The sequence below is a fragment of the Oryzomonas sagensis genome, from assembly GCF_008802355.1.
Taxonomy (GTDB): domain Bacteria; phylum Desulfobacterota; class Desulfuromonadia; order Geobacterales; family Pseudopelobacteraceae; genus Oryzomonas; species Oryzomonas sagensis.
Window position 1 is genome coordinate 1,632,581 of sequence record NZ_VZRA01000001.1, and the last position, 57,671, is coordinate 1,690,251.

Here is a 57,671-nt window from a genome sequence, read left to right on the forward strand (position 1 = left end):
TACCACCACTACCACCACTACCACCACTACCACCACTACCACCACTACCACCACTACCACCACTACCACCACTACCACCACTACCACCACTACCACCACTACCACCACTACCACCACTACCACCACTACCACCACCACCACCACTACCACCACCACTACTGCTACTGCCGCTGTCACCACTGCCGCTATCACTACTGCCAGTGCCGGTAGAATTGCTTACAGCGCTCCCACTGCTGTTGATCAGGTTGGAGGAGGCTATAGAAGGGGTGCTTGTTCCCCGATGGGTCCCAAAGGTGATGGTGGCGATCGTGCCGCTGCCTGAAAACGATGCGCTGCTGACGACGATGATTCTGATAGACCCGGCAACGTTGGTGTTGGCTGCCATCATTGCACCGGAAATGAGACTTCCCTGGGTGACCGCCGGCGATGCCAGGGCCGCTGTGTCGTATTTCAGGGTCATCTCGATACCCGACACGCCATCCATGCTGTTTCCCTGGATGGTATAGACGCCGTTACCCGAGGAAGCGACGGTCATGGACGCCCCCAGGGAAAGCGAAGCGCTTGCCAGGATCAAGGTTGCCGCCACAAGGATACGTCCGATATGTCGAGTCATGGCTTGTCTCTTTCTGCCGGATGAAATTTGTTAGGTATGAGCATAGCTTAGGGCGGAATTGATGGCAACGAAATTCAGCGTATCTTCACCTGCCGCCGTTTGTTTCAGAGCAAAGCTGGTAACGGATGTGCGCCCCGTTACCAGCTTTCTTGTAAAGCACTTTTGTCCCTGGGCGTATGGAGCGTCGGTTATTGATATGTTGTCGCAAAGTTGATTTTGCTGCCGGGTAAGAGGCTCAAGATGGGACCCGGGAGTTCCTGCCCGACTGTCGGCGCGGGGTCAACTAAAGGCATGGACGCAGGAACGGCGCCTGCCGTGGCGAGGGTAAAGTTGATGGTCGCAAACTCGACTCCAGTGCCGGTGTTGGCGGTCGTACTGCTTTTCAGCGGCACCCTGCCGTTATTCACCATAGAGATGGTCAGCACCCTGCTGCCGATATCGTAGGAGCTCAAATTGAAATCAGACGACGAAGCCAGGACCGGTCCGGATGGCACGATGACCCCTTTGCGAAGCGGGCAAAGGCCCGTCGTGGCGCCAGGAGTCGATGAGTAATTCACCAAGACTCCACTGGGCACATTCATCGTTGTCTGGATGGTTACCACTGTGCTGGTGGATGTCATATTGCCGAACAGGTAGGCTTTGGTGGTCGCTTTCGTTACAGAACCGCCACCGCCCCCTCCTCCTCCGCATCCGGCAAGTGTTAGAGCGAAAAAAACGCTGATCATTGTTGTCGTCACATATTTTTTCATAGAAGAACTCCCCTGGTTTGGTGTCGTGTAAGGCAGGCCTCCTTTTCGGAGGCCTGCCTGCGTATCACTAGAACGTTGCTATCAGGCCAAGGCTGCGGAGTAGGATGGCGTAGACGTCAAGCAGGTCGATTTTGCCGTCCGGTTTTGCCGCTCCGTCTTTGTAGGGAGCAACGTCGGCATGAACGAGGTCCATCGGGGTGGGCGACGCGAAACCGGTGGCGATGTGGAGCGCCTTCAGGGCGCTGGCCAGGTAGCCGCTGGTGCCCGGCAGCAGGCCATCCTTGTTGCCTAGGAGGATCGAGGCCGTGATAGGGGGATAGGTCGTGCCGCCCCCCAGATTGGTGTCGGTGAATCTCACGTACACGGTCTTCAACCCCTCGCCGCTGGTCAAGGTCCAGCTTGGCGTCATGGTTACGGTGACGCCCGCGGTCATGTCCGGCGAGGCGAACGGCCCGGACCAGGTTGAGCCGTCGTTGGAGAGTTCGTAACTGGCAATCCCCGTTGGATCGAAGGCCTTCAGCGTCAGCGTGACATTGGGGGTCGACGTCCAACTGGCCCCGTTGTTGATCTGGGCGCTGGCGACCAGGTCGATCGTCGCCATGTTCCAGGTGCCGCTCTTGACCGATTCCGTGTTGCCGGCGCTGTCAATGGCAAAGTATTTGATAGTGGTTGACGAACCGGCGGCGGTATTGATCTGAATCGGGGCTGCATAGACCAGGGAGCCCGTAGTCGGTGTGGTGCCGTCGGCGGTGTAGTAGATGGTGGCGGTCTCGTTTGCCGTCAGGGTGACCGCAAGCGAGCTGCCATTGGTGTAAGTGCCGGGAACCGGGCTCGGCGTGGTGACCGGCGGGGTCGTATCCAGGGTGACGGCGGCGGTGATCGGAGGATACTGGACACCGGTGGGCAACGACTTGTCGCGGAAACGGGCATAGACCGTGCGCGGTCCGTCGCTGCCCGTAAGAAGAGTCCAGGTCTTGGTGGTCGCGTAGGGCTCCTCGCCGCTCCAGTTGGTGCCGTCGTTGGAGAATTCCATGGTGGCGACGCCCACCGGGTCATAGGCGTTCAGATTGAGGGTAACGGCCAGGGTCTTGGTCAGGGTCGCGCCGTTGTTGATCTGCATGGTGGCCACCAGGTCCGGCACATGGATGTACCAGGTGTCGGTGTGGACCGCTTCGGCCGTGCCGTTGACGTCGACGGCAAAGTAGTTGATGGTGGTGGTCTGGGTCAGCGTGATCGGCCCGGTGTAGGGAGGCATCGCCGTCGTGGGCGTGCTGCCGTCCAGGGTGTAGTAGATGGTCGCCGGCGGCGCGTTGGTCGTTGCGGTCAGGGACACCACCACCGGAGCCGCCGAATAGACGGCGGGGACCGGGCTGGCAACCGTTACCGGCGGACTGGGCGGATTGTTGACCACATGGGTAATGGTCGCGGTGGCAACCGGGTTCTGCCCTGCGCTGGTGCGGGCTTCGACCGTGATGGTGTAACTGCCCACGGCTGCGGTATCAGGCAGGGTCCACATGTCGTTGGTGCCGAAAGGCTGTACCTCGACCCCGTTGAGCAGGAAACGGTACTGGTAGACCACGGCCAGGGCCGGATTGCCCGATGTCGCGCCCGTACCGGCGGCGGTGAACGAAACATTGGTGCCGACCACATGCCCCACCGGCTTGCCGTCGGTGATGGTCACACCGGTGGCGGCGGTCCAGGTGGCCGTGGTGACCGGTGAGCTCTGTGTGGCGCTCGATGGGTTGTTCGGCGTTGAGTAGTCGTTCAGGGAGATGACGGCATAGGTGTATGTCGTCCCCGGATTCACCGTGGTATCGGTATAGATCGGCGGATAACCCGGCAAATAGGATACCTCCGCCAATGCGGTGAAACCTGTGGGATACGTGTAAGGACCGGCGCCGGAAGCGCGAAACACCTGGAAACGGCTGGGCGTGGAAACAGGTGCGCTGTCGGTCCACTGGAGCACGATCTGGTTGATGTTCGGATTGGTGTAGGTGGTGACATAGTTCGGCAGACCCTGTACTTGAACCCCACCAATGCTGGCGACGAGGCCGCTCGGAGAAAGCGGGGGCGCCGAGGATACGCTGAATATGACCGGTCGCATGAAGTCGTTTTCCTCATGACCGAGGATATGGCAGTGCCAGACGTATTCGTAACCGTAGTCCGTGGGATCGTTGGGTACGTTTACGGCAAGACCGGCGACCGGTGTGCCCCCCTGGCCGAGATTGCCGATATCGGTCGTTGCGATAGGGGCGTGGAGGGCCATGGTCGGGTCGATGAGGCGATTGCTTCTGGGAAGAGGCAGGCCGGCGGCAGTGGGGTCCGTATTCAAGCCCACCCAAGCGTTGGGCAACGCCTGCGCCTTGGGCCGCAGGGCGACGATGATGTCCTCCAGCGGATTCATGCGGACGGTCTCGTTCCAGCCCAGTTCGTTTTCGTCCGGCGGACGGATGGCGCCGTCCCAGCCGACCCGGTTCAGGACCTGCACGTCGAACATGTGGAAGTGCACCGGGTGGGTATCGACACCGTTATGGGTTATCTTCCAGATCTGGGGATGCCCGTCCACGATCCGCTCCGTGGCCGGTTCGGCGTACCCCATGGGGATGGTCGTCTGGTTGAGCTGGGTGGTGAAGGGGAGTTCGATCCCCAGGGTGGCGTTCATGCGCCCGTAGGGGTCCCACAACTCCTGGATGGCCTTGGGCTGGAAGGGGATGGTCACCGGTATGGTGCTCGCGGTGTAGTCGCGATTCAGCGGATTCAGGGTAATGGCATAATCCTGGATCTTGGCGTATTGCTCCGTCGGCGCGGTAACGCCCCACGCCGCCACGGGATAGGTCGGCTCGGGGATCAGGGGCGCAGGCTGGCTGGCCTTGAAAGCTGCCGGCAGGGCCGCTTTGAGGTTGGCCAGCAGGTTGGGATTCGGCTGCGGTGCGCCCGCCACCCGGAACTGCATGACCGTGCGGGTATTGGGGCCGTACCCGCGCAGGGTCGAGGGGGCGCCGCCGCTGGTGGTCTGGTCCGGATTGCCGGTGTAGTAGTCGATACGCGTATCGAAGGCCGGGACCGGCGCCGGGGCGTCGTTGTAGAGAATAATGTTCTTGCCGATGTATTTCGGGTCGGAAAAGTCGATGATCACATCGGCACGCACCGCAGACCCCAGGAAGAGGTTCTTTTCCTGGACGTTCAGAACCACGATGTCGCGGCGGTTATAGTTGTAGTTGACCGGCTGGTTGGGGTGAACGACCGGGTTGGGCAGAATGCCGCTCTCGTTGCCGATCTGGATGATATTCGGTCCCATGGTGGTCGGGTCCGGCACGCCGCCGGCCCTGCCGTCGGTGGGCCAGACAGCCACATCCGGGAACGGCCCGGCCGGAAATGACGGCGTGGGGGCGGCCGCCACCATCTTTACTTCCGTGCCCAGGGGATCGTTGGGATCCGCGACGAAGAGGCTCAGGTTGAGCATGCGGTCGTTGGAGGCGTTCAGGATGCGGAACCGGTACGGTTTCGGCTCTACCGTCAAGTAGGGATAGGCGGTGCCGTTGACCAGCATGGTGTCCATGAACGCTTCCGGTGTCGTGGAAGGCTCGGGCAGGGTCGCCTTGTCCGCCGCGACCGCTACGGGCGGCCAGAACCAGGGGCCGTAGTCCCAGCGCCCGAAGGGGTTCGCCCCGCCCGGGCTGGTGGGGTCCTGGTTCCGTTCATAGACATGGGGGAACCAGAGGTCGCCGTAGACGCCCCAATTGTTGGCCACCCCCTTGGAGCTCTTTGTCCAGAGGGCGTCCTGGGTGTCTATATTCTTGGGAACAAAGGTCTTGTCCTGGATGATCAGGGGAATCCCGTAACGGTATTCGCAGACCGCCGTCCCCCCGCCGGGGCAGATGTTCGGCAGGGTCCCGTTGTTGATCAGCCCCTCTTCCACCGGGTCGGTTATCAGGTAGCCGGCCGCCTCGCCGGCATAGACGTTCAGGCGGGTTATCCCGAGGGAGTGGTCGTGGTAGAACATCATGCGGCCGCTCTGCTGGTTGGTCCAGTAGAAGGTAAGTTCTCCCGGGTTTGTGCTACCCATGTCGGGGACGTCCCGGGCAGAGGCCCCCTTCTGGTAGGGGGTCGATATCTCGTTGACCGGCACCGTCCACTGGTGGGGGGTGCCGTCGCTGATCCAGGGGGAGTTGCCGCCATGGAGGTGGAGCGTGGCGCGGTTTTGGGTGTAGTTGCCGCTGTAATTGGTGAATGCGGGGACCGTGGCGCCGATCGTGCTGGCGATTGCGGACGTGGTAACCGCCGGGCCCCGTCCGGCGCCCATCAGGCTCGTATCCACCGGGATGAACAGTTTGCCGGCATTGCCCGTGGGGAGCAGGTTCCTGAACCTGACGCGGACCGGCACATCCCGCTGGGCGATGATCATTGGGCCCAGATACTGGGTGGACATGTTGGCGAAGCTGGCGTTGAGGTCGCGGTAGCCGCGCAGCCTGGTCTTTTTCGGCAGGTCGGAGTGCATCTTCTGGGAGTACTCCACGAGCCCGATCTCATAATAGTCGGAAGCGGGTATGGCGGTCACCCCGTCCGTTGCCGTTGTTGGCGGAAATGTCGGGCTGGTGACCTTGTTGGCAATCGGGATGTAGCTTCCCAGGTTGTTTTCGTTGCAGGTTCCGACCCCCGGTGGACTGCTCATGGTGCAGTTGGGGAGCCCCAAGCCGGGAAGCTTGTCGACAAATTTCCGGAGGGCCGTGCCCGAAAGGCCACCGGAGGGGGTGTTGGCGTAGTAGGTGCCACCTCCCGGTCCTGCCTGGACCCGTGGGGGGCTCCAGAGGAAAACGGCAATTACCAACACCAGTCGTAGCAACATCCAGAATTGTTCTCTTTTCATGATGCCCCTCTCTTTACATGGTGAAAAGCCAGATACGCCGCGTCTTTTTCAAATACTCAAATACAGGTCGACCTTTCATGGTTTTTTCTCGCCGGCACCCCCCCGCCTCGCCAGCGACTGTTTTCGCCGTATGTCGCTCTGAACAGAGATCAGGATGCTTCGAAGCTCCTTTTCCGAAACAAGGAGTTTTTCGCCGGACAATGCGTCCCGCATGCCTTTCGTAACCAGATCCAGATTCAATTCCAGTCCCTGATTTTTGAAATTCCTGGCAACCTCAACCCCTATGGCGTACTGGATTTTGTCGCCGGGGGAGTTGAACCGTTGCCGTTCTTCACCACGGGATGGGGCCGCAATGAGGCATATTCCCGTCAGGGCCAGCAGAAATGGGGGCAAGAACGATGCGTGCGGCATGGAAAACTCACTTTCTGCTCGTAATGGTTTCGTCATGGCCTGCTGTTCATTATCTTCTGGAGGCGCGCCGCCTTGGCGTTCTCCATGGTGTCTGTCGCCATGCGCCGCTGCTGACGACCACCGGTCGTTTGTGGCAAGGGGCTGTCCGGGGCCGGTTCCGCAAATCCACTATGGGCAGAGGGCACTGAAGACACGACGGCGGCCGGCTCTTTCGGAACCGCTTCGACCGTCGGAGCGGCAACGGGAGCCGCAGACGCCTCCGGTGGTGCCGGAGCGGGAGCAGGATTTCCCATGCAGCTCGCCTCGATACGGTCCGGGTACTCTGTGACCCTGCAAGTATCCGAGGCGTGGGCTGTCGTAAATCCCGACAGGACCAGGGCTATGGTCAATGTCACCTGTGTTCGCGTCATAGTTGTGCCTATCCCTTATTTTCTCACCTCAAGCAATTCGACCTCGAATACCAGGGTGGCACCCGGCAGGATCAGGTCACCCGCACCGGCATCTCCGTAAGCGATACTGGACGGGCATACAAGCTTTGCCCTGCCGCCGGCCTTCATCTTTTGCACCCCCTCGGTCCAGCATCTGATGACACCATCCAGACGGAGTTCGGTGGGCTTGCCGCGCTTGTACGAACTGTCGAATTCTCTGCCGTCGGGCAAGGTGCCGCGATAATGCACCTTAACCGTATCGGTGGGGCCCGGGCCTGCTCCGGTCCCCTCTTTCAGCGAAAGGTACACCAGCCCCGAATCGCTCCTGACGGCGCCTTGTTCCCTGGCCGCCTTATCGAGAAAATCCTTGTTGACGGCCGCCAGCTTTTCGCCTTGAAGCTTGCGGCGCGCCCTGGCCAGTTCCTGGACCTTGCCGCTGTAAACGCCCGGATCGACCTGCGGGCTCAGGCCGTTTGCGCCATCGGTAAGTCCCTGTTTGACGATCTCCACCTCTGCCGGGGTGAGGCTGAAGGCGGCCAGCGAGCGGGACACGAGCAGGCCGAGGGCATACAGTGTCTTTTGTTCCTCTGTTTTGGGGGCTTCCCCGGCAAATGCCGAGCAGGCGATAAGGAGTGTTGAGAGCGTGACGGCAAGTTTTTTCATCGGTGGTCCCCCGTTCATTTCATGAGATGCAGGTTGCATGATCTACAATACTGATGATGCTTGAAAATAGGAGGTAGCACATTCATAACAATTTGATATATATAATAAAAATTAAATAGTACGTCGCAATATACCTGGAGGTACTCCCTGCCGGTCGTGGGGGGGGGGGGGGGGGGGGGGGGGGGGGGGNTCATTTCATGAGATGCAGGTTGCATGATCTACAATACTGATGATGCTTGAAAATAGGAGGTAGCACATTCATAACAATTTGATATATATAATAAAAATTAAATAGTACGTCGCAATATACCTGGAGGTACTCCCTGCCGGTCGTGGTTCATCGCACCGTGTTGCGATGAACCACGGGGATTGCACAGCAGCATTTGTGGCTCTATGCGAATTTTTGCGAGAAGTAATGCACTATGTATACCGAACGGAAATTTATATGTATATGTCTGAATTTATTATATTTTATCAGGGTGAGTCAGAAGGTGTCTGCGGCCCTTGTGCAACGATAGTTGCAAGCTGGTCAGAGAAATACGACAGAAGCGTGTGCCAGAAAGGAGATACTCCCCTATGAAAACAATGTGGCAGGTGCAATAAATATTGCTCTTTGGTCGACTGATAGTAAACGTAGCGTGGAGCTGTGGTTGACAATGGCGATGAGTCGTGATATTGCACGCAGAGGAGGAATCATGAAAGATACTATGCAAAAGCTGGCCGACTCTGTGATCTCGGGTTATCGTCTTGATCGCGACGACGCCGTGCGCCTTGGAGATGTCGAGGGGGCTGAGTTCTACCGGTTGCTGGCCGAGGCGGGCCGCATTCGGGAACATTTTGTCGGCAGGGCGGTAACGCTCTGTTCGATCATCAACGCCAAATCGGGAACCTGCCCCGAGGACTGCGCATTTTGCGCCCAGTCCGCCCACCATTCGACCCAGGCCGCGGCGTATCCGCTTGTGGACGAGGAGCAGATGATCAGTTGCGCCAAAAGCGCCGAGCAGCACGGCGCTTCCTGCTACGGCATCATCACCAGCGGCACGGGGATCGGGAACAGGGATGAACTGGAGCGGATCTGCCGCACCCTGGAGCGCATTCGCCGGGAAGCGGGCATTGCGCCGTCGTGCTCTCTGGGGATCATCGATTATGAGACCGCCTGCCTTCTCAGGGATTCGGGCATGGTGACCTATCACCACAACCTGGAAACCGCGCGCAGTTTTTTCCCGAACATCTGCAGCACCCATGATTACGAGCAGGATGTGGACACGGTCCGGGCCGCCAAGCGCGCCGGCCTCAAGGTCTGCTGCGGCGGCATCTTCGGGCTGGGGGAGACCTTTGCCCAGCGCGTCGAGATGGCCCTGACGCTGCGCGAACTGGGGGTGGATTCCATCCCGGTCAATTTCCTCGACCCGGTGGAAGGCACCCGCCTTGAGCATGCGGACTTCCTGACGCCGCTGGAGTGCCTCAGGACCATCGCCGTGTACCGCTTTCTCTTGCCCGACCGGCAGATAACGGTTTGCGGCGGCCGCGAGAAAAACCTGCGCGAGTTGCAGTCGTGGATCTTCATGGCCGGCGCCAGCGGGATGATGACCGGCAATTATCTGACCAAGGCCGGCCGGAATCCTGCCCTTGACCGCCAGATGGTGGCTGACCTCGGGCTGACCGTTGCGCCCTGCGGGTGTTCTTGAGCCAGGGGCTCGCCGGAAGAGTCGCCGCCGTTCCGCCGCGCCCATGTGCGTGCTCCGTGCGGCCGTTTTTTCAGGATTCGGGTGATCTCGGCATGGATTTATATTCCATTGAATCAGGGAGTCGTCATGGGTAAAGGCATATTTGTAACCGGCACCGATACCGGCGTGGGCAAGACCATCGTGACCGCCGTCTTGGCGCGGCTCCTGCGGATGCGGGGCATCCGCGTCGGCGTCATGAAACCGGTGACCAGCGGCTGCCGGGAGGTGGAGGGAGAGCTGGTCTCCGATGACGCACTTCTCACGTGCCAGGCCGCGGGCATCTCCTGCAGCGGGGACGTTACCCCCTACCTGCTCCGGGAGCCGCTGGCCCCTGCCGAGGCGGCAAAGATCGACGGCATCGCGATCGAATTCGCCCGGATTCGGGAATCCTTTGATCGTCTGACAGCGGCGTACGACTTCGTGATCGTGGAGGGGGCCGGAGGACTGATGGTGCCGCTGGTCGGCGGATTCCTCATGGCGGATCTGGCACGGGAGCTGGACCTGCCGCTGCTGGTGGTGGCGCGCCCCAATCTGGGGACCGTCAACCATACCGTGCTGACCTGCTTTGCCGCCCAACAGATGGGTATTCCGGTCTCCGGGGTCATCATCGACAATTTTCCCAAAGAGCCGGACCTGGCCGAACGGAGCGCGCCCCATTATATCGGTTCCCTGTGCGGAGCGCCGGTGCTTGGCGTCTGGCCCCATGAGGCCGCCTCCGACCAGGCGGCGGCAGTGGAAGGTCTGGCCGCCTGGTTGGACCGACAGCCGGAAACGGCCATTGTACTGAGGGAGTTGGGGGTCTGAAGCGGGGAAGGGCAGGGGGCAGGGCGGGCAGTCGTCAGCCGGCCGGTTACCGTCGGCTGATTGCCGCCAAGGGGATGGCCCGATGGCCTTGTCCCCCGGAAATATGGCAATGGAACGGAAAAACCCCGCCAATGGTGCTTGGCGGGGGTTTTTTGTGGCGCGGATCGAATCGTGAAGCGAATTACCTGGGCATGGGACAGTACATGTTGCCGTAGGGGCGCTTGCTGCGGGGCAGCACCTTGACGAACCGCTCCTTGAGCACCTCGTGTACATCGAGTTTGAAATCCCGGCAAAACTCGGCGACGTATCCTTCCAACTCCGCTCGATCATGGTCGTCCAACTCGAAAACGCCGACCTCCTTGGCCAGGCGGGACTCATCCACGCCGCCGCGCACGTAGATCACGCCGCCGTGCATGCCGGTGCCGAACAGATAGCCATGCTTGTCCTTTGCCGGGTCGTCGGTGAACATGCCCAGGAGGATCAGCACGCCGCCGGCCATGTATTCGCCGAAGAAGTCGCCCGCCTTGCCGCCGGCAATCAGCACCGGCTTGTTTTCCTGGTAGGACTTCATGTGGATGCCGACCCGGTACCCCACATCCTTCCTGATGTGGATCCTGCCGCCGCGCATGCCGTAGCCCAGGACGTCGCCGGCGTGACCGTGGACGATGACCTTGCCGGCGTTCATGGTGTTGCCGATATTGTCCTGGCCGTTCTCGTTCACGATGATGGTTGCGCCGTTCATGAATGCGGCCAGATCGTTACCCGGGACGCCGTTGATGGTGATGGTCACCGGCTTGTTGATGCCGTCGCCGATGAAGTACTGGCCGTTGACGTTGTTCAACTCGATCTGGTCCGTACCGGCCAGCACCGCCTCGCGTATGGTGGTGTTGAGATCCCGGTAGTAGATTCCCTGCGCGTTTATCTTCATATAAGCTCCTTAACAGGCCGTTGAAAAACCCAGGTTGTTCAAAAATAGTCAGATCGTCGCACCCGGAGAAGGCCCTGAGGAGGCGTAGCAGCGCTACGCCGCACGAAAGGGCCTTCGAGGATGGCGGCGAGATGGCTGTTTTTCAACAACCGCTAAACGTTTCCTTCCACCATGGCGATGACCGGCTCTCCCCCCCGCGGCGTCCAGATGCGGGCAGGAGCGGGGCATATCTCGCGGATGGCCGACTCTTCGGAGGCCATGTAGACGAAGTCGTCCTTTTCGGCGCAGACGAGCGGCCGCAGCTTGACCCGGTCATTGAGCCCGATCAGCCCCTTGTTGCTGGCGAACAGGATGGCGAACGGTCCGTTTAAGAGGGCGCTGCCGTAAATCTGGCGGATGGCGGTATAGAGATCCCGCTCGTTCTGGGGGAGCTGATCGATCAGCGACCAGAAGGGGGGCGCCAGGGCGGTGCAGGCCAGTGCGGGCGACAGCCCGTGCTTGCGGATCAGCAGGTCGAGCGTGTAGGCCACCACCTCGGTGTCGGTCAGCATGGTGCACAGGTAGCCGTACATCTCCAGGTAGCGCTTGTTGATGCCGTAGGACGAAATTTCGCCATTGTGGACGATGGACCAGTCCAAAAGGGTGAAGGGGTGTGCGCCGCCCCACCAGCCGGGGGTATTGGTGGGAAAACGGTTGTGGGCGGTCCAGATATGGCCGCTGTACTCCTCGAGGCGGAAAAACTCGGCGATCTCTTCGGGAAAACCGACCCCCTTGAAAGCGCCCATGTTTTTGCCGGAGGAAACCACAAAGGCCCCTTCGATCTCGTGGTTAATGGCCATGACGTGGCGGACGATGATGTCCGAGTCGGTCATGCCCTGGTATTCCACCGCTTCCCGGTACTCGTCGGTCTCCAGAGGGGTGACGAAATAGCGCTTGAACACCGGAGGATTGGCGATCGCCCTGGTGCGGCGGGTCGGAATATCTTCCTGCAGTTCGATGTGGAAGTTCGCATCCAGATATTCCTCGGCCAGTTGCAGGGCCATGGCGTTCTCGTACATGAGGTGAAAGGCGTAGAACTCCTTGAACTCCGGATAGATGCCGTAGGCGCCGAAACCGCCTCCCAACCCGTTGCCCCGGTCGTGCATGAGCGAGATGGATTTGATGATCACCGAGCCTTCGACCCGGGTCCCCTTTTTGGAGATGAAGCCGGTCAGGCCGCAGTTGGAAATGTCTTTCTGGAAGATGTGGGTAGGTTGTGGTTTCATAGATGGTCCTCTTAGAGGTTTTTCAATAGCCTGCTTAATGTCCCGCCGCCCGCGCGGCGCGCCCGTTATCGGCCACTTTTCCCTGGGGCGCGAAAAGTCTGTTCCTGATCTCCTTGGAGAGCTGGAGGAATCCGAAATCAGGTGTGAGCAGGCTCTCCCTGAAGGGGGTCATGTCGACCTTTTCCCGGATCAGGCCGGAGAAGATGCCGGCCCGGTCGACGTTTCCCACCAGCACCGCGCCCACCAGGAGGTTGTCCTGCAACACGACCTTGCGGTACTGGTAATTCTGGATGTCCTGATAGGTATGGATCTCATACTGGGCCGGGTCCTTGGGGTTGGTGACCCCCATGGAGATGGTGGAGACCTTGAAGAACTCGATGGAGTTCATGGCCAGGCCCCCCGCATATTCCTTCGTCCCGCCGGCCATGGCGGCACCGGCGATGTCTCCCTGAATGTAGGCGTCGGGCCAGATCGGCATGGGGTTCTTCTGCCCGCTGAAGAAGTCGGCCGCCTCGGCCACATCGCCGGCGGCATAGATATCCTTGCCGGAGGTCTGCATCGTCGCATCCACCACGATGCCGCGGTTGACCTCGATGCCGCTCCCCTTGAGGAAGGTTGCAGCCGGGCGTACGCCGATGGCCACGACAACGGTATCACAGGGAATGAAGTCACCCGACTTGAGGGTTACGCCGCTGATCTCCGCCCCGTCCCCTTCGATACGGACGACCGTGTCCTCGGTGATGACGTCGATGCCGTTGGCCTTCATCTTGCGGGCCACGATTTTGCCGGCCGGCCGGTCGAAGGCCGAGGAAAGGACCCGGTCGGCCAGCTCGACGACGGTCACCGACTTGTCCAGCAGGTTCAGCCCCTCGGCAGCCTTGAGGCCGATCAGGCCGCCGCCGATGACCACGGCGCGGTTGATGTCCGGGGCGATGCCTTTCAGCTTGGCAGCGTCTTCCCAAGTAGTGAAGGTGAAGATGCGGTCCTTGCCGGACATCCCTTCGATGGGTGGGATGAACGGGTCGCCGCCGGTGGCCAGCAGGAGCTTGTCGTAGGCGATGGCGTCGCCGCCGGCCAGTTTGACCTTCTTGGCCTTGGTATCCACCCCTACGACTTCCGATGCCAGCAGCAGATTGATGCGGTTTTGGGCGTAGAAGTCATCCGGCAGATAGGCCATGCGTTTCTCGTTGATCAGGCCGCCCAACAGGTAGGAGATCAGTGGCCGGCCATAGACATTATGCTTTTCCCGCGATATGACCGTGATATTGCCCTGCTGGTCCCGCTCGCGGATGGCGCGGATAGCGCCCACGGCAGCTACGGAGTTGCCGACGATTACGTAGTTCATTTCTGGCTCCCCTCCCTGTACACGAGTGCCCGGTTGGGGCAGGCGTCAACGCAGGCCGGCGACTTCCTGTCCGGGCAGAGGTCGCACTTGTTGGCCTTTTTCTTCTTGAGGTTGCGCTGGATGGCGCCATAAGGGCAGGCCATCACGCATGACCAGCATCCCACGCACTGTTCGGTGTCGATGCGCACGACCCCTTCGGCATTTTTCTGGATGGCGCCCGAGATGCACGCCCGCAGACAGTCCGGCTCGTCGCAGTGCCGGCAGGTGGTCGAAAGGGAGATGATCCCGCCGTGCAGCTCCTCCACCGTACAGCGGGAAATGGGACGTTCCGGCTCGTGGAGAAAGGCCTTGACCGGGTCTTTCGAGAGGGAATGCTCGGTGACGCAGCCCACCTCGCACAGGTGGCAGCCGATGCAGGCATCTTCAATGGTGTAGATTCGTTTCATGGTCTATTCTCCAGCCGGCATGACGCCGAGCAAGTTCATATCCTTCTCCGTCAACCCGACGGCACGCAGTTTGTAACGGTTGCCGCGCAGCGACTCCAAGGCGTTCAACCCCATGCCGCCCAGAATCTCCTTCATCTCGTGCCCCCAGGCGTGGACCAGGTTCACCAGCTTCTCGGCGCCGATCTCCGGGTTGAGGCGTTTGGCCAGGTAGGGGTTGTTGGTGGTGATCCCCCAGGGGCACTTGCCGGTGTAGCAGCGCTGGCACAGAGTGCAGCCCATGGCCAGCAGGGCGGAGGTCCCCAGGTTGATGGCGTCGGCGCCCAGGGCGATGGCCTTGATGGCGTCGCCGGAATTGCGTACGCCGCCGCCGACCACGATGGACACCTGATTACGGATACCTTCATCCCGCAACCGGGAGTCTACCGCCGCCAGGGCCAGTTCCATGGGGATGCCCACGTTGTCGCGGATTACCTGCGGTGCGGCGCCCGTACCGCCGCGGAACCCGTCGATGGTGATGATGTCGGCGCCGGCCCGGGCCACGCCCGAGGCGATGGCGGCTATGTGGTGCACGGCGGCGATCTTGACCGACACCGGCTTGGTGTAGTTGGTGGCCTCTTTCAGGGCGTAGATCAACTGGCGCAGGTCTTCGATGGAGTAGATGTCGTGGTGCGGCGCCGGCGAGATAGCGTCGGAGCCCATAGGGATCATGCGGGTCTCGGATATCTGGTCATCGACCTTTTCGCCCGGCAGATGACCGCCGATACCCGGTTTGGCACCCTGGCCGATCTTGATCTCGATGCCGACCCCGGCATTCAGGTAGTGTTCGCTGACGCCGAAACGGCCCGAGGCCACCTGAACGATGACGTTTTTGCCGTATTTGAAGAGATCCTTGTGCAGGCCGCCCTCGCCGGTATTGTAGATCGTGCCCAGTTCCTGGGCTGCCGCGGCCATGGCGCGATGGGCGTTCAGGTTCAGGGCGCCGTAGCTCATGGCCGAAAAGATGAAAGGATACTCCAGGGTGAGCTGGGGGGATAGTTTGGTCTCCAGCTCCGGCTTCCCGGTTTTCTCGTTGTGGACGACTTCGATACGGTCAGGTTTTTTGCCCAGATAGGTGCGCAGTTCCATCGGCTCGCGAAGCGGATCGATGGAAGGGTTGGTTACCTGCGATGCGTCCAGAAGCAGGTGGTCCCAGTAGATAGGATACTTGGCCGGGTTGCCCATGGCTGTCAGCAGGATGCCGCCGGTATCGGCCTGGGCATACACGTTGCGGATATGGGCTGCGGACCAGGACTCGTTCTTTTTGAACGTCTCCTGATTGGAACGGATGGTGATGGCGCCGGTGGGGCAGAGCGCCGAACAGCGGCGGCAACCGATACAGAGCGTATTGTCTTCTGCCACGCGGTCATCGGTTTCCACGTAGCTGTGAACCTCGTAAGCACACTGGCGGACGCATACCTTGCAGCGGATGCACTTGGGGTCGCTACGTTCGATCACGAACTCGTTGAATGATTCGTTGACGGATTTATAAAGCACTTTCTACCTCCTCCGGTACAGACCGGGTTCCTGCGCAGAACGGGGCGCGCGGCCGCTGTCATCGGCATGCCGAAAGCTCATGGGCTGACAGCGAACTATTTGCTTAAGCAACCATTGTGCCCGAAAAAACAGTTGCGGCTAAGGTGGGACCATGAGTATTATTACCCCTTGAAATAGTGGGGAATTTGCCGGTTGTCTCCCCGCCCGACCCTGCCGCGGTTTCATGGCGTTCGGCGTGGAGTGCTTCGTTTTTGCCGATTTTGAGTTGTTTAACTACACAAGTGTGTACGGGCGGCGCCTGCGCGCCTCGGGTCGCAATGAATATTTCCCGCAAGACAATCCTCGTCATCGTCAGCACCTTTATCGGGCTGGTCTTTATCCTGGCCATAACCTCCGACTTCATTCTGCTCAACAGCTTTGCCAAACTCGAAAACAAACTGCTCGGCGAAAGCATCGCCAAATTGAAGTATGAAATACGGGAGAGCCTCGACGACATGGAGTCGTGCGCCCGGGATTACGCCGCACTGGCGCAGAGGGGGGGCGCGAGTGAAATCGGCGCGTTGGATGCCGACTCGCTGGTCAACCATCATGTGGATTTCGTCGCCGTGTACAACGCTGCCGGAGAACTGCTTTCGGCCAAGTCGGCGGATTATCATTACCGCAGGCCGGCCGATCTTGATGAGGGACTTGTGCGATGTCTCGGCAAAACCGCACTTTTTGCCATAAGGGGCAAGGACCGGCATCTGAAGGGGGCCATCCGTAACGGCGCGCGTTTGCACCAGGTCGTCGTCATGCCTCGTGCCGGCGGAGGCGTCCTGCTTGTGGGCAGGAATATCGACCGGGAAGAGATCGCCCAATTGTCCGACATCAACGAGTTTGCCCTTGAAATCCGGCAGATTCGGGATGAAGGGCTGCCGGCCGACTTCAAGGAAGCGCTTGCCGGTCTGGGCGACGGGGCGCCCTTTCATGCGGTTCCGCTTGACGAGTCGCGTATCGCGGGCTATGCCCTGTTCAACGATATCGACGGGCAGCCGCTTTTCATCGCCAAGTTGACCGAACGGCGCCTGTTGTACCAGCAGGGGAAGGCAAGCATTACCTATATCCTGGCCGCCCTGTGCATTGCCGGCTTTGTTTTCTGCTGCGTGATGCTGTTTTTTGTCCGGGAGACGGTCCTTAAACGCCTTGGGATTCTCAGCGCCACTGTCCGGCAGATCAGCAGCGACGGCGATATCTCCTCACGCCTGAAGGTCACGGAGCACAACGACGAACTGGACGGTCTGGCCTTGACCATCAACGGTATGCTGGATTCGCTGGAGCGGGCCGAAGTTACCCTGCGGGAGCGGGAAGAACAGTATCGCATCCTGTTCGAACGGGCGCCGGACAGCATCTTGCTGATCGGTACGGAGGGGGATGAGTGCGGCAGGATCATTGCCGCCAACAAGGCCTCGACCATCCAGCACGGTTATACGGTTGAAGAGCTGTGCGGCATGAGCATTCATGATCTCAATGCCCCCGAGTCCAACGAGGCCGCCGCGGATTGGATGGAGCGCATTTTCAGCGGCCAGTGGATAACCTTCGAGGTGTGGCACTTCAGGAGGGATGGGGCGCGTTTCCCCCTCGAGGTGCATGCCGGCCCGGTCAGGCTGAACGGCAAGAATTACATCCTCGGGTTCGATCGGGACATCACCTCCCGCAAGCTGGCGGAGGAAACCGACCATATGTACATGGAGCAGATTCGCCAGTTGAACACCGAGCTTGCCCGTCAGGCCAACGGCCTGGAAGCTGCCAACAGCGAGCTGGAGTCCTTCAATTATTCGGTATCCCATGACTTGCGCGGCCCACTTACGCGTATTTCCGGGTACAGCCAGCTGATACTGGAGGATGAGGCAACGCTCGATTCCCAGACCCGGTCGTACGTAACCCGGATCTACGAATCCAGTTGCTGGCTGAACGAGATGATCGATGCCATGCTCAGGCTGGCCCAGCTGGCCCGTAGCGAATTCCAGCCCCAGCAGGTCGATCTCAGCGCGATCGTCGAGAGTCTGTCGATCGATTTCAGGGCTGCGGAACCGGAGCGGAGGCCCGAAGTGGTCATCGCCCCCGGCCTGACCGTCGTCGGCGACCTGCGACTCTTGAAGGTACTGCTGACCAACCTGTTCGGCAATGCCTGGAAGTATACCGCTCACAGCACCGCTCCCCGGATCGAGTTCGGCGCGCTGCATAACGGTCCTGTTCCGGTTTTCTTCATCAGCGACACGGGTGCCGGTTTCGACATGAAGGACGTGGACCGGCTCTTCCGCGTGTTCACCCGTTTGCACGATCCCGGGCAGTTTGCGGGAAACGGCATCGGCCTGGCGACGGTGCAACGCATCGTCAATCGTCACGGCGGCAGGATCTGGGCCGAAGGCGAACCCCAAAAAGGCGCCACGTTCTATTTCACCCTCCAGCCCGATAATCCCTCTGTTTCCCGCTCTTTTGCATCTTGACGCGCATGTTTGGCTGTGCTATTAAAACAGTTCTTTAAAATCAATATGTTAAATTGCATATGATTTTGCGCGAGCAAATTTTCTTTTGATGTGGAGGCGGTGATGTCACAGCAAATCACTCTAACGGTAGGTGGGCTCCTGGACGACATGGCGCGGCGTTTTCCGGAAAACGACGCCCTGGTCCATCCCGAGCGGGGTCTGCGTTACAACTACAGGGAATTCAACGAGGTCTGCCGACGGGTCGCCAAAGGGCTGCTCGCACTCGGGGTCAAAAAAGGCGACAAGGTTGCCATCTGGGCCTACAACGTCCCCGAGTGGGTCATACTCCAGTTCGCCACGGCCAAGATCGGCGCCGTGCTGGTAACGGTCAATACCGCCTACAAATCGGCCGAGCTCGACTATATCCTTAACCAGTCCGATTCCACCACGCTCTTCATGGTCAAGTCCTTCAAGGATACCGATTACGTACAAACCGTGTACGACGTGGTGCCGGAACTTCAGGCCGCAGAGCCGGGCCGGCTGTCGTGCCCGAAGCTGCCCTATCTCAAGAATGTGGTCTTTATCGGCGACCAGCCCCCGGGGGGGATGATCACTTTCGAGGCGATGGCCGAGGCCGGACAGCGGCTATCCGATGCCGAACTGAACGCCGTCGAGGCGACCCTTGACTGCCATGACGTGATCAATATGCAGTACACCTCCGGCACGACCGGCTTTCCCAAGGGGGTCATGCTGACCCACTTCAACCTCGTCAACAACGGTTTCAACATCGGCGAATGCATGAAGTTCACCGAAAAGGACCGCCTCTGCATCACCGTGCCGTTTTTCCACTGCTTCGGCTGCGTGCTGGGGGTCATGGCCTGCGTCACCCATGGTTCGACCATGGTGCCGGTGGAGATCTTCAATCCGCTCAAGGTGCTGCAGACGGTCCAGCAGGAGAGGTGCACGGCGCTCCATGGCGTGCCGACCATGTTCATTGCCGAAATGGAACATCCGGAATTTTCCACGTTCGATCTCAGTACCCTGCGCACCGGCATCATGGCCGGTTCGGTCTGCCCCATCGAGGTGATGAAACGGGCGGTGAAGGACATGAACCTGACCGAGATCACCAGCGTCTACGGGCAGACCGAATCCTCACCCGGCATTACCCAGACCCGCACCGACGACCCGATCGAACTGAGGGTGGCCACGGTCGGCCGGGCTCTGCCGGGTGCCGAGGTCAAGATCGTCGATATCGAAACCGGGGCCGCCCTGCCGCCCGGCAAGCAGGGCGAGCTGTGCGGTCGTGGATATATGGTCATGAAGGGCTATTACAAGATGCCGGAAGAAACCGCCAAGGTGATCGACGCCGACGGCTGGCTGCATACCGGCGACCTGGCCATAATGGACGAGAACGGCTACTGCAAGATCACCGGACGGATCAAGCAGATGATCATCAGGGGAGGGGAGAATATCTACCCCCGGGAGATCGAGGAGTTCCTCTATACCCATCCCAAGGTTTCCGATGTCCAGGTCTATGGCGTGCCCGACCGCAAGTACGGCGAACAGGTGATGGCGGCCATTATCCTCAAGAAGGGGCTGGAGATGACCGAGGCGGAGGTCCGGGAATTTTGCAAGGGGCGGATCGCCAACTACAAGGTTCCCAAGTATGTCAAGTTTGTGGACGGGTATCCCATGACCGCCTCGGGCAAGATCCAAAAGTTCAAGCTGCGGGAGATGGCCATCAAGGAGTTGCAATTGGAGGATGCCGGCGAGACGGCGTAGCGTCGGCGGAATGGGCGGATTGATCGGGCGGTCCGTTTACCGGTGGGATTTCGGCAGGGCAGGGTAGCGTGATATGATATTACAAAAACTTATCGGCATCGTTTTTCTGCTGTTCGTGATTTGCTTCATCGCCATTGTGGTCGAGGAGCTGTTTCTGGGGGGCAAGCGCCGGCGCAAGCTGGAGCGCCAGCGGCGGGCCGAATACGAGATGGCGGAACCGGAGAGCAAGCGGGAGGCGGGCTGATTGTGAAACGAGGCTTGTCCCCTGCATGCGCAACCGAAATGCGAGAGACCAAAGGTGAACGGAACAAGGCGGGGGACACAATTCCCCCGCCTTTTCTCGTGGTGCGTGATTTGGGTTGTGCTTAGAAACGGTAGCCGACGCCGATGCCGAAGAGGTGCGGGTTGAGGTCGAGGTCGTACTTGTTGCCGGCGATCTTAACCTTGGTGTCGGCGTTGATGTATTTGTAGTCGATGTTGAAGTAGAGATTGTCCTTTATTTTGATGTCGGCGCCTGCCTGGGCAGCCCAGCCGACACTATTGTCGATACTGAAGCTTTTGTCGCCGTTGAGTCTGGAGTTGAAGGGTAAGGTTACGTTCAGACCAAAACCGATGTAGGGGCTTATCAGATTGCCGGCCAACGGATGGTATTTTACGGTCAAGGTGGGGGGGAGCAGCCATGTCGACCCTTGGAATTGGCCATTGATCTTGATATCGTTCCTGGTAACCCCGGCGATTAGCTCCGTGGACACCTGCTTCAGAACAAAGTATTCCAGGTCCAACTCAGGAATGATGTCATCACTTACCTTGGCGTGTGCTCCGCTCAGCTTGCCGTCGAACGATTCGTCCGGCTTGACGTAAATCGCCCTGACCCGCACGCCGAACTTCTGATAATCATCCGCCGCCCCGGCCATGGTTGCCATCCCCAGCATCATTACCGCCGCCGCAACCCCTGCCGCTCCTAGTAGCCTTCTTCTCATCAGCCTGATCCTCCCCGTAATGTGGTTATTTGGGGTTTGCGCCCCAATCCAGATATCAAGAACCAGTAAAAGATATATACGATTCGCTTTGTCTTTTTTCCGTGAATCCTTGAGCAAAAAATGACGTAAGTCAAGAAAATTGTTTTTGTGTTATAAAAAATTAATTTGGCGGCACGGAAATGCCGTATGAAGGCAAAAAAACGCCATTTCGGCCTGCCTCCCGAACGGCTGCCCAAAAGGAGGCAGGGGCTCTCCCGCTTGCATATTTCCCGCTCATGTGTAAAATTCCTACAGCCGTCGCACCGGCTATGCCGTTTCCGGGGGAGCAGGTCCCCCACGCTGGAATGGCCGTTGAGATATGTCGGCGCCATGCGCGGTTATGGAGGATTCATGCGTTTAACCCCTGCCACCGAGTTGGAATACCGCTGCAAAATGCTGCAAAATCATATGGCCGCCGAGGGATTGGATGCCATTATCATCGCCCAGAATGCCGACCTCTTTTATTTCACCGGCACCGTCCAGAGCGGCTGCCTCTACGTCCCCGCCCATGGACAGCCGCTGTACCTCGTGCGCCGCGACGCAGCCAGGGCGCGCATGGAGTCGGGGCTGAAAGAGGTGTTGCCCTTCGGTTCTCCCAGGGACATCCCCCAGTTGGCGGCCGGCTACGGTTATCCCGAGCCGAAGAAGATCGGCATGGAGTTCGATGTGCTGCCGGTCGCTCTTTTCGAGCGCTATCGCAAGGTCTTCCCCAATGCGCACTTCAGCGACGCCACGCCGCTGATCCGCCTGGTGCGCATGATCAAAAGCCACTACGAGATCCATCTGATGAAGGACGCGGCCGACCAGGTGGACAAGGTGACGCGTCGGGTGCGGGATGTGCTCCGCGAGGGGATGAGCGACCTGGAATTGGCGGCCGAGCTCGAACATACGGCTCGCTTGAACGGTCACCTGGGGCTGATACGCATGCGGGTCTTTAACGGGGAGATGCTCTTCGGGCACACCTTTTCCGGCACGGATAGCGCCGTACCGGCCTATACCGACACCCCCTTCGGCGGTGTGGGGCCCAGTCCCTGTTTCGGCCAGGGCGCGAGCTACAAGCCGATCGGCCGCAACGAGCCGATCATTGTCGATTTTGCCGGGAGCTTTGACGGCTATCTGGTGGACCAGACCCGTATCTTTTCCCTTGGCGGCCTCTCCGACCGCCTGCGCAAGGGATACGACGACATGCTCCGGGTGCAGGAGTTGATGAAGCGCATCGTCGTTGTTGGCGCCCCGTGGGGTGAGGTGTACGACCGGTGCCACTCCCTGGCGGTGGAGATGGGGTATGCCGACAGTTTCATGGGAGCCAAAGGCTCACAGGTTTCCTTCATCGGCCATGGCCTGGGGGTCGAGATCGATGAATATCCCTTTATTGCCCGCGGATTCAAGGACATGACGTTCCAGGTGGGGATGGCCTTTGCCTTTGAACCCAAGGTGGTCTTTCCGGGAGAGGGGGCGGTCGGTATCGAAAATACCTTCTATATCAGCGATGAGGGACTCAAACAATTGACCTATTCGAGTGAAGAACTGGTGATTCTCTCTCGCTAGCGCGCCCATAAAATTTTTGTTGCTTTTTGTCAAGGCTTTGGTATAACTACGACACTTCTTAAGTGTATACAGTATCCTAAAAAAATATTTTTGAATTAGGTAGACGACCGTTTGGTTGGTTTTTACTTGGTATCGAAGAGCCCGGCTCACAGCAGATCTCAGTTTAACCCTCACAACGAAAGGAGAGTACCAACATGGCATTGAAAGAGACGCTCAAGCAGAAGATTGAGGAACACCGCCCCCGTACCACCAAGCTTACCAAGGAGTTCGGCAAGGTGATCATCGATCAGGTGACCATCGAACAATGCATCGGCGGCGCCCGCGATATCCGCAGCCTCGTCACCGACATCTCCTATCTCGATCCCCAGGAAGGCATCCGTTTCCGCGGCAAGACCATCCCCGAGACCTTTGCGGCGCTGCCCAAGGCCGGCGGTTCGGCTTACCCGACCGTTGAGTCGTTCTGGTACTTTCTGCTGACCGGCGACGTGCCGACCGACGCCCAGGTCGCCGAAGTAGCAGCCGAGTGGAAGACGCGCCAAGCGGTTCCCGAGTACGTCTTCACCGCCATTCGCGCCCTGCCCAGGGACAGCCACCCCATGGTCATGCTCTCGGTCGGCATCATGGCTTTGCAGAAAGAGTCCAAGTTTGCCGCTTTCTACAACTCCGGCAAATTCAACAAAATGGTCGCCTGGGAATCGGTTTATGAAGATGCCAGCGACATCGTGGCGCGTATCCCCATCATCGCCGCCTTCATCTACAACCTGAAGTACAAGGGCGACAAGCAGATCGCCATCGACCCGACTCTCGACATGGGTGCCAACTTCGCCCACATGATCGGCCAGAGCGATCAGTACAAGGATGTGGCACGCATGTACTTCATCCTGCACTCCGACCATGAGTCCGGCAACGTCTCGGCCCACACCACCCACTTGGTGCATTCCGCCCTGTCCGACCCCTACTATGCCTACGCCGCCGGCCTGAACGGCTTGGCCGGTCCGCTGCACGGCCTGGCCAACCAGGAGGTCCTGGGCTGGATCATGGAATTTCAGAAGAAACTCAACGGTGCCGAGCCGACCAAGGAAAACGTCACCAAAGCCCTCTGGGACACCCTCAATGCCGGCCAGGTCGTTCCGGGCTACGGCCACGCCGTTCTGCGCAAGACCGACCCGCGTTACACCGCCCAGCGTGAGTTCTGCCTCAAGACGCCGGGCCTCAAGGACGACCCGCTGTTCAAGCTGGTTGCCATGATCTTCGAAACGGCGCCGGGCGTCCTCACCGAGCACGGCAAGACCAAAAACCCCTGGCCGAACGTCGATGCCCAGTCCGGCGTCATTCAGTGGTACTACGGCGTCAAGGAATGGGATTTCTACACCGTTCTGTTCGGCGTCGGCCGCGCCCTGGGCTGCATGGCCAACATCACCTGGGACCGCGGTCTGGGCTACGCCATCGAGCGGCCCAAGTCCGTTACCACCGCCATGTTGGAGAAGTGGGCCGCCGACGGTGGGCGCCAGTTGTCCTGATCCGATTTTCCATGAGATGAAGCAGAGGGGGGTGCGGCAGCGCATCCCCCTTTTTTTATTTTCACGCTTGCAAAACTGCAAAAATAAGGTATAAAAGGATAAGAATTGTCGTATTTGCCGGCACAGTGATTCAAAGACGGGAACAGCGGATATGACGGGGCCCGATGTCCCCGGGTTCTGTCCGTCCCGCATCCATCCCAGGGCCCATGTTGAACCGTTGGGCGAATACCGGTAACCCACTGCCTGGAAACAGGCATCAAAACAACACAGGAGGAATACCATCATGCCGAAGCTTCTTGAAATCTACAAATGCGAACATTGCGGCAATATCGTCGAGATCGTCCACGCCGGCGGCGCTCCGCTGCACTGCTGCGGCGAGCCGATGAAACAGTTGACGGAAAACACCGTTGATGCCGCCAAGGAAAAACATGTGCCGGTTATCGAAATCGGCGACGGCATCGTCAAGGTCACGGTAGGCAGCGTGCTCCATCCCATGGAGGAGAAACACTACATCGAGTGGATTGAACTTGTCGCCGACGGCAAGACCTACCGCCAGGCCCTCAAGCCGGGCGACGTGCCGACCGCCACGTTCAACATCACCGCCACCAGCCTGACGGCCCGTGAGCTGTGCAACCTGCACGGCCTCTGGTCTGCCCAGGCCTGATGCGGCAGCGGTAAAACATAAAAAAAACAAAGCCCGCCGGGGATTCCGACGGGCTTTTTTTCTCTCGGGAGCGCCACCATGAACAGGCAAACCGTCATGGCATGCCGCGCCGGATGCGCTGCCTGCTGCATAGCCCCTTCGATTTCCTCGCCGATCCCCGGCATGGGCGACGGCAAGCCGGCCGGGGTGCGTTGCGTGCAACTGACGCCCGACAACCGCTGCGGCCTCTTTGGCCGTCCCGAACGTCCTCCCGTCTGCACCCGCCTGCAGCCGAGCCTCGACATGTGCGGCCATGACGAACGGGAGGCGCTGGAGCTTCTGTCGCTGATGGAGCATGCCACTCGGCCGCCCCTCCCTTCACCCCGCGCCGTTGCGCGACCATGTCCATGACATGGCGCAATAATGCAGGGAGGTGGGCGCAACCACGCGCCGCCGCATCCCCCCCGGCTTTCTTCTGCCGTCCCGAGTTCCCGTCCCACCCTGGTACGCATCACCGGACACCCCGCCCATGAATTTTATTGACAGCGCGGGACAGAATGGTATTCAACAAGGCGTGGCGAGATGGCGCACGGAACGCGGCAACCATAACCGCGGCAGGGGGGACGAATGGAACGACAGGGTGAAATCACACATAGCGAGCTTTTCTGGGGGTTCACCCAAATCGCCCTGTCGGGGTTCGGCGGTGTCATGGCGTGGGCCCGTCGCGCTATCGTCGAAAAACGGGGGTGGCTCTCCTCCGAGGAATTCACCACCCTGTTCGGTCTGTGCCAGTTCATGCCCGGGCCGAACATCGCCAACCTCTCGGTCTGCATCGGGGCTCGCTTCCAGGGCGCCAGCGGCGCCGTCGTCTCGCTGCTCGGCCTGTTGTGCGGGCCGTTTGTCATCATCATCGCGCTCGGGGCGCTCTACGGCAGGTTTGGGGAGTTGCCCGCCATCCAGGCCATGCTGCGCGGCATCGCCGCCGTCGCGGCAGGCCTGATCCTGGCCATGGGGGTGCGGATGGCGGCCGACCTCCTGAAACGGCCGTTCCTGATGATTTTCAGCGCGGCGATCCTGGCGGCGGTGGTTTTTCTCCACTGGCCGCTGGTCATGGTCATGGTCGGCCTGGCCCCGGTCAGCATGTGGGTTGCGGCGCGCCGGTACTGCGGGTCGCCATGGGCATAATCCTCGAGATCATGCTCCAGTTCGGGATGCTCTCCCTGGTCGCCTTTGGCGGTGCCGGCGCGGTGCTGCCCGAATTGCACCGCTTGGCGGTGGTGACCCACCACTGGATGAACGACGCCACCTTTACCCACCTGGTGGCCATCTCCCAGGCCACGCCGGGGCCCAACGCGATTATCGCCACCCTGCTCGGCTGGCATGTGGCGGGACTGTCCGGCGCCCTGGCCGCCACGACGGCCATGTGCGGCCCTTCGAGCCTTTTGATCTACTTTTTCATGCGCTTTTGGGAGAAGCTCCACGGCACGCGCTGGCGGCTCATCATCCAGACCGGCATCTCCCCCCTGGCGATCGGCCTGGTGCTGGCAAGCGGCTGCATCGTCACCCGCGGAGCCGATGCGAGCTGGGGGGCCTACGGCCTCACGGCGGCAACCGTGCTGATCGTCCTGAACAGCCGGTGGAACCCGCTGTGGCTGATCGGGGCCGGTGCGCTGCTGGGACTGGCCGGCGTCGTCTGAGGGGGGCGGGCGCCCGCCACCTTTTTTGCGCTTCCTTTTCTTCCCGCCTCCCTTTACACCTGCCCGCGGCTCATGTATCATCATGCCATCATGAAACGCATCCTGACGTTTTACATAATCCGCGAGATCGCTTCGCTCTTCCTGCTCGGCATCGCGGTCTTCACTCTGATTCTGTTGATGGGGAGGCTGATCAAGCTGACCGACCTGGTCATCTCCCGCGGCGTGCCCATGGCGGATATCAGCCGGATGATCCTGTACCTGATGCCCTCGTTTCTGGTGTTCACGATCCCCATGGCCTTTCTTTTGGCGGTCTTGCTGGCCTTCGGCCGCCTTTCGGCCGATAACGAGATCACGGTGATGAAATCCGGCGGGCTCAGCCTGGTGCAGATCATGCCGCCGGTGCTGCTGTGCAGCGTGGTTGCCGTGCTGTTGACCCTTGGCGCCAGTATCGTCGGCGTTCCCTGGGGGAACAGCTCCTTCAAGCGTATCAGTTTCGAGATGCTGAAGCAGAACGTGGCGGTGACGATCCGCGAGAAGGTGTTCTGGGACGAGATCCCGGGCATCATCCTCTACACCGACCACTACGACGAAGAGAATCACACCCTCAAGGGGGTCATCATCCACGACGGCCGCGACCAGGCTCACCCCATGACCATCTTTGCCGCCAGCGGAAATGTCGGCTGTACGCCCAATCAGCAGGATATCTGCCTGGTGCTCAACAACGGCAGCATCCACGCGGCGGGCAAGGGGGAGGGGTACCGGCTGGTCCATTTCGGGGAGTACGCCATGACCGTGGCCGGTCCGGGCAAGGGGGGCGGCATCGGCCGCAACGAGCTGGATATGGGGATCGGCGAGTTGCGGCAGCAGATAGCCAACCCCGCAACGCCCCAGGCGACCCGCCTCAAGATGGCGGCCGAACTCCAGAGCCGTTTCGCCTTTCCGTTCGCCTCCCTGGTGTTTGCCGTCGTAGCCGTGCCGCTGGGCATCCAGAACCGTCGTTCGGGCAAATCGGCCGGGTTCTCCGTCAGCATCGCCATCCTGCTGGCCTACTATGTGCTCCTCTCGCTTTTGCGGACCCTGGCGGAACGGGGGACGCTGCCGGCGGAACTGGCGCTCTGGCTCCCCAATGCGATCTTTCTGGCCGTGGGATGGTATTTCCTGCGGATGGCCTCCCTGGAACGCAGTATCTGGACGGCCGTTCAGGATGCGCTCTTGACCCTGATCGGGAGGAGGAGCGCCGTCCGATGACGATCCTCTCCCGTTACATAGCAATGGCCTGGCTGCGTCTCCTGGCCCTCTGCCTGGGTAGTTTCGTGGCCGTGTACCTGGTCCTGGACATGATGGACAAGATACCGCGCTTCATCCGCGCCGGCGGTTCGGGGGTGGATATCCTGCGGTTCTTTGTCTGGAAACTGCCGGAAATGGTCGGCCAGACCGCCTCGTTTTCGATCCTGATGGCGACCCTGTTGACCCTGGGGATGTTCTCCCGCAACAGCGAGATCATCGCCATGCGCAGTTGCGGGATCAGTCTGCTGCGCATTTCGTTCCCCATGCTGTTTTTGGGGCTGGCGGCCAGCTTCGTGCTGCTGCTGAACGCCGAACTGGTGGTGCCCGGCAGCTACGAACGCATGGAGCGGATCGAGCGGGTCGATATCCGCAAGCAGGGCGTCAATGCGGTATTCAGGCGCAACAACATCTGGTTCCGTTCCGACAGCCAGATCCTCCAGGCTCACCTGTTCGACCCCCAGGCCAAGGTGCTGCGGGGGGTCACCCTCTGGAAACTGGACGCTTCCATGAACCCGACCAACCGTATCGATGCCGGATCGGCCGAATTTCACGACGGGCGCTGGACCCTGAAGGACGTGGTGACGAAGGATTTCAGCCAGGGACACGGGTATGTGGCCCAGCGGGCCCGCAGTATGGATGTGGCCCTGAATCTGAAACTGGACGATCTGCGTGTGCTGGACAACAATGCCGACAACCTGAGCTACCGGAAGCTCAAGGAGTATGCCGATAACCTGCAAAACGGCGGTTATCAGGCCTTCCGCTACCTGACCATGATGCACACCAAGCTCTCCGGGCCGTTTGCGGCCTTTGTGATGGTGATCCTGGGTATCCCCTTCGCCTTCAGGAACAGCCGTTCGGGCGGCGCGGCCCTCGGGATCGGGGCCAGCATCGGCATCGGTTTCGCCTATTTCGTGGTCAATGCCATGCTGCTCTCCTACGGCCGCAGCGGGGTCCTGCCCCCCTTGGTTGCGGCCTGGGGAGCCAATATCATCTTCTGCCTGGGCGGGGTATGGCTGGCCATGACCGTGAGGAATTGAGCCCGATCAAGCACGCATTCCGTCAGGGCGCGGCATGCGCCCCGTCAGTCCCCCTTCGACAGGTCGCGTATCCTGTCGCCGAACGTTGCAAGGAGGCCGTACATGAAAAACATCGCCGCTATCCTGGTCGTCGTGACGTGCTGTCTGGCAGGAAATACCGCCCTGTTTGCCGCCGAACGGCCGCAGCGCGTCATGAAACCGGCGGCCTCGACCCCGGATACGTCTCCCGCCATTCTCAGCATCATTCCGGCCCAGGCGGAGCCGGGGGGCAGGGTGACCATCTTCGGCGCCAATTTCGGCGGGCAGATCTCGGCCTTTCTCGGCAGTGTGGAGATACCGGCCAAGGTAACCGACGGCAGGCAGCTCGAATTCACCGTCCCCCCCTTGGATGCGGGGCTGTACGCCCTGTACCTCAAACGGGGCGACGGCGTTGTGGGGCGGGCCTACAACTTTTCCGTGCTTCCCCTGCGGCCGGTGCTGATCGCCCTTTCACCCGACAAGATCAGTTCCTGCGCCCAGGGGGGGGAGCGGGACGTGACCGCCGTGGGGCGGAATTTCGGCGAGACGACGTTCCTCTTCTTCGATAACGCCTCCATCAAGAGTCGGGTGCTTTCGCCCGAGGCCATCGCCTTCCGGGTGCCCCAGGTGACGGGGGGGCTGCACCAGATCATGGTGAAAAATTCACCCGAGAACGCCTCGGTGCAACTGGCGCTGGAGATCGAGACCAAGCCTGAAATCAGCCAGGTGACGCGGGGAAACGAGTACGTGAATTATTACGAATTGCTCATAGAGGGGAAAAACTTCCAACAGAACTCGGCCCTGTATGTGGACGGCCTGCGCATTGGCGGCAATAGCGGCCAGGATTCGGCGGCTCGGGAGAAAGTGATCTTTATCGACTGTACCAGACTCGTCTACCAGCGGTTTCCCTATTCGCCGGTCGCCAAGGATTTCCGCCTGCAGGTGGTGAATCCCGGGAACGAGGGGAGCCAGGTGATCAACGTCAGTGCGCCGTGATAGGGGAATGAAACTTTAAACTCGGAGGATGATATTGTTATGAACCTTGGAACCCCGCTGAAATCGGGCGCAATCAGACTGCTTCTGCTGGGATCGGGAGAACTGGGCAAGGAGGTCGCCATCGAGGCGCAACGTCTCGGCGTGGAGGTGATCGCCGTGGACCGTTACCCCCATGCCCCGGCCATGCAGGTGGCCCACAGAAGCCACGTCATCAGCATGCTGGATCGGGAGGCGCTGCGGCGGGTGGTGGCGGAGGAACGGCCCGACCTGATCGTGCCGGAGATCGAGGCCATCGACACCGCCTTTCTGCTGGAATTGGAGCAGGGGGGGCAGCGGGTGATCCCCACGGCGCGGGCGACGAACCTGACCATGAACCGGGAGGGGATTCGGCGCCTGGCGGCCGAAGAGTTGGGCCTGCCCACGGCACGCTACGCCTTTGCGAAAAGTGCTGCGGAGCTGCGCGTCAATGCCGCTGCCATCGGGTTCCCCTGCGTGGTGAAGCCGATCATGAGTTCGTCCGGCAAGGGGCAGAGCGTGGTGCGGTCTGCCTCGGACGTGGACGCCGCCTGGCGCTACGCCATGGAGGGGGCCCGCGGCGCTTCGGATACCGCCATCATCGAGGAGTTCATCCCGTTCGACTACGAGATCACCCTGCTGACCGTCCGCCACGCCGGCGGCACCTCGTTTTGCCCCCCCATCGGCCATGTGCAGATCAAGGGGGACTACCACGAATCGTGGCAGCCCATGGCCATGTCGGCGGCGGCCCTTGCCGAGGCGAGGCGTCAGGCGGCGGCGGTCACCGGCGCCCTGGGCGGTTACGGCATCTTCGGGGTGGAGTTGTTCGTCAGCGGCGACAAAGTCTGGTTCAGCGAGGTGTCCCCCCGCCCCCACGACACCGGCATGGTGACCATGGTCTCCCAGAACCTGAGCCAGTTTGAACTGCACGTGCGCGCCATACTCGGGCTGCCGGTGCCCGAGATTCTCAACCTGGCCCCCTCGGCCAGCCATGTGATCCTGGCGGAGGAAGGCCGGGACAACGTGCGTTTCGAGGGGCTTTCGGAGGCTCTCAGCGTTCCCGGCGCCAAACTGCGCCTCTTCGGCAAGCCGGATACCCGTCCCGGCCGGCGCATGGGGGTGGCCCTGGTTCAGGGGGCATCCACCGACGAGGCCCGAAGCCGGGCCGAGGCCAGCGCGCATTGCGTGCGTTTGGTGCCCCAGGGGTGATGCTAAATGCCAAAATAAGTTGCCACTGGGGCATGCGAGATATTAATCAGGTTATCAGAAGGGGAAATGACAATAAATGTTGTCACTCAAGTCTTGACGCCTGAGAGCACAGTGGGTTTACCGTTGTTGCGATTGGTTATGCGTTTTTCTTTCTTCTTATAACTGTTGTTGAACTCTCTAAATAGTTGATAAGTTCATCGTAATACTTTTTGCCCTTTTCAGTTAATTCCCAAATACCTCTTCCGGATTCTTCGGCTGATTTCACATATGAATAAATTTGCTTTGCTCTTTCTTTCGCCCAAGCGATGTCATGACGCCACCTTGGCACATCATGTGCGACCGTCTGGTGACAAATATTATCAGAAAATTCTTCTTCAAGAATTTTGTACATTTTTTCGTCGACTTCTCTCTTTTCGGCGACTCCGCCAAAAGAACCGATGACCAGTACAACAAATGGAATTAAACTGTCTTGTGTATATTTTTTGCCTTTTAATAACCTTCTGGCATATTCCATGAAGCTATTCTCCTTCAAAAAGGACACTATCTTAATGGTACGAGTATAAGTGTATTAGGGCTATTCTGGCGAACCTGCCCTGTGCCGTATTGAGCAACCTGGCCATTCTGAAGAATTATGGTGTAATCCGTTCGGTCCCAGGACCAGCCGCTAATCAACCGGTTCGAATAAAGTAGAGCCTCATACTCACCACTACGTTGGAATCCATCCGGGTTTCCGAGCTCTGAAATAACTTGCTGCTTGGACATTCCCTCTTGGATTCTTGTCCGGACAATTTCACCAGTTGCGCATCCACCCTGTAATAAAGCAAGTGCACCAAGTAGGGTTAAAATAAAGCTTCTCATACGACCTCCTGTAATTTTGTTGTATAACGTGGTGAGGCGCAGCGGGTTCACCGCTGCCGCCGATGGTTAGCCCTTATACTGGCCAACATCTAGATTAGACCGCATATTAGTCGTAATATGTTACGGGTGGCTATTCACTCGCAGCCAAATTTTCAACTATATATTAGCGCTTTACGATTAAAGTCCCGCGTCCGCTGTGGAATGATATACAGGTTTTTATTTTAAGAGTCTATCGCAATAATTTGGACAACCAACTACTCACATGCTCGATCACTTCGAATTGTCATTTCACAGTGATGGGTCTGGCTCGATTAATCTCCCCCTTGCATCTCTATTGTGACCATGGTAATATGGTCATAATATCACGGTGGAGGTGAAGCATGTCGCAAGCCGTATCAAAATCCCAGTTCAAGCCCCATTCCCTGGAGTATTTCCGCAAGATCGAGCAGTCCGGCGAGGAGTTGGTGATAACCGACCATGGCCGCCCGGTTCTCAAGGTTGTCCCCTACGTCGCGGATGGGGAGGAGTGCTTCCGGGGCCTGCGCAATACCGTCCTGAAATATGATGCCCCCTTGGAGCCGGTAGGGGGGGACGAGTGGGAGGCGCTTAGGTGATCGTGCTCGATACCCACGCCTTACTCTGGTGGGTCAATGACCCCGCAACCCTGAGCGAGCCTGCAAAAACGGCGATCGATGCTGCTGTGGAATCACGGTCGGTGCACGTATCCTGCATCAGCTCCTGGGAGATCGCCCTGTTGGTGGAGCGCGGCCGGCTGCGTCTGGCCCTGGATGTCCGCGACTGGCTCTGCCGTTGCGAGGCGCTTCCCTTTCTCACCTTTGTGGCGGTGAACAACGCCATTGCCGTCGAATCCGTGCGGCTTCCTGACTTCCCCCATGCCGATCCGGCCGACCGGATCATTGCCGCCACGGCCTTGTCACTCGGAGCGGCGCTCGTGACAAAGGACGATAAGCTGCGTAATTATCCCCACGTGAAGACGATCTGGTAACAGTAATAGGCATCGTTCAAATAGAAGGAGTAATCAGTGGCAAACAGGGATGACTTTACTGATAAAACAAAAAGGGTGTTGGCTGAGCGAGCAGGACAACAATGCTCCAATCCCAATTGTGGTCACAGCACAGCTGGGCCTTCTGATGCGGATAGCAAGAAATCAACTCTTCTTGGAAAGGCAGCTCACATCACAGCAGCTGCGGAAGGTGGGCCAAGATATGACGCCAAATTAACGTCAGAGGAACGAAAGTCTCCCGAAAACGGAATTTGGTTATGTGCCGAATGTGCTGATAGAGTTGATAAAAAAGAAAACGAACATCAATTCCCGGTGGAGCTTCTAAAACACTGGAAACAGTTTAATGAGTCAGTTACAGGAACGGATTATGCTTCTTTACAGGACAGAGCCCACTATCCTGTGCGAAAGTTAAGAATTGTTGATTTTGGTGGCGTTATCGGTGACATCACAATTAATTTTGGAGCACTGACGCTTTTCTATGGAACAAGTAAGTTAAACCAATCGGTTTGTGACCTGCTGAGGACATTTTCAGAAAGGGAGAAGTTTGAGCAGACACGTCAACCACGAAGTGGTGTCCGCTCCTGGAATTATGGGATTATACCAATTGTAGAAAAAATTAGCCTGGGCGTGACTGTCTTAACAAGTGAGCCAAGGTATTTTGCTGAAGCTGGAAAGCTTCATATTACTTTGTCTGATGCCAAAGATTTTGTAGTCCGTACCACTACTGACGATGTTGCAATTTTCGTAGGAGATGCTCCACTGCCAGTATTCTCTCCCGTACTGAATATAGTGACAATTAGGAAAAACTTTGAATCCGTGGTCTTTTCTGGAGATTCAGAAGAAGAATTCGACGACATCAGAGGGCTATCTACGTTCTTTGGCGTATCTGTAAAGGAGATTAGAGATTGCATTCAAGGCGTAGCAAGTGACATATCGCTTTTCAACTACAATTACAAGCTCGAAAACGAATCAAACTTATTGATAAAGTTAAGCCATAATAGAGACTTTTTACCGATAAGGGTTCTTTCAAGTGGCGAGCTGAAACGATTTATTCTTGATATGGCTATAAGGGTTGCAACTTACTCTTCTAGAGTGCGACCTACTGTGATGACAATTAACCAAAGCTATATTAGCTCCCTTGATGCAAGGGGATGGGCAGATTTCCTAGAGTGGGTTGAAAAATCTCGACCACCTTTCCAAGTAGTTGCAGACTGCTGTTATCGTCCATCCGAGGGCGATCTTTCCCGAGCGCTCTGCTATGACGCTGTTGGTACTGATATGGCTGTGACATCTTTCGGTTTGAGAACGTGGGCTGAATTCCAAAAAGCCGAGTCAGAAGGTGCTAAGGGAGTAATCTGAAGATACTAACTTGTGGCAAGACCGGACCCAAAACCGGCCCGGTCAGCCTTTTAATGGGTGACTCCAGACCCTGTATTGGCATATATTGTTATGCGTACTATTATACTCATAACTCGATAGTATAGGAGGTGAATTGTGCAAATCAACTACGATATACATTCCCCTCGACGACATGTGAACCTGACCGCAAACAGCGATCTCATCAATCTCGTCCGAAAAGAAAAGGGCAATTTGTCGGCAATATTGGAACAATCGATGATAACATTTCTCACTGAACGCGAGCTTATGCGATGGAAAGAAGAAAATAGAGCTTCATTTGAATCGTATAACCGCATGATTGAAGAACGGGGCACACTTTCTGATGATCTTGGCCACATGCTCTGATGGCACAGTTTGATGTATATCTGAACCCTGGGACTCGAACGGGCAAACAGGCTCCCTATCTCGTAGAAGTTCAAGGGCGCTTTGTTGATTCACTGGCAACGTGTGTTGTGATCCCGCTTGTGCGCAAGGAATATTTTATCGGCGCATCGGTGCTGAATCCGGTCATCATGGTAAACAACGTTGAATATTTTTTGTCGCCCGCCGAATTGATGTATGTTCTCAGAAGCATACTCGGAAAGCCCGCGGCATCGGTCCAAGCATATCGGTTAGAGATTATCGCAGCCATTGACCGTTTGCTGCTCTGACCCCTCCCGTGATCCCGACACCAAAAGACCTCCGGGGCGTTCCGCCCCGGAGGTCTTTCTCTTCGCACTATTCCCAAAAGGTACGGTTTAGCCTTGCCGCTTCCCCCACAGGGAGAGGAGCGCCGGCAGGAAGGCCAAAAACACCGCCACGCTGGCCGCCATGCCCAGGGACATGACCGCGCCGATGCTGAAGACCCCCTGGTGGTGGGCCACCATCAGGGCGCCGAAGCTGAACAGGATCGTCAGGGCGTTGAGGAACACGCCGATCCCGGCGCTGCGCGTGGCCACCTGGGCCGGGGTCTCGTTCCCCTGGCGGTAGCGGTTGATGATGTAAATGGCCGAGTCGATCCCCACTCCCAGAATCAGCGGCAGCACGATGATGTTGGCCGAGTTGAAACTGACCCCCGCCAGCCGCATCCCCCCCACCATGAAGAGTAATCCCACCGCCAGCGGCAAGGCACCCATGGCGGCGAACCTCACGCTCTTGAAGTTGATCAGCAGGATCACGGCGATACCGAGGAAGGCATAGGCAAAGGCCCTGAGGTAGGCGTCCCGCATGATGGTCAGGGATTCGTAGACCATGATCGGTTCGCCGGTGGCATGGGGGACGATGCCCTTGACCTGGGTGACGAATTCCTGGAGCGGCTCGTGCTCGAAGACCTCCTTTTTCGGGGCGACCTGGAGCAGCAACTGGCCGCTCTTACCCACGAAGCGTTGCTTCAGTTCCGTCGGCACGTCTGCCTCGACGACCGGCGACGCCTCCAGGCTCTCCTTCATCATGGTCAGCTTGACCGGCAGTTCGGCGAACATGCCCCCCTGAAACTCCCGCAGCATCCCCAGGGCGTTCTTGTCCTTTTCCTTCTCCAGCTTTGCGAAGAAGCCGTCCAGGGTCGTCAGAAAGGCGCCGACCGGCTTGGCCTCGGGCGCTTTTTTGGCCTCCAGCGCGGTCTTCAGCTTGCCCACCCGGTCGCGGAACCCTTCGAAGACCCTGGGCAGTTCCATGACCCGCAGGTTCTCCTCGTAGGGCACCGGTTTCACCTCCGCCAAGACCTGACGGAGCGCCGCCAGTTCGGCCAGCTTGGCCTGCTGGTCGTCCGGCACCAGGGCGGGCAGGCTGACCACGTGGTCCACGCTGGGGAGCTTTTCCAGCCGCTCGGTCAACTGCTTGGCCTCGGCGCGGTCCTTGGCGGTCACCACGGCGAAATAGCCGGAGTTCTCCTTGCTGCGCATCAGCTTGTAGGCGTATTCCACCGATTGCAGCCCCTTGGCCTGGAGGTTCATCAGGTTGTAGTCGAAGTGCATGGTCAGGGTGGGGTAGAGGCAGACGAGGGCCAGAAGCAGGGTCGCGCCGACGACCGTCCGCGGGTTGGTGAAGAGGGCGCGGAAGAAAGGCTTTTCGGCAAGGCCTGCCGGAGCCTGATCTTTGGGGACCTCGGTGTTGGGCTTCCTGAATCGTTCCAGCAGGATCAGCATGGAGGGGAGTACGGTGAAGGTGGTGATGACGCAGATCACGACCCCGCCGGCGGCGATGATGCCCAGTTCGGCAATGCCCTTGAAATCGGTGAAGGCGAAGGTGGCGAATGCCAGGGCCACGGTGGCGGCGGCCATGATGATGGAACGGATGTTGGCCCTGAGGCCGGTTTCGATGGCCGCCGGCCCGGAGGCGCCGTTTTTAAGCTCCTCCTGGTAGCGCAGGACCACCTGGATGCCGTACTCGATCCCCAGGCCGATGAGCATGATGGCGAAGACCATGGAGAGGATGTTGAGGTGCCCCACGGCGGCGGTGGCGAAGCCGAAGGAGAGGCAGATGCCCACGATCAGCGAGACCATGGCGCTGATCACGTTCAAGAGGCCGCGGAAGGCGAACAGCAGCAGGATCACCGTGAGGGAGAGGGAAAGAATGGTGGCGATCTCGATGTCCCGTTGGCTGGTGGCCATCTCCTCGTACTCAAGCACCGGCACGCCGGTCAGGCCGGCCGTGACCCCCTTGAACTCGGGGCGCTTCACCAGCTCGGCCAGGGCGGCGCGGGCCGCCTTGATCGGTTTTTCCGAGGCCACGAAGCTCGTCTCGTCCTTGACCGGCCGCATGGTGATGACCTGCTGCTTGCCGGCGCTTTCCAGGGCCGACGGCGTGCCGTCGCCGCCTCCCTTGAGGAACGCGTCCATGGACATGCCGCTCCCCTTGCCGTCAAAGGCCTTGAACCCCTTGTCCAGGGTGGCCAGCATAAAGGTCAGGCTCTCCAGCGCAGCCGGGTCGCCGGAGGCGAGGTAGCCGTCGATCTGGCCGGTCAGGCTGGTGAAGAGCGTCTGAACCGAGGGGGAGGCGGCCAGGTCCTTCAGCACCGGCGCGGCCATGGTCAGGGTGTGGCGCAGCCGCCGGATATCCTCCAACGGCATGAACAGCAGGCCGTTCTTGCGGAAGAAGGGGAGGCCGCCGGGGTAGAAGACATCGCGGAACAGGCCGGTCTCCCGGTTCAGACGCTGATAGAGCGCATCGGCGGCGCGGGTCGATTTCTCGGCATCGTCCGATTCGATGACCGCCACGATCTCTTCCTGATCGCCGAATTCCCGGCGGTAGGCCTGGTAATCCATCTGAAAGGGGGCGTTCTTGGCCATCAGGTCGTCGCGGCCGGTCAGGAACTCCATGTTCTTTTTGGTGTAGATGACCGAACAGACGGAAAGCAGCAGGGCCAACGCCAGGATCAGGCGCGGGCGTTTGGCGACGAAGGCGAACAGACGGCTTGGTTTTGGTGTATCGGGCACACGGGGCTCCTTGGGCAAGTTTGCAACATTTCTGAATATACCGCCCAAGGGAAAAAGTCAATCAAAGGGGGAGTGTGGCGTGGATGGGTCAGTGCAGTTCCATGGCGGCCGGGGAGGGGAGGCCGAGACCGACCTGGATGGTCGTCCGGGCCGGTCCGCCGATGCGGGCGTATCCCAGGGTGAACGTCGTATCCTCCAGCGCCTCGATCACCACCGTGCCGGGAGCGCTGACGGTAAAGGTCTCTCCCGGCCCCAGAACATAATCGCGCGGGTCGTCGTAACGGGTCAGCCATACGCTTCCGCGGTCCATGCGCAGGGAACAACCCGCGGGGGCGGCGGTGACCGCGGCTGTTTCGCCCTTTTTCAGCAGATAGTCCATAGGTGGCTCCTGTTCAGGTACAATCGTTAAAAACGCTCACGATAGGCGCGGGGCGTGATCCCAAGGCACCGCTGGAAGGTGCGCCGCAACTGCTCGGCGCTGCTGAAGCCGCTCTCCAGCGCAACCGTCTCCATGGGATGATTCGTTTCCTCCAGGAGGTGCTTGACCCGTTCGATCCGTAGCCGGTCCAGATATTTCAACGGCGTCATGCCGGTCTCCCGGAGGAACACCCGGGCAAAATTGCGGGGGCTCATGGCAGCCCTGCCCGCCAGATCCTCAACCGTGATATTCCGATGGGCATTTTCCTCAAGCCAGGCCAGAAGCGGCGCCAGCGGCCCGCCCGTGACCATCTGGGAACGGAGGTGGCTGCTGAACTGGCTCTGCCCGCCCGGCCGCTTGAGGTAGAGGACGAGGCGGCGGGCGATTGCCAGGGCCAGCTTCCGGCCGTAATCCTCCTCCACCAGGGCGAGGGCCAGGTCGATCCCGGCCGTAATGCCCGCGGAGGTGGCTATGGAGCCGTCCCTGACATAGATCGCATCGGGTTCCACGGTTACCTCCGGGTACTCCCGGGCCATGCGGTCCACATCCATCCAGTGGGTCGTGACCCGCCGGCCGTTCAGGAGACCCGCTTCCGCGAGGAGGAAAGCGCCGGTGCAGACCGAGACCAGACGCCGGGCCCGTCCTCCCGTCTCTTGCAGCCAGTGGATCAACTCCCGGTTTGCCATGGCGCGGCCGAGGGGCTCGTCCGGGCTCCCCACCACGAGCAGGGTGTCGATAGGGGCGGCAATGTCGCGCCATGCCGCGTCGGCCACCAGTTGCACCCCCGCGGAGGTCGTAACTGCCCCCCGCTTCTCTGCCGCAATGATGGCCCGGTAACCGGCGGGCGCCGCCTGCTCCCGCAACGTCCTGTTCACCACCCCGAATACCGCGGTCGGGCCGGTTGCATCCAGGAGTTCGCACCCCTCATGCGTGACCACGACGACGGTGCGCGGTTCGACGGTCCCGCTCCTGCCATTCGCTTCTTGGTTGTGTCGATTCATGGCGTGCATCTTTTCACAAATAGCCCGAAGGCACAATGACAACAAACAGGCGTTTTCTGCCATGTGCCCCGGCTGCCGTGATCGCGGCACGGGACAACGGGATTGATAAATGGTGCCGAAGCCGGTATTCTTGACGACGGAGTGGAGACCTCATGAGCAATTCCCTGTCCTATGAACCCCTTGTCCACGGTTTCAGCCTCGGCGCCAGCCTGATCATCGCCATCGGCAGCCAGAACGCCTTTGTCCTGCGCCAGGGGCTGCGCCGCGAGTACGTCTTTACCGTAAGCACCATCTGCTTTCTGTGCGATATGGTTCTGATCGCGCTGGGGGCCGGCGGTTTCGGCACGGTCGTCGCCTCGTCGCCGCGACTGCTCGTGTGTGCCCTGTGGGGAGGGGCCGCTTTCCTCTTGTGCTACGGTATCCGTTCCTTTCGGTCGGCAGTCAGGCCGGAGGCGTTGGCGGTCGATGGAGAAAGCGCGGCGGCTGGGGAAGGCCTTGCGGCGGTAGTGACGACCACGCTGGCCCTCAGCCTTCTGAATCCGCACGTCTACCTGGACACGGTCCTGCTGCTGGGAAGCCTGGCGGCGCAATTCAGCGGGCATGCCCGGGGGCTCTTTGCCGTGGGGGCCATGGCGGCATCGCTTGTCTGGTTTTACGGCATCGGCTACGGCGCCAGGATCTTTGCACCGCTGTTTCGCAAGCCGGTTGCCTGGCGGGTTCTCGATATCCTGGTGGGGTGCACCATGTGGGGGATCGGCGTCAGCCTGATCTGGAAAAGGATGTTTCCGGGGTAACGGTGCGGCGGCAATTCCACCCCTACGAAAAAGCCCGGCATATGCCGGGCTTTTTCGTATTACCTGTGGTGCGCCATCATACCTTGCGTCCCTTGCGGCCGGCCTGAATCTTGCCGTGCGGGGTGATGACGTGGACATTGTGGTTGCCTGCACGGCGGAGCATCATTTCGTGTTTGCCGGGCATGGCCGCCTTCATCGTTTTCCGAGGCTTCGCGAACGGACCTTTGGTGTCTCTCATGGCCGCCACCTCCTTTGCATTCTTTTCCACCTACAGTATAACACGATTCAGGGACGTGGCAGGGAATCTCTTCCTGCGAGTTCGCCGGCCATCGGGAGCGCAAGCTGTTCGTCGCCTTTTCCGGCTGGAACGGCATGCTCCCGCACGGGCCGCCATCGGTGCGTATCACACCTTGTCCCGACGCTCCAGAAACATCTTGATCAGGTCGATGGGAACCGGGAAGATGGTGGTGGAGTTCTTTTCCGCGGCGATCTCCGTCAGGGTCTGGAGGTAACGCAGTTGCAGGGCGGTCGGCTCGGCGGCCAGGATCGTCGCCGCTTGGGCCAGTTTCTCCGATGCCTGCAATTCGCCCTCGGCGTGGATGATCTTGGCACGGCGCTCCCGCTCCGCCTCGGCCTGCTTGGCGATGGCCCGCTGCATCTCCTGGGGCAGGTCGATGTTCTTTACCTCCACGTTGGCCACCTTGACCCCCCACGGCCCGGTATGGCGGTCGAGAATCTCCTGCAACTCCTTGTTGATCTTCTCCCGGTTGGCCAGGAGTTCATCCAGATCCACCTGTCCCAGCACGCTCCGCAGGGTGGTCTGGGACAACTGGCTGGTGGCGTACAGGTAGTTTTCCACATCCACGACCGCCCGCTGGGGTTCCATGACCCGGAAGTAGATGACCGCCGATACCTTGACCGTGACGTTGTCGTGGGTGATCACGTCCTGAGGGGGGACATCCATGACCACGGTGCGCAGCGTCACCCGCACCAGACGGTCGATGCCCGGGATGATGAAGAAAAGGCCCGGTCCCCGCACCCCGGCCAGCCGGCCCAGGCGGAACAGCACGCCCCGCTCGTACTCGGGGAGGATGCGCACCGCGCTGGCAACGAACATGATGAAGAGGACCGCAACAAAAAGAACCGGGATGTAGTTGAACAGGTTGAACATGACAAGCCTCCGTTTTCATGTGAAGCGCCCCGCCGGGGCACCTCGCCCCTACAGCGTTTTCCTTACTTTGAGCCGCATGCCTTCCACCTTCTCCACCGCAACCTTTGACCCGGCGGCAATCGGCTGGTCGCTCCAGGCGTCCCAATACTCGCCGTTGACAAAGACCTTCCCCTCGGGGGCGATGGCGCTCTCGGCCCGCCCCTCCCGTTCCAGCAGCCCTTCCGCGCCGGTGGCTGGTTTCTGGCGATGGACGCGCAACGCCTTGGCGACGGCTACCGAGAAAAAACCGGCCGTGGCCAGCACCGTCACCAGGATCACGCTCCAGGAAACCCGCAGGTAGGGTTCCGGGGATTCGAACAGGAGCAGCGACCCGAACACCATGGCGATCATCCCGCCCACCGTCAGCATGCCGTGGGAGACGACCTTGATCTCGGCGATAAAGAGCACCAACGCCAGCAGGATGAGCAGTGCTCCTGCGTAGTTGACCGGCAGCGTCTGGAAGGCGAAGAAGGCCAGGATCAGGGAGATCCCCCCGATCACCCCGGGCAGGATCACGCCTGGATTGGACAATTCGAAGAACAGCCCCAGCATGCCGAGCATCATCAGGACATAGGCCACGTTGGGGTTACTGATGGCGTTCAGGATCTGCTCTCCCGGCCGCATCTCGGCCGAAACCGTCTCGGCCCCGGCCAAGCGCAGGGGCGCCTCCCGGCCGTCCCGCATAATGCTACGCCCCTCCATGCGGTGCAGCAAGTCGGCCCGGTCCCGGGCAATCAGGTCGATAACCTTGCTGGCCAGCGCCCGGTCGGCGCTCAGGGAGATGCTCTCCCGCACCATCCTGCGCGCCAGGGTCTCGTCGCGGCCCCGTTTGCGGGCGATCCCTTCCGCATAGGCCTCGGCATCGTTGAGCACCTTCTCCTCCATGGTCTTGTCGGGCTTCTCGCCCAAGGAAACCGGGTGGGCCGCGCCGATGTTGGTGCCGGGAGACATGGCGCACACATCCGCCGCCAGGCAGATGATGGCTCCGGCCGATGCGGCGCGGGCGCCCGGGGGGGCCACATAGACCGCCAGCGGCACCGGACTGGTGAAGATGTCCTTGACGATCTCCCGCATGGCGGTATCCAGGCCGCCGGGGGTGTCAAGTTCCACCAGCACCAGGCTGTCTCCGCTCCGGGCCGCCTCATTCAGGGTGCGATGGAGAAACTGGGCCGTCACCGGGGTGATCGGATCGCGGATGGTTACGACCCTGACCCTGGCCCGTTCGGCGGCCGACGCGGTTACGCACACAAGCAGGCATAGAAGGATACAGAGGCTGAAGCGCATGGGTTCCCCCTCTCTTACCGTAAGTATACCCCATTATGGCGATGGTGTAAGGTCGGTGGGGGCATAACCGCGCAGATGGGCGGACGCGGCACGGTGCCGGCCATAAAACGGGGGGGGATTTCAGGGGAGGCGGGCGTTCACAGGTGGAGTTCCGGCTTGAGATGGGCGGGGGTAAAACTGGCGGCAATCTGCCATCCCTTGCCTCTGTTCAGGACCGGCGCGAGTTTGCAGGCGATGTAGCCGATCAGTTGGGCTTCCTTCGGCAGTTCCGTGGCGATCCTGACGATGCGGAAAGCCACCAGGTCCCCGACCTCCGGGTAGCCCGGAGCATCGGCCATCGTGCAGCCCCATATTTCCCGGGTCCCATCGGGCTCGGCCAGACGAAGGCGGAAATACCGTTCTCCCTCGCCGCCGCGCCGCCCCACGTCCACTACCAGCGCCGGAATCAACGCATTCAGCAGCAGGCGGTACCCCATGGTGCAGGCATGGGCAAAGGCGGCCTCGTTATCCCGGAAGCTCACCACTGGCTCTTGCTTTCTGCGAAACCAATCGAACATGGAATCACCTTACCCCTGAATCCGTGGCGCCTGAACGGCTCCTCTCGCTTACCATGCCTCAGTCCTGGCATTGCCCGCGTCTCCACCACCATAGCGGAGGACGCACGGCAAAGCGGGCATGATACTGCATGGGCGGCGTTGGACTCCGGCATGACGCTCGCTCTGCCGTTCAGGCGTCACGGATTCAGGTTACAGATAGTCGTCCTTCTTGAGTCCGTACTTCTTGATCTTGCGGTAGATGGTGACCATGTTCATGCCCGCCTCGCGGGCCGCGGCGTCGATGTTGCCCCCATGTTTCTTCAGGAGGCCCGTGAGCAGGTCGGCCTCGAAACGTTCCAGGGCGGCGTTGAAGGGGAGCTCCCCCACCGTGGTTGCCGCCGCCGGGGGGATGCCGACCGGTTCGTGGCCGATCTCCACAAACTGGTCCAGGGTCTCGCGGGAGATAGACTCCTCGCCGACCATGGCCATACAGGCCTCGATCACGTTTTTCAACTGGCGGATGTTGCCGGGCCAGGCACAGGCGCACAGCGCCTGCATGGCCTCCTTGTCGAAACCTTTGACCAGCGTGTCGAACTTCTGATTTTGCAGGGTGATGAAGTGGGCCGCAAGGAGAGGGATGTCGTCGGTCCGCTCCCGTAGCGGCGGCAGATGGATATTGACCACGTTCAGCCGGTAGTAGAGGTCTTCCCGGAAGGCCCCGCTTTTGACCGCTTCTTTCAGGTCGGAATTGGTGGCCGACAGCACCCGCACATCCACCCGGGTGGGGGTGGTCTCCCCCAGGCGGTTGAATTCCTTTTCCTGCAAAAAGCGCAGCAGTGTCTTCTGCACGTTCATGGGCAGGTTGCCGACCTCGTCCAGGAAGAGGGTGCCGCCGTCGGCCGCCTCCAGGAGGCCGTGCCGGTTCTCCTTGGCGCCGGTGAAGGCCCCCTTCTTGTAGCCGAACAGCTCGCTCTCCAAGAGGGTTTCGGGCAGGGCACCGCAGTTGATGGCGATGAACTTGCGCTCGCGCCGAGGCGAGTTGTAATGGATGGCCTGGGCGATCAACTCCTTGCCGGTGCCGGATTCTCCGGTAATCAACACCGAGGTGTCGCGCACCGCCACCTTCTCGACCCGTTCCAGCACGCTTTTCAAGCCGCCCGAAGCGCCGATGATATTGTCGAAACAGAACTTGCCCTCCAGTTCGGCGCGCAGTTCCCGGTTTTCTTCCAGGAGCCGCGACTGTTGCAGGGCGTTCTTGACCCGGTAGATCAGCTCTTCCGGCTCGAACGGTTTGGTCAGCATGTCGTAGGCACCTTTGCGCAGGGCCTGGATCGACATGTCCACCGTGGCGTAGGCGGTGATCATGATCACCGGGATGTCCTTTTCCCTCTCCTTGGCCTTCTGGAGTACCTCAAGCCCGCTCATGCCGGGCATCTTGATGTCGGTGATGAGCAGGTCCCAGGCCCCGGGACGAAACTCTTCAAGCGCCTTGAGCGGCGACGTGTAGGCGCGGGCCAGGTAGCCGTTGTCCAGGAGCACCTGTTCCATCATGCGGCACAGGCCTTCTTCGTTGTCGATCAGGAGGATGCGTTTCTTGTCGGCCATCTTTACGTCGTTCCTTTGTTATGCCAGATACGAGAATCTGCCACGGAGACACAGAGACACAGAGAAAAAGCAAAAAACAAGGGTAAGCTGGATAGCCATGTAACGATTCAGCCAACAGTATGGGTTTAGGCTTTTTATCCCTTTCATCCTGTTCATCCCTGTAAAATGGGTTCTGTCTTTGACGCTCTCTGTGTCTCTGAGTCTCTGTGGCAGATTATTTGTTTAGAAATTTACAACTCGTCCCGCTCGATGGGCAGCGTTACGGTGACCGTGGTGCCCGTGTCCGGATCGCTTGCGATGCTGATCTCGCCGTGGTGCTGCTCGATGATCTGGCGGGTGATGGCCAGCCCCAGGCCGGTGCCGCGCTCCTTGGTGGTGTAGAACGGCTCGAAGATCTTCTCCAGATTTTCGGCCGGGATGCCGCAACCGCTGTCGCTGAATACCATGCGGACATGATCGGGGTCAACCGCTTCGGAGCGGATGGTGAGGGTGCCGCCGTCCGGCATGGCGCCGCCTGCGTTCAGGATCAGGTTGATGGCCACCTGGCGCATCTGGTCGCCGTCCAGATGGACCTTGGGCAGATCGGGGGCAAACTCGGTCCGAATCACCACACCGCGCATGTCGGTGTGGTTGGCGGCGAAATCCGCAATCTGCGCCAGGAGGTCGTTCAGGTCAACCGGCTCCAGGCTCGGCCGGGGGGTCCGGGCATAGGAGAGCAGGTCCTGGACGATCTTCTTGCAGCGCTTGCTTTCACGCTTGATCTCGTGGATGTATTTGTAGTTCGGGTCGTCCTCGGCCATCTTGCCTTCCAGGTAACCGGCATAGCCAAGGATCACGCCCAGGGGGTTGTTGATCTCGTGGGCCACTCCCGATGACAGGATGCCCAGGGAGGCCATCTTGCCGTGTTGGGCAAGGCTTGCCTCCATCTCCTTGTTGCGACGGATTATGTCGGTCATGCGGTTGAACACCCCGGCCAGTTCGGCCAGTTCGTCCTCCCCTTCAACCACCATCTTTTCCTCAAGGTTACCCCGTTTGACGCGCCGTATGACATCGATCATATGGGTGATGGGGCTGGTGATGATGGTCGAGGCCCGAAAGACCAGGACCACGGCGAATAGCCCCACCAGCAGGCTGAGGAGCACCATGCTGATCAGGATGCGGTCCTTGATCTTGTTGGCCTCGTGGTAAAACTCATCCTCATAGGAACCGACCGCCACGATCCAGTCCCAAGGCTTGAAATACTCGTAACGCACGATCTTCATGCGCGGTTCGCTGTTGCTGACATTCTGCCAGGGATAACGGATCCAGCCGCTCTTCTTCCCGCACATCTCGCGGATAAAGGGGAAGCCGCTGGAGTCGCGGGCATCGAGAAAATTCCTGCCCTCCGAGTCGGGATGGATGGTGAAATTGCCTGTGCTGTCCATGCAGAAGATGTAGCCGGTGGAACCCACCTTCTTTGCCTTGATCTTTTCCTTCAGTTCGGCAAAGGACTTGCGCTCGAAGGCCGCTTCGTCGTAGGTCTCTTCCAGATAGCCGCCGGTGGCGATGATCCAGTCCCATTCCCGGAAGTAACGGTAGGCGACGATCTTCTTGCGGGGATATTTGTCGCCCAGGACGGCGTTGCGCCAGGGGTAGATGATGAACAGCACCTCACCCGGCTTGGAGCGCCGGGCGGTTTCGCACATCTCGCGGATGAAGTAGCGTCCGTTTTCATCCTGTTCGTTGTAGACGTTCTCCCCTTCGCGGGCGATGTGCACCTTCAGGTCGCCGCGGCTGGTCATGGCATAGATGTAGCCGGTCTCCCCCACGTTGACCTTTTTCAGCGCGTCGCGCGCCTCCCGCTTGGCGGTGGTCAGGTCGAACCGCCCCTGTTTGTACTGCTTGTGTTCGGATTCGACCAGGTTATAGGAGAGGTTGGTGAGGGTTGCCAGTTCGCTGTTGAAGTTCTTGATCTTGTCCTGTTTGTAGACCTGGAACTGCTGGTAATGGGAATTGAGCAGGTCGATGGTAAAGGCGGTGATGTGCTGCAGGTCGTCCTTGCTGGTCTGGGTGACCCCCAGGTACGCCTGATGGTTGGCAATAGAGCCGATGACCCCGGCAACGATAAAGATCGGGCCGATCACCAGCGGCAGTACCAGCGCCAATAACTTCCAGCGCAGCTTGAATTTGCTGAGGAATTCCATCATCACGCCTTTAAAGGTGTATACGGCATCCGCTTCCATGATATAATCGAAACCCGCCGGTAAATCAAGCGATGATGCTTGAGATATCATTTGTTTATGATATAGTCCCGCGTGAAAAATTACTATCGTCCAATTAAACCGACCTGTTCGTAGAGAAATATGCCTGAACCCATAATGACAATACTCGTCATTGATGACGAACCGATGGTCCGCGAGTCGCTTGCCAGCTGTCTCGAAGACCAGGGCTATGCCGTGCTCCTGGCTCCCGACGGCCGCGAGGGGGTCGAAATCTGTTGCCGGCAGCGGCCATCCTTGGTCTTTACCGATCTCCGCATGCCGGTCATGGATGGTTTCGAGGTGGTGGAGCGGCTGACGCGGGAATTCCCCGAGATTCCGACCATCGCAATGTCCGGCGTGGGAAACGTCGATGAAGCCATCCGAGCCATACACCTTGGCGCCTGGGCATATATCACCAAGCCGGTCACGAACCTGGATGAAATCACGATCACCATCGCGCGCGTGCTTGAACGTGCCCGCCTGGTACGGGAAAACCTGGAATACCGCCACCGCCTCGAACAACTCGTGGAGGAACGGACCCGGCAACTCAAGGAAAGCGAGCAGCGTTTTTATCAATTCTTTTTTCAACATGATGACGCCATCATCCTGTGTCGGCTCCCGGAGCTGGTCATCCTCGATGCGAACCCTGCCTCGTCCAAGCTGTTCGGATACCCCTCCCAGGAGATACTTGACCGAAAGTTCCCGCTCTTCTTCGCAACGGCGGAACAGGGGGATGTCATAGCGGGCCTGACGCATCTGACCGGAGAATCGTTTTTTCTGAGGGAGCACCTCCCGGCAAAAGACTGCGCAGGTGCGGAATTGATCGTATCCCTGAAAGCGTGGTCCATAACCCTCGGCAATGAGACCGTGCTCTACTGCTCGTTGCGTAATGCAACCGAAAAAATCATGCTCGAAAAGCGGTTGCAGGACTCCCAGACGCGCCTGATCCAGGCGCACAAACTGGCATCCATCGGCATGCTGGCCTCGGGGATCGCCCACGAGATAAATAACCCCAACAACCTGATCGCTTTCAATACCGACCTGTTGGCCGAGGTCTGGCGAGACTCCCTGCCGGTCCTTGCCGATTACTCCCGAGTCCATCCCGGTTTTACCCTGGGGGGACTTCCTTTCGGGGAGGTCCCCGCCACAGCCGACCGTCTCTTCAAAGGCCTTGCCGACGGTTCCCGCCGCATCGACGCCATTGTGGGGCAGCTTAAACAATACTCCCGTCCCTGTGCGGCGGGGGGCGCAGGAGGGTGCGACATCAACCGGGCGGTCACCAGTGCCGTTACGCTGCTGGATCATCAAATAAAGCGCCTGACCGACCGGTTCGAGCTCGAGCTGGCTCCCAATCTCCCCCCGGTGCGCGGATTTTCGCAACAGATCGAACAGGTTCTGATCAATCTGATCAGCAATGCCCTGCAGGCCCTGTCGGGACGCGAACGGGGGATCGTGGTCAGTACGGCCGGGGATGGGGATCGCGGCGGGGGGATGATAACCATTGCCGACGAGGGGGTGGGGATGACCCGCGAAACCCTCGCGCGCCTCACGGAACCGTTTTTTTCCACCAGACACGAGTTCGGCGGAACCGGGCTGGGACTCTCCATAAGCGACTCGATCCTGAGGGAGCTCGGTGGTACCCTGCGTTTCGAGAGTGAAGAGGGAAAGGGCACCCGCGCCATCATCCATTTACCGCCCTGCGTCGTGCAGGGGCAGGGGGCAATCCCATGAAAACTCCCGCCGAGGAACCTGCCATACTCCTGGTCGACGACGAAGAGGAGCTTCTGTTCAGCACCCGCCTGATCCTGCGCCGGGAAGGTTTTGCCAATGTCCTGACCCAGTCGGACAGCCGCCTGGTGGCGGCCATGCTCGACGCGCAACCGGTCGCCGTGTTGGTATTGGATATGACCATGCCCCATCTTTCCGGCCTTGATCTGCTCCGGCGGGTGAAGGAAACCCATCCGGGATTGCCGGTCGTGATGATGACGGCCGTCAATGACGTGGATACCGCGGTGACCTGCATGCAGGCCGGGGCGGACAACTACCTGGTCAAGCCGGTGGATCGCACCAGGCTGATCGCCACGGTCGGGACCTGCTACGACCTTGGCCGTACCCGCACGGAGCTGGATCGCCTGCGCCGCCAGCTGTCCGAAGGACAGCTGGAGAATGAGGCGGTTTTCCGCGACATCATCACGGCGTCGCCCCGCATGCGCAGCATTTTTTTCTATCTCGAGTCGGTGGCCCCTTCGCGCCAGCCGGTGCTGATTACCGGCGAAACCGGCACCGGCAAGGAGTTGGTCGCCCGCGCCATCCATGCCCTGAGCGGGGGAGGAGGGCCGTTTGTCGCTGTCAACCTGGCCGGCCTGGACGACACCATGTTCAGCGATACGCTTTTCGGCCACCAGCGGGGGGCCTTTACCGGCGCGGACCGGGCGCGGGAGGGGCTGGTCTGCCGGGCTGAGGCGGGAACGCTCTTTCTGGACGAGATCGGCGACCTGTCCCCCTCGTCCCAGGTCAAACTGCTGCGCTTGGTGCAAGAAGGGGAGTACCTGCCTTTGGGGGCCGATACGCCCCGCACCTGCGCGGCCCGGATTGTCGTTGCCACCCATGTTGATCTGAAGGCCGGCATGGAATCGGGCCGTTTTCGCTCCGACCTCTATTACCGCCTCTGCGCCCATCATGTGGCGCTTCCCCCCCTGCGGGAGCGGCCGGAGGATATCCCGCTCCTGCTGGAACATTTCCTCGATAATGCCGCCCGGATGCTCAACAAGGCTCGTCCGTCCGCCCCCCAGGAGTTGAGCCGCTATTTGGCCGCATATCGTTTCCCGGGCAATATCCGCGAACTTGAGGCCCTGGTACGGGATGCCGTGGCCCGGCACCCGGGCGGTATCCTCTCCCTGGAACCCTTTCTGGCCGCCATAAGCGGCGATCTTGCCCTTCCGCGGGATGAAGCGTCAAACGGGGAGCGCTGCCATACCTGTCTTTTAAAGGACCGTTTTCCCACGTTGAAGGGCGCCGAAGAATACCTGATAGCCGAAGCGTTGCGGCTGGCCGGCGGTAATCAGCGCCTGGCCGCCTCCTATCTCGGAATTACCCGCCAGGCCCTCAACAAACGCCTCTCCCGATCACCTGCGTAGCCCTTTCCCACGCCGCCCGAGCACCCGTTGTTACCCCGGCGACAATTATTGCAGCAGCAATTTTTGTCGTTCCCCGCAAACTCCCCTGTCTGCTGCGATCAACTCCGCTCTGCGGGCCGCCCTGTCAACTTGCGACGCAGGGGACGGCACGGCGGAGCCTTTATAATGCGTTGTAATGTTTAGCTAAATCTGGTTCACCTCCTTGGCATGTGTCATGCTTTTACCGGTGGAAGGGCAATGAATGGAAGCCGCAGAACATGTTCATTTTCGATGTTTGGTTGCCTATCAACGAATGTGCGGGGGGAACTGCCACAATGAAAAGCTACAAACACTGGGGAATCTTTTCCAAGATCATGAGCCTGTCGTTGCTGACCTGGGTGATGCTGGCTCTGGCGGCGACGTTTGCGCTGGTGCCGTATATCCGGGGACTGGTCATGGATGAGAAAAAGGATATGGTCCGCTTTCTGGTTGAGGAGGCGTCGACCGTCCTTGCCACCTATCAAAAGCAGGCCGAGGCGGGAATACTGACCCAGGAAGACGCCCGGAAACGGGCAGCCGCGGACATCAGGCAATTGCGCTACGACGGCAAGGAATACTTTTTCATCAGTGACCTCAACAATCGGCTGATAGCTCATCCGCTGCGCCCGGAAAACGAAGGCAAGGACATGAGTTCCTTCAAGGACGCCGACGGTAAGTTTATGTACCAGGACTTCACCAAAGCGGCGTTGAGCGACAAAGGTGGCGGGTTTGTCAGTTATCGCCAGATCAAGCCAACGGCGAGCAAGCCGCTGCCGAAGCTCAGCTACACCAAGCTTTTTACCCCGTGGGGCTGGGTGGTGGGAACCGGCATCTACATCGATGGTGTGGACGAGGATATGCGGCATGTGCAGTTCGGCATCTGGACGGGCCTTCTGGTGATCCTGGGGCTCAGCGTCCTTGTGGCCGCTTTGGTTTCCCGCTCCATCACCCGGCCGGTCAAGGAGGTGGTGGAAACCATCAAGGACATCGCCCAGGGCGAGGGGGACCTGACCAAGCGCCTGCCGATCAGCGGTAACAACGAGATCGGCGAACTGAGTGAGTGGTTCAACACCTTTGTGAACAAGCTGCACGGGATCATCTCCCAGGTATCGGGCAGCGCCCTTCAACTCTCCTCGTCCGCCAACGAGCTGCAATCGACTTCAAAGGCGATGTCGCAAAGCGTGGGGAATCTTTCGTCCCAATCCACCTCGCTGGCCACGGCCGGGGAAGAGATGTCGGCCACTTCCTCGGATATTGCCGGCAACTGCCATCATGCAGCCGCCAATGCCGGCGGCGCTTCGGGCAAGGCTGCCGAGGGCGCCGAGGTTGTGAACCAGTCCATTGAGGTCATGCAGGCCATTGCCGAGCGTGTCAAGAACGCCGCCGATACGGTCGAGACGCTGGGCAACCGCTCCGACCAGATCGGCACGATCGTGGGCACCATCGAAGATATTGCCGACCAGACCAACCTGCTGGCCCTGAATGCCGCCATCGAGGCGGCCCGCGCGGGGGAGCAGGGCCGCGGTTTCGCCGTTGTGGCCGACGAGGTGCGCGCCCTTGCGGAGCGTACGACCCGCGCCACCAAGGAAATCGGCGAGATGATCAAGGCGATCCAGAAGGAAACCCGGGAGGCGGTCCATACGATGGAGCAGAGTGTTGCCCAGGTTGAGCAGGGGAGCACCCATGCAGCCGACTCCGGCAGATCGTTGCAGGAGATCCTGGTAATCATCACTGATGTGACCGAACAAATCAGCCAGATCGCCACGGCTGCCGAAGAACAGACGGCCACGACCCGGGAGATCAGCCACAACGTACTGAGCCTGAATGAACTGGCGCACCATAACAGCGCCGCGATCCAGGAAACCGCTGCAACTGCCAACAATGTTTCGCAGCAGGCCGAGGAGTTGCAACGGCTCGTAAACCAGTTCAAGCTGTAGCACCGGTCCATCCATAATGCGAGCCCATCTGAACGAAGGTAAGGTTTGTCAAGTATCGCTGGAAGGCGAATGGACCGTTAATTCGGTTGCCGACCGGATCCCCTGGATCGCCCGGCAATCCCATCTGATTTCGGAGCAGGCCTTGCGCTTCAGCGAATTCTGTCCCGGTGTCAGGATAACCACCGAGATCGACCTGCGGGGCATCACGGCCCTGGACGAAAGTGGTCGCCGGATGTTGGCGATATGGCTGGGGCACCTTGACCATCGGGGGTTTAACCCGGTGATCAGGCCCGCGAATAGGGGCTTCTTCCGGGATGTGGAGTGGAAATCCACGCCGTCTGCCGCCGACGATTGAATTTGGGCAGGTAGATGAGCCTACGAAGGAGGCCGGCAGACGAGTAAGCAGCCCTTGTCAAGGCAGCGGGAAGTGCAGACGGCGGTCGTGGTGGTGAAATGACCCAACCGGTGAGTTTTCTGCTCAGTAACGAAGAGTATGGCGTTGAGGTCTTGAAGGTCCGCGGGGTCATCCGCATGCCCGACATCACCAGGATACCCACTACGCCGGACTACGTGGATGGCATCATCAACCTGCCCGGTACGGGCTCCATCCCACCGTAGCACGGGGGCTCTGTAAAATATTTCGACAAGGGTGCCCTGATTACTTTACAAAGATGACCGTCGGGGTGAACGCCGCCCGGGGCGGGTCATGGTGTGTTTGGCCCATTTCCAACTTGATGCCGGATGGGAAATCTGCTAAAGGTGCATCCATAATAAGCTTTGTCCCTGACTTTATCCAAGAGAAACGGAGCCCTCGAATTCATGGCGGTAACATGCCATGTAGTCGAGGCTTTTTTGTAAATACTCCATTTCAGGTCCCCATTATCCCGCTTCCACGTAAGGATCAATTCTTGCATTGATTGCCGGTGCCGGACTCGTCTCCCTCGAAGGGGATGGGTGGCAAGAGGGAGCGCCGGTCTGTTGCTGGCGGTCGTGGGAGCGGTGTGTGTGCCCCGACACGCCTGTTGCCGTTTCCGGCGTTTGGCCGTTGGAAACCGCAATTAGGCGGAATCTGACCCCATGGGGCACACATGCTTTGTGGGGGCACCGGCGGATTGGTGCCGATTTTGAGGGGTTAGGAAACAGTATGAACGAGAATTTTTTTCAGACGGTTTTCGAGCAGGCGTCGGAAGGGATTGTCCTGATCGATGGTGCCAGCAGGTACCTGCTGGAGGCGAATAAGGCCTTTGCGGAACTGGTCGGCTATCCCGGGGAACAGTTGTTTTCCATGACCCTCAATGACGTTATCGACCTTTCTCCGGTAGGGGTCGAGAGGCTCTATAATCAGGCTCTCACCGGGAAAGACCCGTATGTCGGCGAGGTGAAATGCCGGCGGCAGGGCGGCGCCCTGATAGACGTGGAACTAAGGTTGAGCCTGATCCATTTTGGGGAAAAAGAACTTTTCTGCGCCTTCATACGTGACATCACCATGTACCGGCGGGTGGAAAAGGACCTCCTGGAAACGGCGGACAGGTTCCGGCAGGCGCTCTTTGCCGCGCCCCTTCCGATCATGATTCATGCCGAGGACGGCCTCGTGGTGGTGATCAACAGTGAATGGACCAAACAAACCGGCTATGCCTTCAAGGATATTCCCACGATCGATGCCTGGGTGAGGAAAGCCTTTGGCACCGACTCCGCTTCGATGTTCGAGAAGCTCGGTTTCCTGTATAAAACCAAGGCCGCCTGCACATATGAGGATCTGCCGGTGACCACCAGCACCGGCGAGAAACTCGTATGGAACTTCTGTTCCGCTCCCGCAGGCACCCTCCCCGATGAGCGCCGTCTGTTCATCACCATCGCCATGGACGTTACCGCGGGCAAGCGCACCGAAAACGACCTCACGGCCGCACTTCACGAAAAGGACAGCATGTTCAGGGAGGTCCACCTGCGGGCGAAGAACAATATGCAGGTCATTATGAGCCTGCTCAACCTGCAGTCGCGGTACATAAACAATCCCGATGCCCAGGAGTTTTTCAAGGAGAGCCAGGAACGGGTCCGGGCCATGGTGCTTATCCATGAGATGTTGTGCAACTCCGGTAATCCGGCCCGGATCGATTTCAACGACTATGCGCGGAGCCTGGTGGGGGGGATCATAGGCGCCTACAGCCCCGGCCAGAGTAATCTCCAGGTGGAAATGCGCATCAGCCGGATAGTCGTCAGCCTTGAAATAGCCGTGCCCTGCGGCCTTATTATCCACGAACTGGTTTCCAACAGCCTGAAACACGGCTTCCCGGACGTCAAAAACGGAATGATCAGCATCGATTTCGATTGCGACGAGGCGGGGTTATACACACTTGTGGTAGGCGACAACGGCATCGGCCTTCCCAGGGGGCTCGACATGGGGGCGCCGGCCACCCTTGGCCTGAGCCTGGTCACCACGCTGGCCAAACAGCTCCAGGGGGTCGTTGAGTTTATCGGCACCTCCGGAACGGTGTGTAAAATTTCATTCAGAGGATAGCCCCGGGAGGGGAAGCGCACATGTCCGGTAAGGTGAAAATACTGGTCGTTGAGGATCAGGCCGTTGTTGCGGAAGACCTCAAACAGACGTTGCAGGGGATGGGATACGACGTTCCCGCCGTGGTCTATTCCGGGGAATTCGTCCTCGATGCGGCGGCGGAGGAACGGCCCGATCTCATTCTGATGGACATCTCCCTCGGAAAAGGCGACGACGGCATCATGGTCGCCGAAAAGGTCCGCGCCCGTTTCGACATCCCGGTGATTTACCTCTCCTCCCATGCCGATGACGAAACGTTCCAACGTTCGCTCCTGACCGGCCCCTTTGCCTTCCTTTTAAAACCGTTCGATTCCCTGCGCCTTCGCCAGACCATCCAGATTGCGCTCGCCAAACATACGATAGAAAAGCAATTGAAGGAGAGCAGCGAGCAGTACCGCACCATTTTCGAGGTGAGCGGCAGCGCCATGATGATCGTGGACGAAAACGGCACCATCGCCATGGTCAACGAAGAGTTCGAACACCTGTCCGGTTACCCCAGGGAAGCGGTCGAATATCGGAAAGAGTGGTCGGACTTCTTTGTGATGGAACAGTTTGCCGCCAAAGAGATCCAGCAATGCCTGAAAGGGACGGCCAACGGAGCCGCTTCGTTGGATGCCGCCTCCCTGTTCATCGGCAATAACCAGCGTACCAGCCATGTCTGCACCAAGATCAAGAAGGTGCCCGGCACGGAGCGGTGCGTTGTGTCGCTGATCGACATTACCGAGATCAAGCGCGCCGAAGAGGAAATCCGCACCCTCAATGCCGAATTGATCAAGGTGAACACACTCCTGAAGGAAGAGGTCGCCGAACGCAGGAATTCGGAAAAACAGCTCCAGCATCAGGCGAGTCACGATGCCCTGACCGGCCTCCCCAACCGGGAACTGCTCTTCGACCGTCTGAAGCAGGCCCTGGCCTACGAGGACCGGCATAATAACCTGCTGGCTCTGATGATCCTCGATCTGGACAATTTCAAGACGGTCAACGATACGCTCGGCCACGTTGTCGGAGACATTCTCCTGAAGGACGTGGCCAAACGTCTCCAGCAGTGCATGCGGCAGTACGATACGGTCGCCCGGTTCGGCGGCGACGAATTCGTCATCGTCGTCAACGAGATGCCGGACATCCACGACATCGTAAAGTTTGCCGAAAAGGTGCGGGAGTTATTCCTGCGGCCGTTCTATATCCTGGATCAGCCCACCTATGTGACGACCAGCATCGGCATCTCCATCTACCCGCTCCAGAGCACCACCGTCGAAGGGTTGCTGAAAACGGCCGACATGGCCATGTATCAGGCCAAGAGTGAGGGGAAAAACTCGTTTCAGTTCTTCACCGAATCCATGAGCCTCAAGAGCGACGAGCGGGCCACCATGAAAAAGCGGCTCCGCTCGGCGTTGGAACGGGAAGAATTCCTGCCTCACTATCAGCCGCGCATCGACGCCACCACGGGAAAGATCACCGGGATGGAGGCGCTGATGCGCTGGCAGCCCAAGGGGGCACCCCTGGCCTTCCCCGTGGAATTTTTCCCCATGCTGGAAGAAAGCGGCCTGATCGTCCCGGCCGGCGAATGGCTGCTCGATAAGGTGTGCCGCCAGAACAAGATGTGGCAGGACCGGGGGATGGAGCCGCTCCGCGTGGCGGTAAACACGTCTGCCCGGCAGTTTCACCAGGACGACTTCACGGAAAAGGTCGCCCAGGCCCTTTCCGCTACCCGGCTCGATCCGCATTACCTCGAAATCGAGCTTCCGGAAAAGATCATCATGGACAATATCACCGAAAGCGTGCGGAAGCTGGGGGAGTTGCGGGAGATCGGCGTCAAGATTTCCCTCGACAATTTCGGCACGGGCTACTCATCGCTCAGCCACCTGAACCGGCTCCCCATCGACGAGTTGCAGATCGATAAGTCCCTGGTCAACAGCATTACCTTCGATCCGGGCGAGGCGGCGGTGGTCTCCGCCATCATAACCATGGGGCACAGCCTGGGTAAGAAGCTCGTGGCCGAAGGGGTTGAGTCGGAGGATCAATACCTGTTCCTTGCGCATCAACGGTGCGAAGAGATGCAGGGACACTACTTCAGCAGGCCGCTGCCGCCGGACGACTTTGAAAAGCTGGTGCGGCTGTTTCCCGTCCCGGCATGATGTAACCTTCTTATTTTACCGCATCAGTGCCTCTGTGGCCCTGCGGCATCTTCTCACCCGGTTAGCTGGTCACGAAGACGATGTTCCCCCCAAAGGCCTTTTCGAACAGGTCCTTTTTGGCATTGCCGCCGAAGATCTCCACCGAGATGTCCTCGGTTCCCAAGAGTTTCATCCGGTAATCACCCTCGGTGTGGAGAAGCTCCACCACCTCCACCAGGCCGCTCCGGCGCCGGTCAAGACCGTCGGCGAGGCGCAGGATGCCCCCCAGCCGGCAGACGGTCTGCCGATCCTTTTCCGACAGGCGCAGGAATTCCACATGCTTTTTCTTGGGGAGCGATTTGCGGTGATAGCGGGCGATCTGGGCGATCATCTCCCGCTCCTGGGGGGCAAACCCGAACAGGTCCGCATGGCGGATCAGGTGGTAGGAATGCTTGTGATGGCTGGTGTAGCTGATGAAGTAACCGATATCGTGCAGGTAGGCCGCGGCTTCGAGGAGCTTCCGTTCCGGCTTCTTCAGGCGGAACTCCTTGCTCAGGGAGTCGAACATGGCCAGCGCCATACCGGCCACATGACGGGAGTGGGGTTCGTCGAAGTGACAGGAACGGGCAAACTCCAGCACCGACCGGCGCCAGTTGCGTTGGCCCTGTTCCTCCGCCATAAGCCCGAGCCGCCTCATGCACCGGATGATCAACCCCTCGCGGATGCCGCGCTCGTTGACCAACAACGTGTTGGCACCGAAAAAACGCATCAGTTCGTCAACGACACCGAGACCGGCCACGATGATGTCGGCCCGATCGGGGTTCAGGCCCGGTATCGCCCGCCTCCCCTTGATGTCCCGCCGCATCAGCATGGCCAACAGGTGCACCAGTTCGGAGCGCAGGGTCTCGTAGCCGTGGACCGATGAATACTCCTGCCGCCGCATGTTCATGACCATGTAGCCCAGGGAGGTGATGGTGCCGCCGGAGCCGATGAAGGTCTGGACGGCGAGTTTCTGCCCGGAAAAGGCCCTCTTGAGTTCTGCCCGCACGTGGCGTTGAAACTTCTGGAAATCGGCCGTTCTGATCGGGTCGGTGGGGAAAAAACGCTCGGTCAGGACC

General features: G+C 59.6%; 51 protein-coding genes and 2 pseudogenes (1 of these 53 cut by a window edge). 29 read left to right on the forward strand and 24 right to left on the reverse strand.

Translation table 11 applies throughout. The features are described 5' to 3' along the window. Positions 1-210, forward strand: a 210-nt coding sequence (locus tag F6V30_RS17320) for a hypothetical protein (RefSeq protein WP_246163309.1), incomplete at its 5' end; no start/stop codon positions are given. Positions 211-280: 70 nt separating this feature from the next. Here F6V30_RS17320 and F6V30_RS17515 read toward each other — a convergent pair. From F6V30_RS17515 to F6V30_RS07605, 6 genes and pseudogenes are all read right to left on the reverse strand, one after another. Continuing rightward, positions 281-613: pseudogene (locus tag F6V30_RS17515) on the reverse strand (cohesin domain-containing protein); the annotation flags it as partial. A gap of 188 nt (positions 614-801) precedes the next feature. Beyond that, entirely contained in the window at positions 802-1,362 is a 561-nt protein-coding gene (locus F6V30_RS07585) for a hypothetical protein (protein WP_151156299.1), read from the reverse strand. Positions 1,363-1,429: 67 nt separating this feature from the next. Next, positions 1,430-6,229, reverse strand: coding sequence for a chitobiase/beta-hexosaminidase C-terminal domain-containing protein (locus F6V30_RS17430; RefSeq protein ID WP_151156300.1), 4,800 nt, complete (start codon positions 6,227-6,229; stop codon positions 1,430-1,432). Positions 6,230-6,304: 75 nt separating this feature from the next. Further along, positions 6,305-6,640, reverse strand: coding sequence for an FKBP-type peptidyl-prolyl cis-trans isomerase N-terminal domain-containing protein (locus F6V30_RS07595; RefSeq protein ID WP_191965601.1), 336 nt, complete (start codon positions 6,638-6,640; stop codon positions 6,305-6,307). Between the two features lie 32 nt (positions 6,641-6,672). After that, the gene (locus tag F6V30_RS07600) at positions 6,673-7,050 is read right to left on the reverse strand and encodes a hypothetical protein (protein WP_151156302.1); all 378 of its coding nucleotides are present in this window, start codon (positions 7,048-7,050) and stop codon (positions 6,673-6,675) included. A 15-nt stretch (positions 7,051-7,065) separates the two neighbouring features. Beyond that, the gene (locus F6V30_RS07605) at positions 7,066-7,731 is read right to left on the reverse strand and encodes an FKBP-type peptidyl-prolyl cis-trans isomerase (protein WP_151156303.1); all 666 of its coding nucleotides are present in this window, start codon (positions 7,729-7,731) and stop codon (positions 7,066-7,068) included. 695 nt (positions 7,732-8,426) lie between these two features. Between F6V30_RS07605 and bioB the strand changes: the two genes are divergently transcribed. Continuing rightward, positions 8,427-9,419, forward strand: coding sequence for a biotin synthase BioB (bioB, locus tag F6V30_RS07610; protein ID WP_151156304.1), 993 nt, complete (start codon positions 8,427-8,429; stop codon positions 9,417-9,419). Between the two features lie 126 nt (positions 9,420-9,545). Next, on the forward strand, positions 9,546-10,262 hold the full coding sequence (gene bioD / locus F6V30_RS07615; RefSeq protein ID WP_151156305.1) for a dethiobiotin synthase: 717 nt from the start codon (positions 9,546-9,548) through the stop codon (positions 10,260-10,262). Between the two features lie 181 nt (positions 10,263-10,443). Here the strand turns inward: bioD and F6V30_RS07620 are convergent, their stop codons facing one another. From F6V30_RS07620 to F6V30_RS07640, 5 genes are all read right to left on the reverse strand, one after another. After that, positions 10,444-11,190: a GltB/FmdC/FwdC-like GXGXG domain-containing protein gene (locus tag F6V30_RS07620; protein ID WP_151156306.1), complete on the reverse strand. Its 747-nt coding sequence runs from the start codon at positions 11,188-11,190 to the stop codon at positions 10,444-10,446. 152 nt (positions 11,191-11,342) lie between these two features. Further along, positions 11,343-12,455 (reverse strand): class II glutamine amidotransferase, encoded by a 1,113-nt coding sequence (locus tag F6V30_RS07625; RefSeq protein ID WP_151156307.1) that lies wholly within the window; start codon positions 12,453-12,455, stop codon positions 11,343-11,345. A gap of 34 nt (positions 12,456-12,489) precedes the next feature. Then, entirely contained in the window at positions 12,490-13,800 is a 1,311-nt protein-coding gene (locus F6V30_RS07630; RefSeq protein WP_151156308.1) for an NAD(P)/FAD-dependent oxidoreductase, read from the reverse strand. Further along, positions 13,797-14,246 (reverse strand): 4Fe-4S dicluster domain-containing protein, encoded by a 450-nt coding sequence (locus F6V30_RS07635; RefSeq protein WP_149306545.1) that lies wholly within the window; start codon positions 14,244-14,246, stop codon positions 13,797-13,799. Before F6V30_RS07635 ends, F6V30_RS07630 begins: the two co-directional genes overlap by 4 nt. A 3-nt stretch (positions 14,247-14,249) precedes the next feature. Then, a complete protein-coding gene (locus F6V30_RS07640) occupies positions 14,250-15,779 on the reverse strand; it encodes a glutamate synthase-related protein (RefSeq protein ID WP_151156309.1) in 1,530 nt (509 codons plus the stop codon). A 317-nt stretch (positions 15,780-16,096) separates the two neighbouring features. On the opposite strand from F6V30_RS07640, the gene F6V30_RS07645 reads away from it, so the two are divergent. The 3 genes from F6V30_RS07645 (at position 16,097) to F6V30_RS17035 (ending at position 20,270) form a co-directional block, all read left to right on the forward strand. After that, a complete protein-coding gene (locus F6V30_RS07645) occupies positions 16,097-18,265 on the forward strand; it encodes a PAS domain S-box protein (protein ID WP_151156310.1) in 2,169 nt (722 codons plus the stop codon). Positions 18,266-18,367: 102 nt separating this feature from the next. After that, positions 18,368-20,026, forward strand: coding sequence for an AMP-binding protein (locus F6V30_RS07650; protein ID WP_151156311.1), 1,659 nt, complete (start codon positions 18,368-18,370; stop codon positions 20,024-20,026). Positions 20,027-20,099: 73 nt separating this feature from the next. After that, the gene (locus F6V30_RS17035; protein ID WP_191965616.1) at positions 20,100-20,270 is read left to right on the forward strand and encodes a hypothetical protein; all 171 of its coding nucleotides are present in this window, start codon (positions 20,100-20,102) and stop codon (positions 20,268-20,270) included. Between the two features lie 121 nt (positions 20,271-20,391). On the opposite strand, the gene F6V30_RS07655 is transcribed toward F6V30_RS17035, so the two are convergent. Continuing rightward, a complete protein-coding gene (locus F6V30_RS07655) occupies positions 20,392-21,006 on the reverse strand; it encodes an OmpW/AlkL family protein (RefSeq protein WP_151156312.1) in 615 nt (204 codons plus the stop codon). 390 nt (positions 21,007-21,396) lie between these two features. Between F6V30_RS07655 and F6V30_RS07660 the strand changes: the two genes are divergently transcribed. The 10 genes from F6V30_RS07660 to purT all read left to right on the forward strand — a co-directional run bounded on the left by F6V30_RS07660 (position 21,397) and on the right by purT (position 31,015). Further along, a complete protein-coding gene (locus F6V30_RS07660; RefSeq protein ID WP_151156313.1) occupies positions 21,397-22,593 on the forward strand; it encodes a M24 family metallopeptidase in 1,197 nt (398 codons plus the stop codon). 194 nt (positions 22,594-22,787) lie between these two features. After that, a complete protein-coding gene (locus tag F6V30_RS07665) occupies positions 22,788-24,113 on the forward strand; it encodes a citrate (Si)-synthase (RefSeq protein ID WP_151156314.1) in 1,326 nt (441 codons plus the stop codon). A 283-nt stretch (positions 24,114-24,396) separates the two neighbouring features. Continuing rightward, positions 24,397-24,777 (forward strand): desulfoferrodoxin, encoded by a 381-nt coding sequence (locus F6V30_RS07670; protein ID WP_151156315.1) that lies wholly within the window; start codon positions 24,397-24,399, stop codon positions 24,775-24,777. 78 nt (positions 24,778-24,855) lie between these two features. After that, positions 24,856-25,167 carry a YkgJ family cysteine cluster protein gene (locus tag F6V30_RS07675; RefSeq protein ID WP_191965602.1) on the forward strand — a complete coding sequence of 104 codons (312 nt, stop codon included), beginning with the start codon at positions 24,856-24,858 and terminating at the stop codon, positions 25,165-25,167. Positions 25,168-25,383: 216 nt separating this feature from the next. Further along, on the forward strand, positions 25,384-25,941 hold the full coding sequence (locus tag F6V30_RS07680; protein ID WP_151156316.1) for a chromate transporter: 558 nt from the start codon (positions 25,384-25,386) through the stop codon (positions 25,939-25,941). Further along, positions 25,932-26,453, forward strand: coding sequence for a chromate transporter (locus F6V30_RS07685; RefSeq protein WP_151156317.1), 522 nt, complete (start codon positions 25,932-25,934; stop codon positions 26,451-26,453). Before F6V30_RS07680 ends, F6V30_RS07685 begins: the two co-directional genes overlap by 10 nt. A gap of 90 nt (positions 26,454-26,543) precedes the next feature. Beyond that, on the forward strand, positions 26,544-27,701 hold the full coding sequence (lptF, locus tag F6V30_RS07690; protein WP_151156318.1) for an LPS export ABC transporter permease LptF: 1,158 nt from the start codon (positions 26,544-26,546) through the stop codon (positions 27,699-27,701). After that, a complete protein-coding gene (gene lptG, locus F6V30_RS07695; RefSeq protein WP_151156319.1) occupies positions 27,698-28,777 on the forward strand; it encodes an LPS export ABC transporter permease LptG in 1,080 nt (359 codons plus the stop codon). The genes lptF and lptG overlap by 4 nt, the downstream gene beginning before the upstream one ends. 102 nt (positions 28,778-28,879) lie before the next feature. Beyond that, the gene (locus F6V30_RS07700; protein ID WP_151156320.1) at positions 28,880-29,791 is read left to right on the forward strand and encodes an IPT/TIG domain-containing protein; all 912 of its coding nucleotides are present in this window, start codon (positions 28,880-28,882) and stop codon (positions 29,789-29,791) included. 39 nt (positions 29,792-29,830) lie between these two features. After that, positions 29,831-31,015 carry a formate-dependent phosphoribosylglycinamide formyltransferase gene (gene purT / locus F6V30_RS07705; protein ID WP_151156321.1) on the forward strand — a complete coding sequence of 395 codons (1,185 nt, stop codon included), beginning with the start codon at positions 29,831-29,833 and terminating at the stop codon, positions 31,013-31,015. A 136-nt stretch (positions 31,016-31,151) separates the two neighbouring features. On the opposite strand, the gene F6V30_RS07710 is transcribed toward purT, so the two are convergent. Further along, on the reverse strand, positions 31,152-31,529 hold the full coding sequence (locus tag F6V30_RS07710) for a hypothetical protein (protein ID WP_151156322.1): 378 nt from the start codon (positions 31,527-31,529) through the stop codon (positions 31,152-31,154). 26 nt (positions 31,530-31,555) lie between these two features. Next, positions 31,556-31,873, reverse strand: coding sequence for a hypothetical protein (locus tag F6V30_RS07715; RefSeq protein ID WP_151156323.1), 318 nt, complete (start codon positions 31,871-31,873; stop codon positions 31,556-31,558). A gap of 380 nt (positions 31,874-32,253) precedes the next feature. Here F6V30_RS07715 and F6V30_RS07720 point away from each other — a divergent pair, with 380 nt between their 5' ends. The 5 genes from F6V30_RS07720 to F6V30_RS07740 all read left to right on the forward strand — a co-directional run bounded on the left by F6V30_RS07720 (position 32,254) and on the right by F6V30_RS07740 (position 34,945). Continuing rightward, on the forward strand, positions 32,254-32,487 hold the full coding sequence (locus F6V30_RS07720; RefSeq protein WP_151156324.1) for a type II toxin-antitoxin system Phd/YefM family antitoxin: 234 nt from the start codon (positions 32,254-32,256) through the stop codon (positions 32,485-32,487). Next, on the forward strand, positions 32,484-32,879 hold the full coding sequence (locus F6V30_RS07725) for a type II toxin-antitoxin system VapC family toxin (RefSeq protein ID WP_151156325.1): 396 nt from the start codon (positions 32,484-32,486) through the stop codon (positions 32,877-32,879). The genes F6V30_RS07720 and F6V30_RS07725 overlap by 4 nt, the downstream gene beginning before the upstream one ends. A gap of 36 nt (positions 32,880-32,915) precedes the next feature. Beyond that, a complete protein-coding gene (locus F6V30_RS07730) occupies positions 32,916-34,256 on the forward strand; it encodes a hypothetical protein (RefSeq protein ID WP_151156326.1) in 1,341 nt (446 codons plus the stop codon). Between the two features lie 135 nt (positions 34,257-34,391). Continuing rightward, positions 34,392-34,640: a type II toxin-antitoxin system CcdA family antitoxin gene (locus F6V30_RS07735; protein WP_191965603.1), complete on the forward strand. Its 249-nt coding sequence runs from the start codon at positions 34,392-34,394 to the stop codon at positions 34,638-34,640. Next, positions 34,640-34,945, forward strand: coding sequence for a CcdB family protein (locus F6V30_RS07740; protein ID WP_151156328.1), 306 nt, complete (start codon positions 34,640-34,642; stop codon positions 34,943-34,945). Before F6V30_RS07735 ends, F6V30_RS07740 begins: the two co-directional genes overlap by 1 nt. An 87-nt stretch (positions 34,946-35,032) precedes the next feature. On the opposite strand, the gene F6V30_RS07745 is transcribed toward F6V30_RS07740, so the two are convergent. The 3 genes from F6V30_RS07745 to F6V30_RS07755 all read right to left on the reverse strand — a co-directional run bounded on the left by F6V30_RS07745 (position 35,033) and on the right by F6V30_RS07755 (position 39,127). Continuing rightward, complete coding sequence (locus tag F6V30_RS07745; RefSeq protein WP_151156329.1) at positions 35,033-37,708, reverse strand: MMPL family transporter; 2,676 nt, start codon at positions 37,706-37,708, stop codon at positions 35,033-35,035. Positions 37,709-37,796: 88 nt separating this feature from the next. Then, positions 37,797-38,087, reverse strand: a complete 291-nt coding sequence (locus F6V30_RS07750) for a DUF2917 domain-containing protein (protein WP_151156330.1) — start codon at positions 38,085-38,087, stop codon at positions 37,797-37,799. A 26-nt stretch (positions 38,088-38,113) separates the two neighbouring features. After that, positions 38,114-39,127: a GlxA family transcriptional regulator gene (locus tag F6V30_RS07755; RefSeq protein WP_151156331.1), complete on the reverse strand. Its 1,014-nt coding sequence runs from the start codon at positions 39,125-39,127 to the stop codon at positions 38,114-38,116. 152 nt (positions 39,128-39,279) lie between these two features. Here F6V30_RS07755 and F6V30_RS07760 point away from each other — a divergent pair, with 152 nt between their 5' ends. After that, positions 39,280-39,921, forward strand: coding sequence for a LysE/ArgO family amino acid transporter (locus tag F6V30_RS07760; RefSeq protein WP_151156332.1), 642 nt, complete (start codon positions 39,280-39,282; stop codon positions 39,919-39,921). A gap of 76 nt (positions 39,922-39,997) precedes the next feature. Here the strand turns inward: F6V30_RS07760 and F6V30_RS17040 are convergent, their stop codons facing one another. The 6 genes from F6V30_RS17040 to F6V30_RS07785 form a co-directional block, all read right to left on the reverse strand. After that, complete coding sequence (locus F6V30_RS17040; protein WP_191965604.1) at positions 39,998-40,159, reverse strand: hypothetical protein; 162 nt, start codon at positions 40,157-40,159, stop codon at positions 39,998-40,000. Positions 40,160-40,324: 165 nt separating this feature from the next. Continuing rightward, a complete protein-coding gene (locus F6V30_RS07765; protein ID WP_151156333.1) occupies positions 40,325-41,092 on the reverse strand; it encodes a slipin family protein in 768 nt (255 codons plus the stop codon). A 48-nt stretch (positions 41,093-41,140) separates the two neighbouring features. Then, on the reverse strand, positions 41,141-42,415 hold the full coding sequence (locus tag F6V30_RS07770) for an NfeD family protein (protein ID WP_151156334.1): 1,275 nt from the start codon (positions 42,413-42,415) through the stop codon (positions 41,141-41,143). 137 nt (positions 42,416-42,552) lie between these two features. After that, positions 42,553-42,972: a hypothetical protein gene (locus tag F6V30_RS07775; protein ID WP_151156335.1), complete on the reverse strand. Its 420-nt coding sequence runs from the start codon at positions 42,970-42,972 to the stop codon at positions 42,553-42,555. 189 nt (positions 42,973-43,161) lie between these two features. Next, positions 43,162-44,556, reverse strand: a complete 1,395-nt coding sequence (locus F6V30_RS07780) for a sigma-54-dependent transcriptional regulator (protein WP_151156336.1) — start codon at positions 44,554-44,556, stop codon at positions 43,162-43,164. 230 nt (positions 44,557-44,786) lie between these two features. Next, the gene (locus tag F6V30_RS07785) at positions 44,787-46,742 is read right to left on the reverse strand and encodes a cache domain-containing protein (RefSeq protein WP_338042764.1); all 1,956 of its coding nucleotides are present in this window, start codon (positions 46,740-46,742) and stop codon (positions 44,787-44,789) included. Positions 46,743-46,913: 171 nt separating this feature from the next. On the opposite strand from F6V30_RS07785, the gene F6V30_RS07790 reads away from it, so the two are divergent. From F6V30_RS07790 to F6V30_RS07820, 7 genes and pseudogenes are all read left to right on the forward strand, one after another. Continuing rightward, complete coding sequence (locus F6V30_RS07790) at positions 46,914-48,527, forward strand: hybrid sensor histidine kinase/response regulator (RefSeq protein WP_191965605.1); 1,614 nt, start codon at positions 46,914-46,916, stop codon at positions 48,525-48,527. Then, positions 48,524-49,933 (forward strand): sigma-54-dependent transcriptional regulator, encoded by a 1,410-nt coding sequence (locus F6V30_RS07795; RefSeq protein WP_151156338.1) that lies wholly within the window; start codon positions 48,524-48,526, stop codon positions 49,931-49,933. The genes F6V30_RS07790 and F6V30_RS07795 overlap by 4 nt, the downstream gene beginning before the upstream one ends. Before the next feature lie 314 nt (positions 49,934-50,247). Continuing rightward, the gene (locus tag F6V30_RS07800; protein ID WP_151156339.1) at positions 50,248-51,888 is read left to right on the forward strand and encodes a methyl-accepting chemotaxis protein; all 1,641 of its coding nucleotides are present in this window, start codon (positions 50,248-50,250) and stop codon (positions 51,886-51,888) included. A 16-nt stretch (positions 51,889-51,904) separates the two neighbouring features. Next, positions 51,905-52,243: a hypothetical protein gene (locus F6V30_RS07805; protein ID WP_151156340.1), complete on the forward strand. Its 339-nt coding sequence runs from the start codon at positions 51,905-51,907 to the stop codon at positions 52,241-52,243. Positions 52,244-52,341: 98 nt separating this feature from the next. Continuing rightward, positions 52,342-52,485: pseudogene (locus tag F6V30_RS07810) on the forward strand (chemotaxis protein CheW); the annotation flags it as partial. A 547-nt stretch (positions 52,486-53,032) separates the two neighbouring features. Beyond that, positions 53,033-54,403 carry a sensor histidine kinase gene (locus F6V30_RS07815; RefSeq protein WP_151156342.1) on the forward strand — a complete coding sequence of 457 codons (1,371 nt, stop codon included), beginning with the start codon at positions 53,033-53,035 and terminating at the stop codon, positions 54,401-54,403. A gap of 20 nt (positions 54,404-54,423) precedes the next feature. After that, positions 54,424-56,574 carry a GGDEF domain-containing response regulator gene (locus F6V30_RS07820; RefSeq protein ID WP_151156343.1) on the forward strand — a complete coding sequence of 717 codons (2,151 nt, stop codon included), beginning with the start codon at positions 54,424-54,426 and terminating at the stop codon, positions 56,572-56,574. A gap of 61 nt (positions 56,575-56,635) precedes the next feature. On the opposite strand, the gene F6V30_RS07825 is transcribed toward F6V30_RS07820, so the two are convergent. Further along, a protein-coding gene (locus tag F6V30_RS07825; protein ID WP_151156344.1) for a Ppx/GppA phosphatase family protein crosses the window boundary here: on the reverse strand, positions 56,636-57,671 show its 3' portion. The gene runs 494 nt beyond the window's last position; the window shows 1,036 of its 1,530 coding nt (coding positions 495-1,530); the start codon falls outside the window, past its right edge; its stop codon occupies positions 56,636-56,638.

Excerpts from the sequence above, each read along its gene's own strand:
- F6V30_RS07585 (WP_151156299.1), bottom strand. The coding sequence starts at position 1,362 with ATGAAAAAATATGTGACGACAACAATGATCAGCGTTTTTTTCGCTCTA.
- F6V30_RS17430 (WP_151156300.1), bottom strand. The coding sequence starts at position 6,229 with ATGAAAAGAGAACAATTCTGGATGTTGCTACGACTGGTGTTGGTAATT.
- F6V30_RS07595 (WP_191965601.1), bottom strand. The coding sequence starts at position 6,640 with ATGCCGCACGCATCGTTCTTGCCCCCATTTCTGCTGGCCCTGACGGGA.
- F6V30_RS07600 (WP_151156302.1), bottom strand. The coding sequence starts at position 7,050 with ATGACGCGAACACAGGTGACATTGACCATAGCCCTGGTCCTGTCGGGA.
- F6V30_RS07605 (WP_151156303.1), bottom strand. The coding sequence starts at position 7,731 with ATGAAAAAACTTGCCGTCACGCTCTCAACACTCCTTATCGCCTGCTCG.
- bioB (WP_151156304.1), top strand. The coding sequence starts at position 8,427 with ATGAAAGATACTATGCAAAAGCTGGCCGACTCTGTGATCTCGGGTTAT.
- bioD (WP_151156305.1), top strand. The coding sequence starts at position 9,546 with ATGGGTAAAGGCATATTTGTAACCGGCACCGATACCGGCGTGGGCAAG.
- F6V30_RS07620 (WP_151156306.1), bottom strand. The coding sequence starts at position 11,190 with ATGAAGATAAACGCGCAGGGAATCTACTACCGGGATCTCAACACCACC.
- F6V30_RS07625 (WP_151156307.1), bottom strand. The coding sequence starts at position 12,455 with ATGAAACCACAACCTACCCACATCTTCCAGAAAGACATTTCCAACTGC.
- F6V30_RS07630 (WP_151156308.1), bottom strand. The coding sequence starts at position 13,800 with ATGAACTACGTAATCGTCGGCAACTCCGTAGCTGCCGTGGGCGCTATC.
- F6V30_RS07635 (WP_149306545.1), bottom strand. The coding sequence starts at position 14,246 with ATGAAACGAATCTACACCATTGAAGATGCCTGCATCGGCTGCCACCTG.
- F6V30_RS07645 (WP_151156310.1), top strand. The coding sequence starts at position 16,097 with ATGAATATTTCCCGCAAGACAATCCTCGTCATCGTCAGCACCTTTATC.
- F6V30_RS07650 (WP_151156311.1), top strand. The coding sequence starts at position 18,368 with ATGTCACAGCAAATCACTCTAACGGTAGGTGGGCTCCTGGACGACATG.
- F6V30_RS17035 (WP_191965616.1), top strand. The coding sequence starts at position 20,100 with ATGATATTACAAAAACTTATCGGCATCGTTTTTCTGCTGTTCGTGATT.
- F6V30_RS07655 (WP_151156312.1), bottom strand. The coding sequence starts at position 21,006 with ATGAGAAGAAGGCTACTAGGAGCGGCAGGGGTTGCGGCGGCGGTAATG.
- F6V30_RS07660 (WP_151156313.1), top strand. The coding sequence starts at position 21,397 with ATGCGTTTAACCCCTGCCACCGAGTTGGAATACCGCTGCAAAATGCTG.
- F6V30_RS07665 (WP_151156314.1), top strand. The coding sequence starts at position 22,788 with ATGGCATTGAAAGAGACGCTCAAGCAGAAGATTGAGGAACACCGCCCC.
- F6V30_RS07670 (WP_151156315.1), top strand. The coding sequence starts at position 24,397 with ATGCCGAAGCTTCTTGAAATCTACAAATGCGAACATTGCGGCAATATC.
- F6V30_RS07675 (WP_191965602.1), top strand. The coding sequence starts at position 24,856 with ATGAACAGGCAAACCGTCATGGCATGCCGCGCCGGATGCGCTGCCTGC.
- F6V30_RS07680 (WP_151156316.1), top strand. The coding sequence starts at position 25,384 with ATGGAACGACAGGGTGAAATCACACATAGCGAGCTTTTCTGGGGGTTC.
- F6V30_RS07685 (WP_151156317.1), top strand. The coding sequence starts at position 25,932 with ATGGGCATAATCCTCGAGATCATGCTCCAGTTCGGGATGCTCTCCCTG.
- lptF (WP_151156318.1), top strand. The coding sequence starts at position 26,544 with ATGAAACGCATCCTGACGTTTTACATAATCCGCGAGATCGCTTCGCTC.
- lptG (WP_151156319.1), top strand. The coding sequence starts at position 27,698 with ATGACGATCCTCTCCCGTTACATAGCAATGGCCTGGCTGCGTCTCCTG.
- F6V30_RS07700 (WP_151156320.1), top strand. The coding sequence starts at position 28,880 with ATGAAAAACATCGCCGCTATCCTGGTCGTCGTGACGTGCTGTCTGGCA.
- purT (WP_151156321.1), top strand. The coding sequence starts at position 29,831 with ATGAACCTTGGAACCCCGCTGAAATCGGGCGCAATCAGACTGCTTCTG.
- F6V30_RS07710 (WP_151156322.1), bottom strand. The coding sequence starts at position 31,529 with ATGGAATATGCCAGAAGGTTATTAAAAGGCAAAAAATATACACAAGAC.
- F6V30_RS07715 (WP_151156323.1), bottom strand. The coding sequence starts at position 31,873 with ATGAGAAGCTTTATTTTAACCCTACTTGGTGCACTTGCTTTATTACAG.
- F6V30_RS07720 (WP_151156324.1), top strand. The coding sequence starts at position 32,254 with ATGTCGCAAGCCGTATCAAAATCCCAGTTCAAGCCCCATTCCCTGGAG.
- F6V30_RS07740 (WP_151156328.1), top strand. The coding sequence starts at position 34,640 with ATGGCACAGTTTGATGTATATCTGAACCCTGGGACTCGAACGGGCAAA.
- F6V30_RS07750 (WP_151156330.1), bottom strand. The coding sequence starts at position 38,087 with ATGGACTATCTGCTGAAAAAGGGCGAAACAGCCGCGGTCACCGCCGCC.
- F6V30_RS07755 (WP_151156331.1), bottom strand. The coding sequence starts at position 39,127 with ATGAATCGACACAACCAAGAAGCGAATGGCAGGAGCGGGACCGTCGAA.
- F6V30_RS07760 (WP_151156332.1), top strand. The coding sequence starts at position 39,280 with ATGAGCAATTCCCTGTCCTATGAACCCCTTGTCCACGGTTTCAGCCTC.
- F6V30_RS17040 (WP_191965604.1), bottom strand. The coding sequence starts at position 40,159 with ATGAGAGACACCAAAGGTCCGTTCGCGAAGCCTCGGAAAACGATGAAG.
- F6V30_RS07765 (WP_151156333.1), bottom strand. The coding sequence starts at position 41,092 with ATGTTCAACCTGTTCAACTACATCCCGGTTCTTTTTGTTGCGGTCCTC.
- F6V30_RS07770 (WP_151156334.1), bottom strand. The coding sequence starts at position 42,415 with ATGCGCTTCAGCCTCTGTATCCTTCTATGCCTGCTTGTGTGCGTAACC.
- F6V30_RS07775 (WP_151156335.1), bottom strand. The coding sequence starts at position 42,972 with ATGTTCGATTGGTTTCGCAGAAAGCAAGAGCCAGTGGTGAGCTTCCGG.
- F6V30_RS07780 (WP_151156336.1), bottom strand. The coding sequence starts at position 44,556 with ATGGCCGACAAGAAACGCATCCTCCTGATCGACAACGAAGAAGGCCTG.
- F6V30_RS07785 (WP_338042764.1), bottom strand. The coding sequence starts at position 46,742 with ATGATGGAATTCCTCAGCAAATTCAAGCTGCGCTGGAAGTTATTGGCG.
- F6V30_RS07790 (WP_191965605.1), top strand. The coding sequence starts at position 46,914 with ATGACAATACTCGTCATTGATGACGAACCGATGGTCCGCGAGTCGCTT.
- F6V30_RS07795 (WP_151156338.1), top strand. The coding sequence starts at position 48,524 with ATGAAAACTCCCGCCGAGGAACCTGCCATACTCCTGGTCGACGACGAA.
- F6V30_RS07800 (WP_151156339.1), top strand. The coding sequence starts at position 50,248 with ATGAAAAGCTACAAACACTGGGGAATCTTTTCCAAGATCATGAGCCTG.
- F6V30_RS07805 (WP_151156340.1), top strand. The coding sequence starts at position 51,905 with ATGCGAGCCCATCTGAACGAAGGTAAGGTTTGTCAAGTATCGCTGGAA.
- F6V30_RS07815 (WP_151156342.1), top strand. The coding sequence starts at position 53,033 with ATGAACGAGAATTTTTTTCAGACGGTTTTCGAGCAGGCGTCGGAAGGG.
- F6V30_RS07820 (WP_151156343.1), top strand. The coding sequence starts at position 54,424 with ATGTCCGGTAAGGTGAAAATACTGGTCGTTGAGGATCAGGCCGTTGTT.